Source organism: Roseovarius sp. EL26 (genome assembly GCF_900327775.1).
Lineage (GTDB): Bacteria > Pseudomonadota > Alphaproteobacteria > Rhodobacterales > Rhodobacteraceae > Roseovarius.
Genome location: NZ_OUMZ01000007.1, coordinates 1,996,019 through 2,053,058, shown reverse-complemented (window position 1 = coordinate 2,053,058; position 57,040 = coordinate 1,996,019). Strand labels below are relative to the sequence as shown.

Below are 57,040 nucleotides of genomic sequence, written 5' to 3'. Positions count from 1 at the left end.
TCTATAAGGCCACGATCATTCCGCGTGGCGGAGCATTGGGCATGGTTGTGTCTTTGCCAGAGATTGACCGTCTGAACTGGCACAAGTCAGAATGCGAAGAAAAGCTGGCAATGACGATGGCCGGCAAAGCTGCTGAAATCATCAAGTACGGTGCCGAGAATGTTTCGAACGGGCCGGCGGGTGATATTCAGCAGGCCAGCGGGCTGGCGCGCGCCATGGTGCTGCGTTGGGGTATGTCTGATAAAGTTGGCAACGTTGACTATGAACAAGCGCATGAAGGCTACAATGGCAATGGCGCCGGGGGCTTTTCAATCTCGGCCAGCACGAAAGAGCTGATCGAGGATGAGGTTAAGCTCATGATCGATAATGCCTATGACAGTGCGCATAAAATCCTGACTGATCGCAAGGAAGATTGGGAACGACTGGCGAAGGGCTTGTTGGAATATGAAACACTGACCGGCGAAGAGATCGCGCGTGTGATGCGCGGTGAGCCGCCTGAAGATAGTGGTGGTGATGCTGCTTCGGACGAGGTAGAGAAACCATCAGTTACGGCTATTCCAAAAACCCAACCAAAATCCGCAAGTGGAGCTGGTGAAGGCGGGCTGGAGCCCGAACCCACAGCGTGAGCGCTGCACCGGCAAAACCTGATTGGAATCCGGGCGCATATGCTCGGTTTCACGATCAACGCCTGCGTCCTGCACTGGACCTGCTGAATGCGGTTGGCCAGATGGGTGCCGGTGATGTGGTTGACCTTGGCTGTGGTAATGGCGTGATGGGCGATGCGTTACGCGCGCGCGCCGGGGCCGCTCGTGATGTGGTTGGTGTGGATGGCTCACCTGCGATGTTGGAAAAAGCACGCGGGATCAAAGGTTATTCTGTCCTGCAACAGGGCGATATCAATGATTGGCACCCGCGCCGCGCGCCAGGATTGTTATTTTCCAACGCCGCACTGCATTGGGTTGGTGGCCATGAACAGCTGATGCCGAAACTGGTGTCGATGCTGGGCAAGGGCGGTACGCTTGCGATACAAATGCCGCACCAGAACAAGGCCCCATCGCACCGTGTTTGGCTCAGCTTGGCTGAGGAATTGCATCCCGGACGGATTGAGAAGATGGGTACTCCGGGTGTGATGGCTCCGGTGAAATACGAAGAACTTCTTGGCCCATTGGGCCAGTTCCGTATGTGGGAAACCGATTATTATCAGCGCCTTGTTGCTGAAAAAGGCAGTCATCCGGTGCGCCGCTTTACCGAGAGCACTTATGCCCGTCCAATTCTGGATGCCTTGGATGCTGATGAAAAGGCTGATCTTATTACCCGCTACGAGGACGTCATGCATGCGGCCTATCCGGTGCGCGCAGATGGATCCGTTCTTTTTCCATTTCGCCGGATGTTCTTCACTTTGACGGTATGAAGACCTTAATCAAAGCAGTCGTGTAGCCAACTGAGAACCGCTTCCATTTCGGGGCGTTGCCCTTGTGTGGTCTTGCTGCGTGCGATGTAGTGCGACTGGCCCAAAGCAATGGGTGTGCCAGCAATCTGGATGGCGCGACCGGTCTGAATGGCCTGCATAGCGAAACGTTCGATCAAGATTGCACTGCCGCGCTGTGCTTCGACCATTTCGCAGGCGGCGACGGATGTATCGACAACCAGACGGGTTGGCGCGGCGGCTTTTGGCATGTCGAAGGCTTCTAAATAGCGCGCCCAATGATCATCGAAACCTAGAATGTGAATTCTGCTGAGTTTCGCTAAATCATTGAAATTGTTAATTTTTTGGGTTATGTTCAGGCCGCAGATGGGGACGATGTTCTCATCTGACAGTTTTTCAAGATGCGGGCCTGCGTGTTTTTGCGGGGCAAGGATAATGTCGATATCTGCGATCTGTTGCTTGGAGGCTTCGGGCCAGATCGAGGTGATAAACTGAACTCCAATTTGCGGGTGTTGATCCTGCAGTTGACCCAGTTGCGATGACAACCAGACAATGCAGGCCATCGAGGCGCGGATAATCACGTTGCTGGCCAGATCCGGCCCAAACAACCCGCGTGTAGACAGATCAATCGCTCCTAATCCCTCGCGCACTGATGGCAGATAGGCTTCGCCAATGTCGGTCAGGCTTAGGCTTTTGGCACGGCGCGTGAACAGTTGTTGACCAAGTTTGTGCTCCAGCCCCTTGATGTGTTGACTTACGGCGGTTTGAGTCAGGCCCAGCTCTTGACTGGCCGCGGTAAAGCTCAAGTGTCGTGCCGCAGATTCAAAGCTGCGCAGCCAGTTTAGATTAATGTTTCGGCGAGGCATGATTTCTCATAAGTTATTTATGTTCATGGGTGCGTATTCTTTCATTTTATTTATGATCTTTCTACTGCCAAACTTAAGCCTGCCGAAATGAGGATCGCTGCAAAGCGATCTTGCGCGACGTAGAGGAGGCAATATGAACCATGCAACACCACAGATAGAAACGGATATGACGCTTGAGCTTGTCGATTTGGAACGTTACCCGATCGCGGATCTTGATCAGGGGCTTGGGGCAGACTTTCTAGCGCAATGTCAGACACAGATGGAAGAACACGGTTGGTGTAATCTGGATGGCTTCATTCGCGAAGATGCACTGGAAGCTCTGGCTGCTGAATCGAATGATTTACTGCCTTCAGCACCTGTGTTGACGATCAAGCGTACGATCTATCAAGGCGCAGTTGATCCGGATGCACCTGCAGATGACCCACGTCGCAAGGAATATATGCATAAAGCGGTCCAACTGGCGGATGATCAGATCCCGAAAGAGACATTGCTAAAGCAACTCTACACGTCCGATCTTTTGACTGAATTTGTCCGCCGAGTGCAGCAAAAGCCGCAGCTTTATCGTTGTGCGGATGAGTTTCAAGCGCTCAATGTCGTGGCCTTACAACCCGGTAGTTGGCACGCATGGCATTACGATACAACCGAATGCACGGTGACATTACTTCTCCAGTCGGCCGAGGAGGGGGGAGAGTTTGCCTTCCTGCCCAATTCACGCACAGACGAGACCGAAGACGGCGAGTCGGTGACTCGATTGTTGTCAGGAGATATGTCTGCGGCACAAACATTCAGCCGTGGGGCCGGGACTTTTACATTGTTCCGGGGGGGATACTCCTTGCACGGTGTGACTGAGGTTCAGGGCAATCGCCCGCGGGTAACGGCGATTCTGACCTACGATGAACAACCAGGTCGCGTTCTCAGCGATGACGTCAATATTCGAATCTATGGCGACCGGGTCAAAAAGATCCTCGCCGACCGCGCCAGCGCATAAATAAGGATAAAGAACTATGAAAACCGCACTTTTGGTCATCGACGTACAGATGGCTTTTGTTCATGATGACACGGCTGGCGCAGAGCGTTCTTGCCGCCAGGCTGAAGGGAACATTGAGACGCTCCTCAAGGCGTTTCGCGACCGGGGCGATAAGGTGGTTCATATCCACCACCACGGCTCTGATGCGGATGATCCGTTTAATGCCAGTGCGCCCGGAGCAGTGGTGCAGCCCTTCGCCGCCCCTGTAAACGGCGAGGCGGTGGTGATTAAACATGTGGCTAGCGGCTTTGTCGGTACATCATTGGAGGCGGATTTGCGCGCCAGTGGAATCGAGCGGCTGGTGGTTTGTGGTGCCACAGCCAATCATTGCGCAGAATCGACCACGCGGTCAGCTGGTAACCTTGGATTTGACACTATATATACGGCCGATGGCGTTTGGGCTTACGGGGCCACTGGCCCTGATGGGGTTGATCATGATGCCGAGCAGATCCATTCGGTCACGTTGGCAAACCTGCATGGCGAGTTTGCGACGGTTTTGCAAACTGAGGAAGTGTTGAAGACCTTGAACTGAATCATGTTTCAGCGCGAAAAGAAACGCTTTCTCAATTCTTGGCGCAGTTTGACGCGATCTTGATAGGTCGTATCAAACTGCTCCTGTGGGACCCACCCCCAACCATCGGACCAGACCCTCATCTTGTTACCGCCATAGATTTTGGCGATTTTCCCGCTGCCGGTTGAGCCCCGCTGAAAGGCTTTGAGCATGTATTGTCATCATAGATATCTGGGTTGGCTTCAACGAAGGTGTTTATCAAGGTTTCGACAAACATGTCATCGGTGGCAATACCGACGTGATCAACGCCGACCAGTTTGACGTAATAGTCAATCATATCTGCAGCCTGCTGAGGTGAGATATCCTCGGACCAAATGCCGTCCCTCATACATTCGGTGAAACTGGATGATACATAGCCACTAGAATTTGCTGCGCGCAGGGCTTCTTCATCGGTGATGTTAGGATAACAACCCCGAGGTGTCGCTTCTGGATCATTGGCGTAAAACCCGGCAGGAATGGAATGCGTATAGACGTACGGAATGCCGGGATGATTTTCATCCATGTAATCCATTGCGTCCATCGCAGTCTGTTTGCCAGTGTGGCTCAGGTCTAAAAGGATGCCATAGCGCACTAGCTCATCAATGACGTCTTGCCACAAGGAGTGAGGCCGATTTCGTGCCCGTTGATGGCGGCAAGAGATCCTGACCTGGTCTGAATATGCCGTTATAGGTCAAGATCACGCTTTTAATGCCCATATCGGCAAGGATTGCCATGCGCTTGGGATCGCCATCAAGATGGTGGCCGTTTGGGAATTCCAGATGACAGCAGTTTTGCCTTGCAGGTGCGCAGCTTCATCCGAGGCAGGCCATGTCATGCCCTGTTCGCTGGCCGTTGCAGCGTGTGCTAATGCGGCACCTAAGATTAGTGATGCTAGAATTTGTTTCATCTGCCCCTGATGAAATGTGGGTCAATGCTAGTATGCTGCCATGAGTTGAGTCAAATTTACGTGAAATATCGGGCGATTAAATGAGTTGAACAGCAACGTTCATTAGTGCGCGCTCTTGGGATTGACCTTCAATGGCAGGGCGTCAACAGTGTTGGCGATTGAAGAGGGGGATACTCAAGTGCCAGCATTGCTACCGACCACATTTAAGGCTGAAGTCACATGGCTCGGACGAGTTGAAAACAATGAGGACACGATCCGTTCTGTTTCATTGGAGGAAATGCGACTTAGCTTTGCGGGTGCCGATGGAGAGGTGCATTCAGGTGAAACACGCCCGTCTTGCGTTCGGGTACGGTCGCAACATCCTGAAGGAACCACCATAAGGAACACTCGGCAGCTGTCTGTGGTGTCGGAAGAAGAGCTTGCCTTCATCGCAGAGGAAGTTGGATTGGAAGAGATCCATCCCGAATGGCTCGGGGCCTCAGTTGTTATACGTGGGATTCCGGAATTCACGTATGTTCCACCTTCGTCACGACTGCAAAGCACAAAGGGCACAGCGCTCGTCGTCGATATGGAAAACCGCCCTTGTAATTTCCCGGCACGAGAGATTGAGAAAGATCACCCGGGGCACGGAAAGTTGTTCAAGGCTGCTGCGAATGGGTTACGTGGTGTGACCATGTGGGTTGAGCGAGAGGGCTCATTAAATGTTGGAGATACACTTATTCTTCACATTCCTGATCAACCAACGTGGTCACATATTGACTCTGCACGTCAAACCGGAAATTGAGTTTCCGATACGAAACCGATCTTTGGCAAACCGACGCAACAAGGGCCGTAGGTGTCGGATTCGCATTTTGTATACGACTGAAGACCGGGTATAGCCGGAACAGCTTAAGACCGCATTGCGGCCACCAGAGGAAATAATATGAGCTATAAATCCGATATTGAGATTGCACGCGAAGCCACCAAGAAGCCGATTCAGCAAATTGGTGACAAGATGGGCATCCCTACTGAACACCTGCTGCCTTATGGCCACGACAAAGCGAAAGTGAGCCAAGAATACATTAATTCGGTTCAGGGAAATGAAAACGGCAAACTGATTCTGGTGACTGCGATTAACCCGACGCCAGCTGGTGAAGGTAAAACCACAACAACCGTTGGTCTGGGTGACGGCCTGAACCGCATTGGCAAAAAAGCCATGGTTTGTATCCGCGAAGCATCGCTCGGCCCCAACTTCGGGATGAAGGGTGGCGCAGCCGGCGGCGGTTATGCACAAGTTGTTCCAATGGAAGACATGAACCTGCACTTCACAGGTGACTTCCACGCGATTACATCTGCACACTCGCTGTTGTCAGCCATGCTCGACAACCACATCTATTGGGGTAACGAGCAAGAAATCGACGTTCGTCGCGTTCAATGGCGCCGCGTCGTTGACATGAATGACCGCGCGCTGCGTGAAATCACCTGCTCACTGGGTGGTGTATCCAACGGCTTCCCACGTGAAGGTGGTTTTGACATCACAGTGGCCTCAGAAGTGATGGCGATCCTGTGTCTGGCAAAAGACCTCAAAGATCTCGAAACACGTCTGGGCGACATGATTGTTGCGTATCGTCGTGATCGTAGCCCAGTGTTCTGCCGTGATATCAAAGCCGAAGGTGCAATGACTGTTTTGCTGAAAGACGCAATGCAGCCAAACCTGGTGCAGACACTAGAAAACAACCCAGCGTTTGTTCACGGTGGTCCATTCGCCAACATCGCACACGGCTGTAACTCAGTTATCGCCACAACAACCGCGCTGAAAATCAGCGACTATGTTGTGACCGAAGCTGGTTTCGGTGCCGATCTTGGTGCTGAAAAGTTCATGAACATCAAATGTCGTAAGGCTGGACTGGCGCCATCAGCAGTTGTTCTGGTTGCGACAGTGCGCGCGATGAAAATGAACGGCGGGGTTGCTAAGGCTGATCTTGGTGCCGAAAATGTTGACGCTGTCACAGCAGGTTGTCCGAACCTGGGCCGCCACATCGAGAACATCAAATCCTTTGGCGTTCCGGTGGTTGTTGCGATCAACCACTTCGTCACAGACACAGATGCGGAAGTTCAAGCAGTCAAAGACTATGTTGCGAGCCACGGTACCGAAGCTGTTGTTTCCCAACACTGGGAGTTCGGCTCCAAAGGGTCGGAAAACCTGGCGAATAAAGTTGTTGAGATCGTTGAAGGTGGTACAGCAAACTTTGCACCAATCTACCCTGATGATATGTCACTGTTCGACAAGATCGATACCATTGCTAAGCGTATCTACCGTGCAGACGAAGTTCTGGCCGACAAGAAGATTCGCGATCAGCTGAAACTGTGGGAAGACCAAGGTTACGGTAACCTGCCGGTCTGCATGGCGAAAACTCAGTATAGCTTCTCGACTGATCCTAACCTGCGTGGCGCACCAACTGGCCACTCGGTTCCGGTTCGCGAAGTTCGCCTGAGCGCGGGTGCTGGCTTCATCGTTGTTGTCTGCGGTGAGATCATGACCATGCCTGGTCTGCCACGCACACCAGCGGCTGAAACAATCCATCTGAACGATGGCGGACAAATCGAAGGTCTGTTCTGATCTTAGTAACGAAAAACATAGGCCCGGCGAATTGCCGGGCCTATTTCGTTTGTGTAAACGAAACCAGAAATCATAATAAATAGAGGACGCAACCATGACTGCGCAAATCATTGATGGGAAAGCCTTCGCGGCGACCGTTCGGGAAAAAGTTGCTGGGCACGTGGCTCGCCTGAAGGAAGAGCACAACATCACTCCAGGTTTGGCGGTTGTTTTGGTTGGCGAAGATCCTGCCAGCCAAGTTTATGTCCGTTCTAAGGGCAAACAAACCGTAGAGGTTGGTATGAACAGTGTTGAGCATAAGCTTGACGTAGATACATCAGAGGCGGATCTACTGGCGCTGGTTGATCAGCTAAACAATGACCCGGCCATTCATGGCATTCTGGTTCAACTGCCATTGCCTAAACATCTGGACGAAGATCTGGTGATCAACTCCATCTCGCCAGCTAAAGATGTGGATGGGTTCCACATTTCAAACGTTGGTCTGCTGAGCACCGGCCAGAAATCCATGGTGCCTTGCACCCCTCTGGGTTGCCTGATGATGCTGCGCGATCACCATGGCTCGATCTCTGGTATGGATGCAGTTGTTGTCGGCCGCTCAAACATTGTTGGTAAGCCAATGGCGCAATTGCTGTTGGGCGACAGCTGCACCGTGACCATCGCACACAGCCGCACCAAAGACCTGCCTGACGTTGTGCGCCGCGCCGATATCGTTGTCGCCGCCGTAGGCCGCCCAGAAATGGTGCCGGGTGACTGGATCAAAGAAGGGGCCACCGTGATTGACGTGGGCATCAACCGCATTGAACGCGACGGTAAAAACGTTCTTGTTGGCGACGTTGATTTCGCCAGCGCTTCTGAGCGTGCCGGTGCGATCACACCTGTCCCCGGTGGGGTTGGCCCGATGACCATCGCTTGCTTGTTGGCAAATACCGTGACGGCCTGCTGTCGCGCCAATGGGCTGGCAGAGCCCAAAGGGCTGACCGCGTAATTTTCGATAATAATACAATAAAAAACCCCGGTCATATACCGGGGTTTTTTTATTGCGAATTTCATTATTTCAGTGTTGGGCGGCAATGTATCATAAATCGATGTAACAATTGGAGATAGGGGGATTGAGTGAAAGAATTTCCCTCTATTATGAACGATCTACCACGGTGATAGTTATTCTATATGGGCGAAGATCGTGATTCCGCGCCTTTTTTCGAATTGGATCGTTTTTGGGTGAAGAAGAGTGAGTGAAACATCAGAACAGAATTTTAGGCTCTGCCTTAATGAAACGTTGAATAGAATGCGCTCGTCCCTGACATTGTTTGTATGGGGCATGGGGATCATTATAGCTACAATTGCTGGGCCATTCGGTACTTTTCACTACATGGATATGCTGGATCGTTTTGTATTTTGGGCAGCAATCATATCTGTCGGAGTGATTATGGCCTATTCGTTTCGCTTCATTACACTGATGGTAATAAGAAGCGATGAGCCCTACATCGTTGACGCTTGTATTGTTATTCTTATGACTTTTGGGGGCGCACCCGTCCTATGGTGGATTGGGCAGGTGACAGTAGGTGGTGAAAATGCTTTGATGTTTGGGTTTTCATCAATGCTTTTGTATGTCGGACTGATCTCTATCTCGACCTATTTGGCGCGTAGGTTTATACCGGGATTAGAAGCACCAACTGCTGGGCAGATCCTTAAGCCCTATTCAGCTGAAGCGCCAGTGATGACACATGTTGAAACCGTTCAACCACGGTTATTGCGGCGGCTGCAAAACGAAAACGCGACCAAAATTTTGCGTTTGAGTGCCAAAGACCATTTGGTAGAAGTCGTGACGGATGCCGGGACAGAAACGTTGAGAATGCGTTTAATCGATGCCATTGAGAAGATGGAACCGATCAAAGGCTATTGTTCCCATCGTTCGCATTGGATCGCGGAAGATGCGATTGAGAGTGTTGAGCGGGAAAATGGCCAGAAAATCTTTTTGGTGCTTAGCAACGGCGACCGCATTCCTGTCAGCCGCAAATACCGACCAGAGCTTGAGGCCGCTGGTATTGTATAACTGGCGGCCCACTTTTGTAGTTTAGTTTACGATCTTTTCGTCCTTAACGAACATATTTGCCCATGCGCGATCAATAAGTTCAGGCGTCATCTGATAGGGGATGCCTTCAAAATCACAGATCGAAATCATCTGATCAATCAAGAAGATGGGCTGATAGTTTGCGTAGATGTTGTTGATTGTCGGATATTTGTTTTTGAGCAGATGAACCAAAGCCGTTTCGTCCAATGGCATCTGGCGCTTTTTGGCGACCATTGCAAAAATTTTCAGGAAATCCTCCTGAACGGGGCCATCAATTTTGATCTTAAAGAAAATCCTGCGCAAAGCAGCTTGGTCAAAAATTTTGTTGGGGTGGAAGTTGGTTGAGAAAATCACCAGTGTGTCAAAGGGTACTTCAAACTTTTCGCCCGATTGCAGTGCTAGAATATCCTTGGATTCTTCAAGCGGAACAATCCAGCGGTTGACCAAAGATTGTGGGGGTTCTGCCTGACGACCAAGGTCATCCACGATGAAGATGCCACCGGTTGATTTTAGCTGCAAAGGCGCCTGATACGTGCGTGCGGTGGGGTTATATACCAGATCCAGCATGTCCAGAGACAGCTCGCCACCGGTGATGACGGTGGGGCGCTCACAACGGACATAACGGGTGTCAAATGTACGACGGCGACGCAGTGAGTTTGGATCGTCAGATTCAACTTCAGCTTTGGAATGCACAATAGGATCATAGACGGTAATAACTTGCCCTGCATATTCAATTGCTCGCGGCACATAGATCTTGTCACCCATCGCATCACGGATTCCGTTCGAGATAGATGATTTACCATTGCCGGGGGGGCCATACATTAGAATCGAACGGCCAGCCGAAACGGCAGGGCCAAGATGATCCAGTAGGCTGTCTGGCAAAACCAGATGGCCCATGGCACCTGTCAGTTCATCCCGGGTGATCTGAATGTTGCGGATCGACTGGCGCTTGACCTGTTCGCTGTAAATGGCGAGCGGGACAGGCATCGGGCCAAAATATTCGGATTGCGACAGGGCATCAAGTGCACGGGATTTCCCCATATCGGTCAACTGATAGCCCATCTCACCACCAGAGTTTGCGTTCAGCGTACCTGTGGCCTGAAGCAGCTTTTGTTCACGCGCCATATCGACCAGCTCTTGTGTGACCGCACGCGGTAGGCAGACAGCCTCGGACAGTTCTGACACCATATCTATGTTTTTGCGAAACATAGTCTTGATCAGGATGTCGCGCATCATCACGACTGGAAGCCTCATTTCCTCAAGACGTGAAGGAGGAGGAGGGGGCTGAACGCCCTGAGAAACCTGCATATTCATTGGTCTGGTCTGCCGCTTGGTTACATCAGCCCCTGCGTTGTGCGGGGCATGTGGCCATTATCTTGGGCAAGTGGGCTAAATTGTGGTGATGGTCGGGCAGGTGAGGGGTTTTGAGTTTTGTTCTACGTCCCGTTTACAAGGCCCAGAATGAGATAAATCACTAAGGTGCTTGATAGAGCAAAACCCATTGGGAATTTTTTCCCACGTGACCAGCTGGTCCAGTCTGGGGCCAAAGCTCGTAGGCGGGTGTTTTTTCCCACGCGGTGTGCGCAAAAACAGGCCAACAGGTTTGCGGAGAAAATAATGCATAATATTGGCGTATCGGCAGGGACAACAAACGGGGCTGCGGCGGCCAGAAACTTTGAATCTCCGGCGCCCATAAGGCCCGCTGCATTCGCGACGATGCCTAATGCCAGAACAATCGCGAAGCTGACAAAACGCCATCCGTAGGCTGACCAGGTTGGTAGTGCAAATAGTCCAACGACTACAAAGACCGCAAACAAGGCCAGAACAGCCTTGTTGGGGATACGCATCGCGCTCAGGTCACTCCATGTGACCCATAGGCAAATGGGGGTCACAAATGGTAGAAACCACAAGGCCTGTGCAGACGTGATGTACATGGGTTTTCGCCTTAATTTGCGACGTTGCTTTCCAGTGCCTCAAGGCTACGCGTTGCCTCTTCGAAGTGTTGCGGGTGCGTATCGATCGCATCGCGCAACAAGCCCTTTCCGATCGTGGTGTCTCCTTGTTTAATAGCGGAAAGCCCAAGAGTATAAAGAAGCTGCGCACGTTCTTCTTGCGTCGTTTGCAAAACTGGAAGAGAGTAGTTTTTCTGCGCGCCACGTGCCAAAACCAGATTGTTCTTGGCAGTGAATAATGAGTTATCTTGGCGGATCGCATCCGTAAATAGACGTTCCGCACCGCTATAATCTCCGCGGCTAAGCTTTGAGTATCCCCAGTTATTCATTACACCAGCAGGACGTGTGGTCAGGCCAACTGCGGTTTCATAGAAACTGTCGGACTTTTTCCATTCCTTATTACTATCTGCGACCATGGCCTCAAGGCGGTAACGTTTGAATGTTTCATGTGTAGGGGAGATTTGATCAAGCGCTTGGTCCGCGCGATCCCAATCATTGTTACGAATCAGCGCGTCAGCGTATTCGACACGGTCGTCATTGGTGGCTTTCTTGTGTGATGTTACCCGCTTCCAGGCTGAGACTGCTTCAGTATTGCGTTTGGCACGGACCAAAGAAATTGCAAGTCCGCGCTGCAGATCAATGCGTTCGGGGTGTTGACCCAATGTGCGTTGGAAATAGGCAACCCCTTCGTTCGGATCTGCAATCGATAGCATCACCTCGTTGAGATTACTTTCGTCAATGACATTCACATCTTGAAACGCACGGTCAACGTCTTGATCTTTAGGAGATTCGCAACCTGCAAGTGCCAGTGCGCTAACAGCGCAAAGCGTCAAATAAATCGGATGGCGCATTTTTGCGTCCTCTTACTGCCTCAGCCTCAATACGGTATCTGGCTTATTTTGAAGTCTCCGCTTCCTCGCCGTACCACTTTATAGTCTTGCTCTGTGGTTTCATCATAAGCAGAATTTTCAGATTTTGCGAGCGCTAAGCGTAAATTATCGCGGATTGCGTCACTTTCGCCATTATCTAGCGCATAAGCCCGCCGGAACATTTGCTCTGCTTCTGCCACTTCGTCTTTTTCGATCAAGATCACACCAATGTTATTCCAGATCTCAGGCGATCTTTCGTCTTTTTCTAAAGCTTTGCGGAGCTGACGCTCAGCCGTGTCCAGACGCCCCAATCCTAAGTTGGCTGAGCCAATGCCTGCCAAAACTTCCGCCGACAGGCCATGCTCAAGTGCCGCGCGTGAATAGGCCTGAATTGCCAATTCATATTCTTGGGCATCCATCAGGCGGTGACCAACGACCAGGCCATCAACACTTTCGCCTTTGGCGGCTGGGCCAGGGGCAAATGGATTGTCGCTGTCGAGCTTTGATCCCTCGTCGCAAGCGGCAAGGGAAAAAAAGATTAGTAGTGCTGCCCCTGCTCGGGTCATGGTGCCTCAGGTGTTTTAGCCGCCGGCCGCCATCGAAAACAGCTCAAGAATACCTAAAATCGATGGGCCGACGAGAATGATTAATAGTGCGGGCACCGTAAACATCATCGTTGCCAATGTCATCTTGGTTGGAAGCTTGTTAGCTTTTTCTTCGGCCCGCATGACACGTTTGTCACGCATCTCTCCGGCATAAACGCGCAGGGCGTCAGCAACTGAGGTGCCGAAGGTTTGTGATTGAACTAGAACAGTCACAAAGCTTGAAATATCCTGATTTCCGCAGCGCTCGGCCATTTCATTCAAAACTGATGGTTTATCACGCCCAGCTTTTATCTGATGCGCTACAATTTCATACTCTTCGGCCAAAGCGGGATAGGACACATGGATTTCCTTTGCCACGCGAATGATTGATTGATCCAGAGACTGCCCGGCTTCTACGCAAGTCAGCATCATGTCCAGGCTGTCCGGAAAGCCATTTGAGATTTCTTCTTGACGGGTTTGTTGGCGTTTGGTCACCCAGTATTTGGGCAACATATAACCAGCGGCGCCCGGCCCAAGGATGTAAAGTAATGTTTGTTGCGTAGTGGTTTCACCATTTGAAACAAAGAACAAAAAGTAGATAACTCCCAACACTAAAAATCCGATTCCCAGTGTCAATTGAGCGAAATGAAAATATCTCACGGCGTCGCGATTGCGATACCCAGCTTGCATCAAGAGCAAGCGAATTTGTGATAGTTGTTTCTCATCCTGTGGCTCTAGGAAATTGGCATATTTGTCCAACTTCTTGTTTTGCTGGCCACTTCGCAACTTGGTTGCTTTTTCTTTTGCAGGTTGGCCCGAACGGTTGGCCTGCTTCAGCTTCTCAAGTGGATCCATACGTTGGCGCAACATCAAGGGAACTGTGATCAGAATAAGCAATAGGCCAACTGTTCCGACTGCGATGATCGGGCCAAATGGGCCAAGGGTATCAGTTAAAAAGTCCAACATCTGTAAGATGCTCCCTTGAGTGAGTGTTTGCTCAGACTTTGATATCGACGAGCGCGCGCATGACGATGAGATTCATCACGAGAAAAGCGGCAACGACCAGACAGGCCGGAATAAAAAACGGATGCAACATTGCTTCGTCATAATAATCCGGTTTGAGCATCTGAATGGCGATCATGGCAACAATTGGGAAGCCAGAGAGGAACTTACCTGACCATTTGGCTTCGGCTGTAATGGCTTTAACACGGCGAAATAGGCGAAAACGCGCGCGGATCACTTTCGCTAGGCCATCAAGTATCTCGGCGAGATTGCCGCCTGATTGCTGTTGAATCGTGACCGCAACGGCCAAAAAGCGTAAATCTTGCATATCAAGCCGTTCCGCCATTTCCTTAAGAGCTTCACTGACGTCGCGGCCATAGGCAGCTTCGTCTGCGATGATACCAAATTCTGTGCCCAGAGGATCAGAAACCTCGTTTGAAACGATCGAAATGGCTGATGAAAATGGGTGCCCAACGCGCAGAGACCGCACCATTAGTTCGATCGCATCAGGAAGCTGTTCTTCCATCATATCCATGCGTTTCCCGGCTTTCCGGCTGATCCAAGTGAATACACCGCCGACGCCCATAGCGATGGAAACAATCACACGGATGGGAACAGATGTTGCCGTGCCGACAGATAGTCCGATAAAGGCGACAAAACACAACAAAATCATGATCATGATCAGTTGGCGTGGTGTGAATGCAATCGCAGCTTTTTGTGCCTTGTCTGACAGGATGGAGTACAATGGAAGGCGCCGGGCCTTGAGATGCTGTTGCATCTCTTTGCGCAATTTTTCCATAACCTCTTCGCGGTTACCGTTTTTGTCGAGCATTTCGAGACGACGATTGACGCGATTGTTGAGGCTGATAGATTTTCCGAAAATTGTCAGATAGATCCCTTCGACAAGGACCAAGACTCCGACAAATATCAGGCCATAAATAATTGGTTCTGCGCTGATTGCCATTGGACCTACTCCGCTGCGACAGGTTCATAAATACTGGGGGGCAAGTCATAGCCCCACAGACGGAAACGTTCGGAAAAATTGGATCGCACACCGGTACCGGTGAAATGACCCATGATCTTGTTATCTGGCGTCAGGCCAACCCGCTGGAAGCGGAAAATTTCCTGCATCGAGATGACGTCGCCTTCCATTCCAGTGATTTCTGTGATCGAAACCATCCGACGTGAACCATCCTGCAGGCGGCTGGCTTGAACCAGAAGGTTCACAGCGCTGGCGATTTGGCTTCTTACGGCTTTGAGCGGCATCTCAATTCCGGCCATCGCAACCATATTTTCAAGGCGGCTGATGGCATCACGAGCGTTGTTGGCGTGAATTGTGGTCATCGATCCGTCGTGACCCGTATTCATGGCCTGCAACATGTCGATGACTTCTTCGCCACGGGTTTCACCCACGATGATACGATCCGGACGCATCCGTAGGGCGTTTTTGAGGCAGTCGCGCGGGGAAACCTCCCCCTTTCCTTCGACGTTAGGCGGCCGACTTTCCATACGTCCGACGTGGATTTGCTGTAGCTGAAGTTCCGCGGTATCTTCGATGGTCAGGATGCGTTCGTCATTATCGATGAAGCCGGACAGGGCATTCAGTGTGGTGGTCTTGCCGGACCCTGTTCCGCCAGAAACGATGACATTCAGGCGCGTAGCAACAGCAGCCTGAAGATAGGCGGCCATTTCTTCGGAAAATGCGCCGAAACTGACCAGGTCATCAATGCCAAGCTTATCTTTTTTGAATTTCCGGATGGAAACCAGTGATCCATCCACAGCGATTGGAGGCACCATTGCGTTGAAACGAGAGCCATCCGCAAGGCGGGCATCAACATATGGGTTCGATTCATCAACACGCCGTCCCACCGCAGATACGATCTTGTCGATGATCCTCAGGAGATGCTTTTCATCCTTGAAGGTGACATCGCTCAGCATCAACTTGCCGTCACGTTCGACAAAGATCTGTTGTGGGCCGTTGACCAAAATATCGTTGACGGTGTCATCTTTGAGCAAGGTTTCAAGAGGCCCAAGCCCTTTAACCTCGTCAAACAGCTCTTGCGTCAGTGAGGTGCGATCTTCGCGGTTAAGAACGATACTACGTTCTTCGAGAACCTCACCTGCAATGGCGCTGATTTCCGCTTTTAGATCTGCCTCGGTTGCCTGATCTAGGGCCGATAGGTTGAGATTATCAAGTAGTGAGCGGTGAAGATCCAGTTTGATGTCTGTTAGACGTTCTTTGCGTTTGCGCTCGCGGTCTACCGGCTGGGCCGTGGCATTTGCTGTGGGCGAGGGTTTGCGTAATGTGACTGCTGTGGCAGTAGCATGTTCGACAGGGAGGGATGGAGCCGCCTCGGTGGCGGGTTGGTTCGCAGCTGGTTTGCTTGGGCTGCCAGAGGTCTTTTTGTATCGGGAAAACATGATCTATCGTCTTTCTCAGGCGGCTTCTTCGGCGTCATCTTTGCCCAGCTCATGCAAAGATGTGGCAAGCTTTGCGATTTCACGACGCAGGGGGTTTTTCGCGGCGGTTGAGGCAAGGGGCATGCCATGATCTCCGGCCTGCATAACGGTTCTTCCTCCATCCGGTAGTTGAACCTCAACACTGATCTCAAGGCTTTCAGCCATGCGTTTGACCCGTGACTTCCCATTAAGATCGGTAAAGCGCGGGGCGCGATTTAAACAAAACCGCAGCTTTTCGATGGGTAATTCCTCGGCTTTCAGAGCGCGCTTGAGACGCAAGGCATTTTGTGCTGACCGCATATCCAGCTCTAGTGTTGTGAAGTAAATCTGCGCGGCATGGAGAACTGTTTCGGTCCAGAGAACCAGAGAGCCAGGCATGTCGATGATGACATAATCAAAGTGACGTCTTGCCATTTCAATTACACGGCTCACATCTTCGGGGGTGATCATGTCGAGTGGCAAAATATCCGGGGGCGCGGTAAGAACCCACAGCTTTTCTTCATGGGCGACGAGCGTTTGCTTGAAGATGACTTCATCCATGGCTTCGGTGTCGGACCACATTTCATAAACGATATCGCGTCGCGGTAAATCAAGGTATGTTGCGGCCGTGCCTGTTTGAAGGCTGAGGTCCAGCAGGCAGACAGTTGGTGCGTCATTTTTGCTGATTGTGGCCAATTCCCAAGCGAGATTGACGGCAAAGGTTGTCGCACCTGTTCCTCCTGCGATGCCTTGGACGGCTAGTACGACACTGTCATTTACTGGACCGGAAGCTGCAAATGCGGCTTCTTTCTGCATGACTTGCACTTCAGTTTCACGTCTGCGCAGGCGTTCAATTGCGGATTGTAGTTCATTTTCAGGAAGAGGATAAGGAACAAACTCGTCTGCGCCCTGTCGCAACAGTTGATGCAGGGATGTCGGGCTAACATCTTCAGCGATCAGGATTACCTTGACCTTGCGAGCTTTCGCGGCAGTGATGATTTCCCCAAGAATGGCCATTTCATTCTCGTCGCTTTCGTCGATTGCAACTGTAACGAATTCCATGTCTTCTGATTCGGGCTGGCTGAAGAAAGCTAGAGCCTCTGCAAAACTGAGTGCACCCCAGTTATCACCCATCGCTGTTTCCATGTCTTCAATCAGAAGGTCGAAATTTTGGATATCCCGACTGATTGTGCAGGCGGAAAGAGAATTGTTTTCCTGTTCGCTGGTCGCGCTACCCATTTATGTACCTATAATTCTGTTCGTTGCCTAACATTCGGTTGCAGTTGCAAACCGAAAGAAGACCGATGCAAAACCATGCAAATATTCATGCAAATGAAGACGCAAGTGTCTCAGTGATAGAAACTGGAGGGAAATCTGGGCAACATTAGGGCTAAAAAAACGTAATTGTGCGATTTAAGATAACAAAAAAATCCCGCCGAAAGGGCGGGATTTTGATTGTTCGACATTATGGTGGAAATACTATTCGTCTGACGTTGAGCTTGTTGATTCCAAGTAACTCTCGCGCGTAGCAGACTCTACATACTCACGGTGAATCACCTCGGCATATTTTCCATCGAGTGGGATTGGCGGATCTTGCACGAAGCCGGTAACTTCGGTGACTGTGCGACGGTTGCGACGTTCGCGCCCTTCGGTCACGATCAAAGGCTGCGTTTCACCAAAGGATGCAACCGCCTCCAATCTGTTGCGGCTTATTCCTTGTGATGACAGGAAAGCCACAATCGCGTTGGCCCGGCGTTTACCAAGTTGCTTGTTATACGCACTTGAGCCCACTTTGTCGGTATGGCCGTAAACCCTAAAACGGATCTCGGGGAATTGGCGGATCCAGTTTGCCTGTTCTTTCAGCGCAATCCTCGCATTTGAATCAAGCTGCGCTGAATCAAAGGCAAATGTAACTGTGCTTGGCACTTCATTAGCAAACCGATGAGCTAAGTCGACGACGTATGACCGTTGGCCTGTTTGAACAAGATGATTGTTCATTGTTGGATTGCCAAAATTCGCACTGTCTGCAGCGGATCCGGCTTCGTTAGAGCAGGCTGCCACCGAGACTAGTGCTGCGGAGATGATGAGATTCTTCATGTGTTCAACCCTTCCCTTAATCCATGACATAGCCATAGGAGCCGCTGAAATCTTGCTTGGCGACTTCACCGGTGGCTGATCCGGGTTCGATATCTTTGGAAACACGGCCTCTGAGGAACAGGTCCGCCTCTGACGGTAATTTGACCCGATCCGTAGGTAGGGCTAATGCCTCACCCCGTGTTGGGCTGACGAGGTGCGCTGAAATGATGATGACCAGCTCCGTTTGCGAACGCTGATAATCGACGCTGCGGAAGAGACCACCCAGTACCGGAATATCACCAAGCCAAGGAACCTGATTGTTGTTGTCTCTGAAGTCATCTTGCAGCAAACCCGCAATTGCAAAGCTCTGACCATCACGTAACGCAACTGTTGTGAGGCTCTCTCTGCGACGGAAGCCAGTGACGTTCAGGCCATTAGCAACGAGGCTGACTGTGGGGTCGATAGACGAAACTGCCGCTCCCATTTCCAGATTGATAATACCATCTTCAAGTACGCGCGGGGTGAACTTGAGTTCAACACCGAACGGCTTGAATTCAATGGCAATCGTGTCCTCATCAGCTGGAACCGGGACCGGAATTTCGCCGCCTGCCAGAAAGGAGGCTTCCTGCCCAGACAGTGCTGTCAAATTGGGTTCGGCCAAAGTCCTGATAAGGCCTTTTGTTTCAAGAGCCTGCATCAGAATTCCGACTTCAACAGAACCAATATCAAAGCCAAACAGAGCCGCCCCTGCGTTTGTTCCACCTGCACCAGATCCTAAAGGAACTGCGCCTGTATTGCCTGCGAATGTAGAGCCGAGGTTTGAACCCGAGAGGCCTACTCCAAGACCGCCGCCGAGGGCGTCAACTGCAAGTGAGGTTGAAAGCTGTTTGGAAACACTGCGCTGCATTTCTGCGAAACGTACCTTCAGCATGACCTGCTGCTTACCAGAAACTGACATCAGGTTGGATACACGCTCAGGTGCATAGCGTTGGGCCAGATCCAGCGCACGATCCATGCTGGTGATGTTGGACACGGTTCCTGACAGGACTATCCCATCATTTGCAGTGCGCACTTCGATTTTTTCACCAGGCAAAATTTGTTGAAGGCGTTCTTTGAACTCTGCAACATCTGCGGCGACATGGACTTCTACATTGGTGATTAGACGGCCGGTTTCATCCAGAAGCGTCAATGTGGTACGCCCCGGAGATTTCCCCAAGATGTATATTGTGCGATCTGATAAGGTTGAGAAATCTGCGATTGCCGGGTTAGCAATGCTGAGTTCTGCAAATGGGACATCGCTTTCAACGACGATCGCACGGTTCATAGGAACGCTTAAGTTTCGCGCGGTGCCTTTTCGGACAACCTGCAAGGTTTCCGCGTTTGCTGTGGTCATAACCGGACCACATACCATAACTGCGCCCATTAGGACGGCTTGTATTATACCTGCAATTTTCATGTGACCTGCCTTTCCGATCACGCCTCTGTTGTCGGGTCTTAGGTGCCCGTATTTATGGGTGGAGACTGCGCCAATTCGGATTCCTTTTCAAGAATCAATAACTTTTTCGACGAAGTTTGAGTGTTTTTCTGAAGATAGTTGCCAGAAAGAGACGAGGCGCCCCTTTTCAGAGCGCCTCAAAAACAATGATATATTCTAGGGTATTTCTAGTTGGTGCACGGGATCGGAGTTGAGATCACTTCGCCGCCGCGTCGTGTTTTAATCGTGCAGACTTGCTTTTTCGCAACGGGTGCTTCTTTCTTCTCGACGGCCACTTCTGCCAGTCCAAGGAGGCTGCGTTGGTCGACCTCGATCACTTCTGCCAGGGTCTCGTCTCCTGCGCCTACCAACGACAAAGAAAGTCGACCGGTGGATTGTGCTTGTGCTAATGCTGCAACCTGTTGTGGGCGTGCTGACACTGTCACAGTGCGCGCCAGAATGGCACCTGTTGTATCGCTATTAGAGACTTGATCAACCGCAATAAGCTTGACGCCGCTTTGAATAAGTTTAGTGACTGCTCCGGTGGAGTTGCCCTCCGTGCGCGCCCCATTCCGGCCAATATTACCGGTCCAGTATACATCAACTTGATCTCCAGGTCGCAAGAAGCCGGATACGCCGCTGGCTATATCCACTTTAATCGCAAAGGCACGCATGCCTTTTTGCAGTTGTGATGTAATTCCCGCTTCTTCTCCTGGCTTTGTGACTTTGATCTCTAGTATCGCTTCATTGGGCTCAATGGCGCGTAAGATTTTCCTAGGTGCGCTGTTCGCATTTGGGAATAGCGCATCTTCTGTATCATAATAACCGTTTGGTAGGGACGCTTTGGGAAAGGCTATCAGCGCAGTATCTTCAATGTCTAACTGATCGCCGTATCTCAGGGGATTTTTGGCAACATAAATATTAACAGTCTCAATGTTGGGCTTGCGTTGTGCACGTTCATGCGCAAGTTGCGCCTGATAGCCCTGAATGTAATTTTTAGCCATATAAACGGCGAATCCGGCCAAACCCAAACCAAGTACCAAGACAAGTCCAAACACCAAACGCATGGCGAATCCTTTCAAACAGCTGCTTTTCGTGGGCCGAGCCGCCCTGTAACTAATGAAGGTATCTAGGGGTCGATTGTGGCAAAATCAGGGGCAATCAATGGAACAAGCTAGCTTATTAAGTGGCTATTTGATCGGTCGACAGTTCTATTAAAGGCTGTGTTTGTTGATAGAGCTGTTATTATTTAACTACCGTATTTGAAATGCCAGCTTGCGTTTTATTTGCCAATGCGAGCGTACCATCACGTGTTGATGTCCAAGCGGAAAAGGCAAGGCCGGTGATCGCTGCAGTCAAGACAACCCAATCTACAGTTACTGCGCCATCTTCATCGGCTTTGTAGTGCCGCAAATGTTTGAGCATGGTGTGTCCTTATTTGGTTGGCGTTAAAATTTAGAGATTCTGATCTGCATAATTTTTAGTTGCCTGAGTGAATGTGGCCGCAATGTTAATATTGCGGCCACATTCATATTCTTGCGTGTCAAATCATAATTGACACTATTATTTAGCCGCCTGTGACGTTTGTAGCCTTGACGCCGTTTTCAATTTTACCTGCCAATGAGCCGACACCGTTTGAAACGGTTGCAACACCAGCAATGCCCAGGCCAACAACTGCGGCTGTCAGAACAACCCAGTCAACTGTTACGGCGCCGTCTTCGTTTTTACGGAAGTTTTTGAAAAATTTAATCATAGTGGTCCCTCCAAAGGATCAGATTTTTAAGTCTCTAACCACTTCAACAGGTGGGGACCAAATTAGTCAGCAGGTCCGCTGCCGTTGCGGTATGACCAAATATAGCCAGTGGAATCGGGCAGGATTGGGGCGGCATTTGAGCCATTTTTGTGTGTCTCATATTTTTATGGAAAATTATACTCAAGATATTGAAATTTAAATATTTAAAGTTAATCCCTTTAAGGGGGGTGGGTGTTTCTATAGTGCGGCGTGCCCAATTTCAGCGGTCAAAAGTTTCTGAATTCAATACAATGCTGGTCAAAATTTCAGGTTTTTGAGATAATCAAGCAACAAAAACAAACAGAGCATTAATAATATGGGCAAGATTGTATCGTTAATCCTAAGTGGGGCGCTTCTTATGCCAGCCATGGTTCTTGCCGATGATCCGCCTGCCTTTCAGGATTTTACCTTTAAACGTCAAAAACCTCCGAAACCGGGCACAAAGAGATTCATTACGGTACAAATTGAACCGCAGCTGGAACAACCAGCTAAAATCCCGGAACCGGAAGCCGAAAAAAAGACCCCCAAAGTTCCAGAAGTGTCAGGAGCCAAATATGGCTGGTACTGGCAGCAGGTCTCACCCGCCTCTTCAGAGGACCCGACGGAAAGGCTGCGCCTTGCCATCAGCACGCTTAGCAAAGGACCTGCGGGGAAAACAGTTAAGGGACCCCGGCTCGGGGACATTCAAAAAATAGCTCACAACGAAGGAGCGAACATTTTACGTGCGACCCTAGGGACTAAAGTGTCACCAGCTTTGGTGTTGGCGGTGATATCGGTTGAATCTGGTGGCCGCGCGGATGCGCTGAGTGGGGCGGGGGCGCAAGGGTTGATGCAATTGATCCCCGCAACCGCCGAACGGTTCGGTGTGAATGACAGCCTGTCGGCGCAAGACAATATCAAAGGTGGTGTCGCGTATCTTGATTGGCTGTTGCGGGAATTTGAGGGTGACGCGGTACTGGCGCTGGCAGGTTACAATGCTGGTGAAAACGCTGTGAAACGGCACGAGGGTGTGCCGCCCTACGCGGAAACTCGCGATTATGTGCCCAAGGTGCTGGCCGCCTATCAGGTAGCGCGGGCGCTGTGCAAAACCCAACCCGAATTGGTAACCGATGCCTGTGCCTTGCAACTGGCATCAAACTAACGGGCGCCTCTTTCAGACGCCCGCCATTGAATTGAATTAGACGATTGTGGCTTCTGTCGCGGCGCGCAGATCGTCTTCGCTGATGCCCGGCGCTGTTTCAACAATCTTCAAGCCGCCTTCGACAACATCCAGAACACCAAGATTGGTGATGATGCGGTCGACCACAGCAGTGCCTGTTAGTGGAAGGGTGCAGGATTTGAGCACCTTGCTGTCACCGTGCTTGTTAGTGTGGTCCATCACAACAACCACACGGCCAACACCTGCAACCAGATCCATCGCGCCGCCCATGCCTTTGACCAGCTTTCCGGGAATCATCCAGTTGGCCAGATCACCGTTCTCGGCCACTTCCATAGCACCTAATATGGCCATGGCAATTTTACCGCCACGGATCATGCCAAAACTAGTGGAGCTGTCAAAATATACCGTCTCGGGTAGCTCTGTAATGGTTTGTTTGCCCGCATTGATCAGGTCAGCGTCTTCTGTGCCCGCGATCGGGAAGGGGCCCATGCCCAGCATGCCGTTTTCCGATTGCAGCGTGACACTCACACCTTCGGGGATGAAATTGGGGACAAGCGTGGGAATGCCAATTCCGAGATTGACATAGGTGCCGTCTTCTAGCTCTTGTGCGGCGCGGGCCGCCATTGCGTTACGATCCCAAGGCATATCAGGCCTCCCTCACTGTGCGTTGTTCAATGCGTTTTTCGTGCGTGCCTTGGACAATGCGGTGCACGTAGATGCCGGGCAGGTGGATGTTGTCGGGATCCAATGTGCCGACGGGCACGATTTCCTCGACTTCCATCACGCAGGTCTTGCCACACATGGCAGCAGGAGGGTTGAAGTTGCGCGCGGTCTTGCGGAAGATCGCATTGCCGGTTTCATCAGCTTTCCATGCTTTGATGATCGACAGATCGGCGAAAATGCCGCGTTCCATGATATATGTCTCGCCGTCGAAATCTTTATGCTCTTTGCCCTCGGCGACCTGCGTACCAACACCGGTTTTGGTGTAAAAGCCAGGAATACCTGCGCCGCCGGCACGCATCCGTTCAGCCAGAGTGCCCTGAGGGTTAAATTCAATCTCTAGTTCACCGGCCAGATACTGACGCATGAACTCGGCATTTTCACCGACATAAGAGCTGAGCATCTTTTTCACTTGCCGTGTCTGCAGTAGAATGCCGATGCCGAAATCATCAACACCTGCGTTGTTCGAGGCAAACGTCAGATCCTTTGCGCCGTCTTCTTTGATCGCTTGCAGCAGCAATTCGGGAATTCCGCACAGGCCAAAACCGCCAGCGGCGATCAGCATGTCATCATGCAGCAACCCGTCTAGGGCTTCGGCTGCATTTGCGTAGATTTTGCTCATGAGAGTCTCCTGAGTAATTCGATACGCCCGGTATTGCGGGCCACAGGATACAAGTCAATGAAAGGTCGCACGACTGGTATTTCTACGCATGTGCAAGGTCCAATATGTTTTGAGGACAGCGCGGAGAAGAGGTTTCAGTATTCGCGCTGCCCGAGTGATTATTTCACTTTGAGGATACCACAGGCGACACGTGCACCAGCGCCGCCGATGGGCTGGCTGATGTGGTCATCTGCAGCGTCGTGAATGATGAATGACGAACCATCTGCATCCAACAGACCGTTTTCTCCTTCTCCGATGGACACCCATACTGAGACCGCTTCCATTTCACCGATGCCATCAGCGCCGACGTAAAGGTTCGGCAGATCTCCGGCTTCTGGGCCTTTTGGATTCATCAAGCCATGCGCACCTTCGATTTTACCAACATGGCCTTTTGCTGATTTGAAGCCGGTGCCCGGCTCACAAGTGCCATGGCTGTGCAAATGCAGGCCATGCTTGCCCGGGGCCAGTTGCGAGACCTTTACATGGATCAGCACACCGTGCGGGCCTTGTTTCAGGTGGGCTTCGCCGATGATGGTACCACCTTTATTGATAAGTTCGGCATGGGCCTCGGCGTTCACATGTCCTGCGGATGACGTTGAGGCGAAAAGGGCTGTAAGCAGTATGCTAGTAAGTGTTGTCTTGATCATTTTGTGGTCCTGTTTGAACGGGTAAGGCTGCTACCTTCGAAAACACAAAAGCCAGCCCAAATATTCAGGCTGGCTTCGAAATTTAGATCACAAAATAGAGAGTGCTCTATTTAGAGGCTTTCGCTGCTTTTTTTGGGGTCGCCTTTTTCTTGGGCGCGGCTTTCTTGACAGCAGCTTTCTTGCGCCCGCCCTTCTTGGCCGCTTTCTCCATAACCAACTGTACTGCCTGCTCTAGGGTTACATCAGCAGGTTCAACCCCCTTGGGCAGGGTGGCATTGACCTTATCCCATTTGATATAAGGGCCGTAACGCCCGTCCATAATGTTCACGGGGCCGCCGCTGTCGGGGTGTTCACCCAACTCGCGCAGGGCTTTGGCTGGTGCGCTCCGCCCACGGCCGGGGTTGGCACGTTTTTCCGCCAACAGTTCCACCGCGCGGTTCATACCGATCTCAAACACATCCGCCGGATCTTTGAGGTTGGCATAGGTTGGCTTGGCGTCATCAGGCAGCTGGTGCATCAGATACGGGCCAAAACGCCCAAAGTTTGAAACGATCTCGCCACCGTCGGGGTGCATACCAATTGGGCGCGGCAGCGACAGCAGACGCAAAGCCTTTTCTAGGTCCATGTCCTCTTTGGACCAACCACGTGGAAGCGAGGCCCGTGGGGGTTTTTTGTTTTCTGGCGTTGGCTCGCCGCGCTGTACATAGGGGCCAAACCGCCCGGCCTTGAGCCAGATTTCATCACCCGCATCTTCGCCGAGTACGCGTTCGTCACCTTCAGCGCCTTCACCGGCGATGGGGCGGGTGTATGTGCATTCCGGGTAATTGCCACAGCCGACAAACCCACCGGTGCGCGAGCTTTTCAGGTGCAATTGTCCGTTGCCGCATTTTGGGCAGGCCCGTGGATCAGTGCCGTCTTCGCGCGGCGGATAGAGAGTAGGAGCCAGCGCTGCATCCAGCACATTCAACACTTCTGTAATGCGCAGTTCTGATGTTTCTGAAATAGCAACCGAGAAATCGCGCCAGAATTTGCTGAGCACTTCTTTATAGTCAAGACCGCCAGCGCTGACAGTATCAAGCTCATCTTCAAGGTTGGCGGTGAACTCATATCCCACATAAGTACGGAAGAAGTTCAGCAGAAAGATCGTGACAATCCGGCCTTTATCCTCAGGGAACAGGCGGTTCTTGTCCTTGCGTACATATTCACGATCTTGAATGGTTGTAATCACACTAGCGTAGGTCGACGGGCGGCCAATGCCCAGCTCTTCCATACGTTTGACCAGAGTCGCCTCGGTATAGCGTGGGGGCGGTTGCGTGAAATGTTGTTCTGGTGTGATGCTGCGTTTGTCCGCGACCTCGCCCTGCATGACCTGTGGCAGGCGGCGATCGTCATCATCCATAACAGAATCATCGCGACCTTCTTCATAGATGCGCATGAAACCGTCAAACAGCACGACCTGACCAGTGGCGCGCAGCTCAACTTGCCCATCAGCACTGGCGACATCTACGGTGGTGCGTTCCATCCGGGCGGCGGCCATTTGACATGCCAATGTGCGTTTCCAGATCAGATCATACAGCTTGCGCTGATCCGCATCGGTGATCTTCAGCTTGGAGGCATCACGGGTCATATCCGTTGGGCGGATACATTCGTGCGCTTCCTGCGCGTTTTTGGCTTTGTTTTTGTACATACGCGGCGAGGGCGGCACGTATTCCGCGCCAAAGCGGTCTTTGATCGCGTCACGCGCGGCCATCACGGCCTCTGGCGCCATGTCGATACCATCGGTCCGCATATAAGTAATGTAGCCCGCCTCATAAAGCCGTTGCGCCGTGCTCATGGTTTGGCGCGCACCCATGCCGAACTTGCGGCTGGCTTCCTGTTGCAGGGTCGAAGTCATGAACGGGGCTGATGGGTTGCGATTGGCTGGCTTGGCCTCGACCGACTTTACGGTCAGGTCCCGTGAATGCACCGCCTGCTCAGCCAGTTCAGCCTGAGTGGAGTTTTCAATATCGTATTTGTCGAGCTTCTTGCCTGCCAGAACAGTCAGGCGTGCCTCGTACTCTTGGCCACGCGGCGTGCCAAGTACAGCTTTCACAGACCAATATTCGCGCGGCTTGAAGGCCTCGATTTCCATCTCTCGCTCAACAATCAGACGCAGACAAACCGATTGCACTCGGCCCGCACTTTTGGCGCCGGGCAGTTTGCGCCACAAAACCGGCGACAAGTTGAAACCCACCAAATAATCTAGCGCGCGTCGTGCCAGATAGGCATCGACCAGATCGGTATCGACGTCACGCGGGTTTTTCATCGCTTCCGTGACAGCCGATTTGGTGATCGCGTTGAACACCACACGGCTGACGGGAGTGTCTTTTTTTATCACTTTGCGTTTGCGCAGTGTTTCCTCAAGGTGCCAACTGATTGCCTCGCCCTCGCGATCAGGGTCAGTTGCGAGAATCAGGGCGTTGTCGTCTTTCAGAGCGTCTGCGATGGCTTTGACATGTTTGCGGCTGTCGTATCCGACCTCCCATTTCATATCAAAACCGTTGTCGGTATCGACGGATCCATCTTTGGGGGGCAGGTCGCGTACGTGACCGTAAGAGGCCAGTACAGTGTAATCAGGTCCCAAATACTTGTTGATTGTCTTGGCTTTAGCAGGGGATTCGACAACAACAACGGGCATTCAATTTCCTTTCGACTCGAGACAAGGCTTATGGCGGCGCAACATGTGTGCTGATACGAGATAATGTCAATGCAATGTATAAACAGTCTTTGTCAACGCCCGGAAATGTAAGTTTCAAACGGCCAGAGACAAGAGGCCCCCGGGATGACGGATGATTTTTCCGTCCAGCTCCAGATCAATCAACACGGGGCTAACGGCGGCTGCGGGGGTTTCCAGATCACGGATCAGTTGATCCTCAGCAAGCGGGGAGGGGCCCAATCGGTCAAGGATCTGTGTGTGCAGGACTGCTGTGTCTTGCAGGCTGCGTTTGGGCGTGGGTTGCGCCTCCAGTTGCAGGTCATCTTGGGCGGGTTGAGGTGTTTCTGGTGGCAGAGCCTCAATCACATCCTCGGCGTTGCGCACAAGATGCGCGCCATCGCGCAGCAATATGTTGCAACCCGAAGCGCGGGCATCAAATGGGTGACCAGGCACGGCCAGCACGTCACGTCCTTGGTCCAATGCATTGCGTGCAGTCAAAAGTGAGCCGGACTTTGCCGCCGCCTCAATCACCACAACCGCACGGGCAATGCCGCTGATCAGCCGGTTGCGGCGGGGAAAGTGGCGCGCCTGTGGTTGCATGCCCACGGGTTGTTCAGATAGGCGCACGCCTTTTTGGGCGATTTTTTCTGCCAGATGGGTGTTCTCTGCTGGATACATAATATCCACACCGCCAGCCTGAATGGCGATGGTCCCAGTATCGATGCTGGCCGCGTGCGCGGCGGTATCGACCCCACGCGCCAGACCAGAGACAATGACGTAACCCTGCGCCGCAAGATCTGCAGCTAACCCACGTGCCATACGCAGCCCCAAAGAGGATGCATTGCGCGCGCCAACAAGTGCGATCATTGGGCGGTGTAGAACACTCAAATCTCCGATGGCCCAAACAAAAGGCGGCGCATCTGAAATTTGTTTCAGCTGTGCAGGGTAATCTGTGTCGGTGATACAAATCATCCGTGCGCTAAAGGATTTGGCGGCGTTCCATTCTTCAAGGGCAGTTTTTTCATCACAGGGCTTATAACCTTTGACCCCGGCCTTATGGGCCACATCGGGCAGGGCATCGATTGCGTCTTGCGCGCTGCCGTGTTCCTCCATCAGCCGGTAAAAGGTTGAGGGTCCAACCCGGCGGGAACGCAGCAGACGAAGCCATGATATCCTGCCATCTTTCGTGGTGGGTGAGGGTGGGCTTGGGATAGAAGGATGAACGTTTTCGGGCATCATGGCTCCGTCTGCTTGCACAATTGAGTTAAGACGGACTTGGTTAATGGGTTATGAATAAGCTCTGATTTTGTGTTTGGTATTGCGTGGTGTTAATTTAAATAATTGAGATTATTTGATAATTTTACCAAATAGATGTGCGGCATATATTGTGCAGGCTACATTTACGTCCAAAATCGTGATTTACAACTGCGCTAAAAGGGGCTGATTAATCGATTCGCGCAGTGCAAAGGGGCATTTAATCATGCCGATGTCAGGCAGCAGACCCACCTACAGTTAACCCACCTATCATCACGGTTGGCTGACCCACGCCTACTGGAACCCACTGGCCTTGCTTGCCACAGTTGCCCATGCCTGGATCAAGAGCCATGTCGTTGCCTAAAGCGCGGATGCGGTTCAACGATGTTGCTCCGTCCCCGATTAGAGTGGCACCCTTAACTGGGGCGCCGACCTTGCCGTTTTTCACGCGGTAAGCCTCAGTGCAGGAAAATACGAATTTGCCGTTGGTGATATCAACCTGTCCGCCCCCAAAGCCGACGGCGTAGATCCCATCTTTGAGATCGGCAACGATGTCCTCGGGCGCAGTATCTCCGCCCAGCATGTAGGTGTTGGTCATTCGTGGCATCGGCGCATGGGCATAGCTTTCACGGCGACCGTTACCTGTGGGGTCCACGCCCATCAGGCGGGCATTTTGTCGATCTTGCATAAAGCCAACAAGAATACCGTCTTCGATCAGGGTGTTTTTACCAGATGGTGTGCCCTCATCATCAAAGGTGATCGATCCGCGGCGATCTGGAATGGTGCCATCATCCAAAACAGTCACACCCGGTGCGGCAATGCGTTTGCCCATCAACCCGGCAAAGGCGGAGCTGCCTTTGCGATTGAAATCGCCCTCTAGCCCGTGACCAATGGCTTCGTGCAGTAAAATGCCGGGCCAACCAGAGCCGAGTACCACATCCATCACGCCTGCGGGGGCGGGTTCGGCACGCAGGTTGACGAGGGCCACGCGCAGGGCCTCATCCGCTTTCTTTTGCCAGTCTGCAGGATCGAGCAGACCATCCAACCCAACGCGACCACCGCCCCCTGCACTACCGGATTCGCGTAAACCGTTTTCCTCGACGATGACCGAGACATTAACCCGCGTCATAGGGCGGATGTCGTGTAGCTCGGTTCCGTCAGGGCGTAGAATCATCACTTCCTGATGTGAGGCGGCAATCGTGGCAGACACTTGCACAACTCGTGGATCAAGATCGCGTGCATAGGCATCGATTTGGCGTAAGGTTTCTAATTTGACCGGAAATTCTACTCCGGAGATCGGATCAACATCGGTGTACAGCCTGCGATTGGTTGGCGCGGGTGCTGGTGCCAATACGCTGTGAGCTTGTCCTACCGCCAGACGAACAGTCGAGACGGCCCGCGCCAGTGCCGCATCATTGACGTCGGAGGAATGGGCATAGCCAGTGACTTCGCCCTGAACCGCCCGCAAGCCAAATCCCTCAGATGCGTCATATGAGGCATTTTTGACACGCCCGTCTTCGAACACCAACGCTTCTGCTTTGCGACGCTCAAGAAAGATTTCACCGTCATCGGCACCGTGTGTGGCGACCTGAAGGTGCTTTAATGCTTGGTCCCGGTCCAGTGATGTCTCAAACGGGCGAAATGGGTTTTCAGTCATTTTTCAAGAGGTCCTGTTCATTTTTATCGTTGATTTGGGGCAAAAAATTGATCCAAATCAAAAAAAGTGTCCGTTTGCCGCAGTGGTCTTTCTTGTCTGTGGACGCAGAATATGGTTTTTAGCGTCGGTAGACCAATAGGAATCCGCACTTGCGCGAATCCTGAGTGTAAAAAGAGCCACGAACCGCTTCAACCGATCAGGGTATAAAATGCGACGACTTTCCAGCCTTCTGGCCATTCCGGCCGCACTGACAGCCATCCCCGCCTTTGCTCAGGACAATCTTGAGGTTCTCGGCACGCCAAAAGATGGCGGTATAGCATTTCAGCCAGCCGTAACCGAGCTGGCCAGCGATATTAATTGGCTAGACGGGATGGTTCTGGCCGTGATTACTATCATCGTTCTGTTTGTTTGTGCTTTGATGGCCATCTGTATCGTTCGCTACAATCGCAAAGCTAATCCAACACCTTCGACCTTTACGCACAATTCTCCGATTGAGGTCGCTTGGACGATCATCCCGATTATTGTGTTGATTCTGATTGGATCGTTCTCGCTACCGATTTTGTTCAAGCAGCAGGAAATCCCAGAAGGTGAAATTCACATCAAAGTGACCGGTAACCAATGGAACTGGACTTATGAATATCCAGAGCACGAGCTAGAGTTCACCAGCTATCTCGTTGATGGCGCTTATGAGATCGATGACGAAGCTGCCGGTTGGGGTTCTGATCAGCCAATGAGCCGTCCTCAGGTGCTGGATGATGTTGCTGTCCAAAAGCTTGAGTATTTCGGATACTCACGAGATGAGTTCCTACTGGCAACGGATACTGCCGTTATCGTTCCGGTCAACAAGGTTGTCGTGATGACGGTTACCGGGTCTGATGTGATCCACAGCTGGACCATCCCGGCCTTTGGTGTAAAGCAAGACGCCGTTCCAGGTCGTTTGGCACAGCTTTGGTTCAAAGCCGAAAAAGAAGGCGTTTATTTTGGTCAGTGTTCTGAGCTGTGTGGCAAAGACCACGCCTATATGCCGATCACGGTTAAAGTAGTCAGCGAAGAAACCTATGAAGCTTGGCTGAAAGCTGTGGCCGACAACGACAACGAATATGTTGATACCGCTGCGCTGAACTGAGGACTGATGCAAAGCCCCGAAGATGTTTCGGGGCCTTGAGATAACCGGACGGAAACATGAGCGACGCAAGCCTGAATGCCAGCCAGACACAAACCGGTGATGCCGGTTTTGGTGACTATTTCGCCCTGCTGAAACCGCGGGTAATGTCGCTTGTCGTCTTTACAGCCCTTGTTGGCCTGTTAGCAGCACCTGTCCCAGTGAACCCGGTTGTCGGTTTTGCGGCGATTTTATTCATTGCTGTTGGTGGCGGGGCATCTGGTGCCCTGAATATGTGGTGGGACGCCGATATTGATCGGATCATGAAGCGGACACAGGGTCGCCCGATCCCAGCCGGCCGAATCAACGAGGGCGAGGCCTTTGCATTTGGTATCACCCTGTCGGTTATGGCCGTTGTAATGCTGGGATTGGCAAGCAATCTGGTCGCTGCTGCGTTGCTGGCCTTTACGATCTTTTTCTATGTCGTGATCTATACCATGTGGCTCAAGCGCTGGACGCCGCAGAACATCGTCATTGGTGGCGCTGCAGGGGCTTTCCCTCCTATGATTGGCTGGGCGGTTGCCACGGGTGGTGTCAGCGTCGAATCAGTTCTGATGTTTGCTCTGACCTTCATGTGGACGCCGCCACACTTCTGGGCGTTGGCGCTGTTCATGAAGTCGGACTACAAAGAAGCTGGCGTGCCGATGTTGACGGTTACGCACGGCCGCCGGTCGACCCGCAAGCATATCCTCGTTTATACGCTGTTGCTGGCGCCTTTGGCGATTGGTACGGCTTTCACCGGGATCGGTGGACCGATCTATCTTGCCGTGGCTATTGTCTTGAACGCACTGTTCCTGAAAGGGGCCTGGGATATCTGGCGCCGCGATGAGACTCAGGCAGAGGCGGATGATTATAAGACTGAGAAAAAGGTTTTCGCTCTGTCGCTGTTTTATCTATTTGGCCACTTTACAGCGATCTTGTTGCAATCGGTTCTGGCCGGTTACGGGTTAGGGGGCTGGTGATGGCATTTCCACAAGAGCATGAACTGCATAAACGTCGCTTTGGCCGCAATCTGGGCTTGGGGTTGGTTCTTGCTGCGTTTGTTGCGCTGGTTTTCAGCCTGACGATTGCCAAGGTCAGCAATGAAGAATTTGCAATTCCAACAGACGAGATTACGAACTGATGGCAATGGACCCAAAAAACAAGACCGTTGTGCGCCTTGTTGGCGTCGTGGTCGTGATGGGGGGGCTGGCCTGGGCTTCGGTTCCGTTTTACGACTGGTTCTGCCGTGTTACCGGATTTGGTGGGGTGACTACAGTGGCCAGCGTGGCCTCGGACGAGGTGCTGGATCAAACGATCAAAGTGCGCTTTGACGCCTCAAGGACACGTGGCATGCCGTGGGAGTTCAAACCCATGGTGAATGAAATGGAGTTGCGGATTGGAGAAACTGGTCTGGCATTTTACGAGGCTTACAATCCGACAGATCGCCCGATTGCCGGACAGGCCAGCTATAACGTGACGCCCTACGAGGCTGGTGGATTTTTCACCAAGATCGACTGCTTTTGCTTTACCGAGCAGGTTCTGCAACCCGGTGAACGGGTCGAGATGCCTGTGACATTTTACGTTGACCCTGAAATCGTGACTGACAGAGACGCAAAATACGTCCATACGATCACTTTGGGATATACGTTTTACGAAATCGACCTGCCAGAGGCCCAGGCGGCCCTTGCGCTGGACAACGAAACCAATAAGAATCTGAACTAACAGAGCCTTCGACGAGGGATATGCAACATGGCACATGAAAAGAACCACGATTATCACATTCTGGCCCCTTCGATCTGGCCCCTGCTGGGGGCTGTTGGCGGCTTCATCATGCTGTTTGGCGCCGTATTGCTGTTCCAATGGCTGAAACTACCTGACGGTGCGTCTTCGACTGGTGGGGCCAATCCTTGGATGTTTCTGATCGGTCTGACCTTGGTGCTGTATGTGATGTTTGGCTGGTGGGGCGAAACCATCAAAGAAAACCAGATCGGCGATCACACACCTGTCGTTCTGATTGGTCTGCGTTACGGCGTGATCATGTTTATCATGTCCGAAGTGATGTTCTTTGCTGCTTGGTTCTGGGCCTTCTTCAAAAACGCCATGTATCCAATGGGACCAGACAGCCCACTCAAAGACGGCGTTTGGCCTCCGGTTGGCATTGAGACATTTGACGCTTGGCACTTGCCGCTGATCAACACGTTGATTCTGCTATGCTCGGGCTGTGCCGCTACATGGGCGCACCATGCTTTGGTACATGAAAACAACCGCGACGACATGAAATGGGGTTTGATTATTTCGGTTGCTCTGGGCGCTATCTTTACCGTGTTTCAGGCTTACGAATATAGCCACGCTGCCTTTGGTTTCTCAGGCAACATTTATGGCGCGACCTTCTTCATGGCGACAGGTTTCCACGGCTTCCACGTGATCATTGGTACGATCTTCCTGTTCATCTGCCTGCTGCGCCTGCAGCGCGGTCACTTTACCCCGACCAACCATGTTGGGTTCGAGGCGGCAGCTTGGTACTGGCACTTCGTTGATGTGGTCTGGCTGTTCCTGTTTGCTGCTGTCTACATCTGGGGCGGCTGAGCGGGTTGAATAAACCGCAATAAGGCGTAAAACCCAAAAGCGCGCGGCTATCGCGCGCTTTTGCATTTGTCAGGAGCCCACCTCGTGCGTCGCTTTATCATCCCTCTGCTTTTTGGCCTGATTGGCGCGGCGGTACTGATTAGTCTCGGCGTGTGGCAGATACAGCGACTGACATGGAAAGAAAGTATTCTGACTGAAATCGAGGGCCGGGTCACAGCGCCGCCAGTTGCCTTGCCAGATACCCCTGACGTCGAAACGGATAAATATCGTGCTGTGGTCGTAACCGGCGATGTGCTTGCTCCTTATCTTCGTGTATTAGACAGCCGCAAACGGATAGGGCCGGGATATCGTCTCATTAATGTGATGCAAGTCGGTGAACGGCGCATTTTGCTGGACCGGGGCTTTGTGACCCAGGATGAGCAACCCACTGAGGGGCGCTATGCAGACGCAACAGTGACTGGAAACTTGGTATGGCCTGATGACAAAAACTCATCGACACCAGAACCGGATCTGGAACAGAACTTGTGGTTCGCCCGTGATGTTGATGCAATGGCTGCGGTACTGGATGCCGAGCCGACATTAATCGTCGCGCGCGAAACGTCGTTTTACGACACACCGGTGACGCCGCTGCCCGTCGACAGAATCAGCATTCCTAATGATCACTTGGAATATGCAATTACCTGGTTTTCGCTCGCGGCCATCTGGCTGGTGATGACCGGCTATTTTATCCGGCGCATGCGCCACAAACCTGAAGGCACTGAGACATGAGATATATCTCGACCCGGGGTCAGGCCCCTGAACTGAGCTTTGAAGAGGCGATGCTGAGCGGCTTGGCACGTGACGGTGGCCTTTACCTGCCACAAAGCATCCCACAACTGAGCCATGGTGAGATTGCCGCATTGGCCGGGCAGAGCTATGAAGAAGTCGCATTCAGAATCATGCGACCTTATGTGGGAGACGCTTTCACGGATGACGAATTTCGCGGTATCATTGCTCGTGCATACGAAGGTTTTGGCCACGCGGCGCGCGCGCCACTGAAGCAACTCGATAGTGGGCATTTCCTGCTGGAACTGTTCCACGGCCCGACGCTGGCGTTCAAAGATTTCGCGATGCAGCTGATCGGTCAACTGTTTGAGTTTTCGCTCAAACGCTCAGGCAATAGGGTCTGCATCGTTGGGGCCACCAGTGGTGATACTGGGTCTGCCGCTATTGAGGCCTTTCGTGGACTGGATGCTGTGGATGTCTTTATCCTTTATCCACATGGCCGCGTGTCCGAAGTGCAGCGCCGCCAGATGAGCACCCCGTCCGAGGATAATGTGCACGCGTTGGCGCTGACCGGTCACTTTGATGATTGTCAGGCACGGGTCAAAGACATGTTCAATGACTTTGCGTTCCGCGACACTGTCGGACTTGCTGGCGTAAACTCAATCAACTGGGCGCGGGTTCTGGCGCAGGTGGTCTATTACTTCACCTCTGCTGTCAGCCTTGGCGCACCGCACCGCAAAGTCAGCTTTACTGTGCCCACGGGCAACTTCGGTGACATCTTTGCTGGCTACATCGCCAAGCGTATGGGGCTTCCGATTGATCGGCTGGTTGTCGCGACCAACCAAAATGATATCCTGCATCGCTGCCTGAGCGGAGAGGGGTATACCCCGGACGGCGTGATCCCCTCGATTAGCCCGTCAATGGATATTCAGGTGAGCTCCAATTTTGAGCGGGCATTGTTTGAAGCCTATGACCGTGACGGTGCTGCTGTCGCGCAGCTGATGAATGAACTGAAAACAGGTGGCTTCAACGTCAGCCAGGGCGCGCTGCAGGCACTGCGTGAAAACTACGATAGTGGTAATTGTTCAGAAGGTGAAACCCGAGCCACTATTGGTCGTGTCATGCAGCAAAGTGCCGAGCTGTTATGCCCGCACGGTGCCATTGGGGTGAAGGTTGCAGATGAGCAACGCAGCGCTGATGTGCCAATGATTACCCTTGCAACAGCGCATCCCGCCAAGTTTCCGGCGGCAGTGGAGGAGGCCAGCGGCATACATCCCCCCTTGCCCGACCGTATGTCGGACCTGTATGAGCGTTCAGAACGTATCACCCGGGTTGAGAATGATCTTGGTGAAATTGAAACGCTGATTAAGGAGCGGACCGGGAATTGACGGTTAACCTGACAACATTGCCGAACGGATTCCGAGTCGTCTCGGAACATATGCCGGGGCTGCAATCCGCAGCCATAGGCGTTTGGGTTCTGGCTGGTGCGCGGCACGAGAATGCCGCGCAAAACGGCATTGCCCACTTTCTTGAGCATATGGCTTTCAAAGGCACGAAAACACGCTCAGCCTTACAAATTGCTGAGGCGATAGAGGACGTCGGTGGATACATCAACGCCTATACTTCGCGTGAGGTAACAGCCTATTATGTTCGCGTTCTCGAAAATGACGTGCCTCTGGCCTTGGATGTGGTCGCGGATATCCTGCGCAATCCTGTGTTTGACCCCGATGAGATCGAGATCGAGCGTGGCGTAATTTTGCAAGAAATTGGTCAGGCACTTGATACGCCGGATGATATTATTTTCGACTGGCTGCAGGAAAAAGCCTACCCTGATCACCCGCTAGGGCGGACGATTTTGGGACCAGAGGATCGTGTGCGCTCCTTTAGTCGTGAAGATCTGGAGCGGTTTATTGCGCAGCAGTATCAGCCGGGGCAGATGATTTTGTCTGCAGCAGGTGCAGTTGATCACGATACGTTGGTTGCTGCGGCAGAGCAGCTCTTTGGCGATATGCAGGCCTCGCCTGTTGTTATCCCATCGGCAGCACAATTTTCGGGTGGTGAAAGTCGCACGATCAAGTCGCTGGAACAGGCCCATTTTGCCATGGCATTTGAGGGCCCTGACTATATGGATCAGCGCATTCATGCGGCGCAGATTTATGCATCCGCACTTGGTGGGTCGATGTCGTCGCGTCTGTTTCAAGAGGTCCGCGAAAAGCGTGGGCTGTGTTATACGATCTACGCGCAGGCCGGGGCCTATGCCGATACGGGCATGATGACGATTTATGCGGGTACCTCTGGTGATCAGATGGCTGGCCTTGCACAGATCACTGTTGATGAAATGAAACGTGCCGCTGATGACATGAGTACGGTTGAGGTTGAGCGTGCACGCGTGCAGATGAAGGCCGGGTTGTTGATGGGTTTGGAAAGCCCCTCGAACCGTGCGGAACGTCTGGCACGTATGTTGCAGATCTGGGGGCGTATACCGGATCTGAGCGAAGTGGTGCAACAAATCGATGCGGTTGAGCTGTCGGATGTGCGGGATCTGGCAGAGAATATGGCTGTGAAGGCCCGTGCGGCCTTGGCGCTTTATGGTCCGGTTGAGACCGCACCGACACTGGAGGCATTGCAGGAAAGGCGTGCCGCCTGATGTTTCTGCCGCGCCGTAAAGTCAAGATCGAGACCGAACGTCTGACCTTGCGTGCACCGGTAATGCAAGACTATCACGCTTGGTCGATGTTGCGCGAACAAAGTGCTGACTATCTTATCCCGTGGGAACCACAATGGTCTACGGATCATCTGGCGCGACGCGGTTTCACAAATCGGGTGTACTGGGCGCAAAAGTCGATCAGCAATGAAACCGCAGTTCCGTTGTTTTTGATCCGGCGCGAGGATCAGATGCTTATGGGGGCGATCACGTTGGATAATATCCGCCGTGGGCCCGCGCAGGCTGGGACGCTGGGCTATTGGACTGGTCAGTCGTTTGCACGGCAAGGATATATGCGCGAAGCGATTGAGGCGGTCGTGCATCATGCCTTCGAGCGGCTGGACTTGAGCCGGATCGAAGCCGCCTGTCTGCCGGAAAATGCGGCTTCGCGTGGATTACTGGAAAAAACCGGTTTCAAATACGAAGGCGTTGCGCAAAGCTATTTGCAAATCAATGGACGCTGGCGCACGCATGTCTTGTATGCGTCTTTGCGAGGGGATCGGCGCGGCCGGACCGACGCGGGGTAGGGGGGATTCCCTTACCCGTCGCTGCGCGCCTACCCCGGAGTAATTGGGGAAAGATGAAGAGCCAAATGACCACAGTCAGGAGTATTTATGGCGCTTAATCCTGCCGATGACCAATTTGTTGAGACATTGCGAGGCGTTTTGCCTGCAGATGCGTTGCGCGTGGTTGAACCACGTTATCTGGAGGAGCCGCGCGGTCGATGGACGGGGCAGGCGGGGTGCGTGGTTGCGCCTGAGCGGGTTGAGGAAGTGGCAGTTGTCGTGCGTCGTGCTGCGGAGGCCCGGGTGCCGATTGTTCCTTATAGTGGTGGTACTGGACTGGTTGGCGGGCAAGTGCTTTCGGATGGGCCTGCGCCAGTGCTTTTGAGCCTTGAACGGATGAACAAGATCCGCGCGGTATTTCCCGAAGAAAACACGATGGTGGTTGAGGCCGGGGTCATCCTCTCGGATCTACAGGATTCTGCGCAGGAGGCTGACCGTCTATTTCCATTGTCTATTGCGGCCAAAGGGTCGGCGCGGTTGGGCGGGTTGTTATCGACCAATGCGGGGGGGGTGAATGTATTGCGCTATGGTAATGCGCGTGATTTATGCCTGGGGCTTGAGGCAGTTATGCCTGATGGTCAGATTTGGCATGGGCTGAAACGCCTTCGTAAAGACAACATGGGTTATGATCTTCGCAATTTGTTGATTGGATCCGAGGGTACATTGGGGGTGATCACCGCTGCGTCGCTCACATTAAGTCCGCGTCCGGCGGCGCAGGGCACCGCGTTGATAGTTGTTCCAGGCCCGGAGGCAGCTTTACGTCTGTTGGCAATGGCGCAGGCGCAATTGGGCGAAGGGATCAGCGGGTTTGAGTTGATTGCGCGGACCGGGTTGGAGTTTTTGAAAGAAACTATGCCCGGGTTGCGTCAGCCGTTTAGCGAACTTCCAGACTGGTTTGTGCTGATTGATCTGGGTCTGGCGCAGGGGCAGGATCCGGCGCAGGCATTAGAGCAGCTGTTTGCGCGGGCCCTACAAGATGAGTTGGTCCGCGATGGGATCATTGCCCAGTCCGAGGCGCAGAGACAGGAATTTTGGACCCTGCGCGAGCAAATCCCGGAAGGGAATAAGCGCATAGGGTCAATCAGTTCGCATGACATATCGGTGCCGATGGGGGTGATCCCTGCGTTCATCATAGAGGCGGAACAAAGGTTGGCCAAACTGGGCACCTTTCGGATCAATTGCTTTGGTCATCTTGGTGACGGCAATCTGCATTTCAACGTCTTCCCACCAAAAGGGCAAAAGCGCGAGACGTATCGAGACCTGAGGGAACAGGTGCAACGTACGGTGCATGATCTGGTACATGAAATGGGTGGATCTGTCAGCGCCGAGCACGGTGTGGGGAGGTTGAAAGTGCCGGATGTGGAACGTTATGAGGATCCAGTAAAATTGCAGATGATGCGGGCGATCAAAGCCGCATTTGACCCACGCGGGATCATGAACCCCGGGGCAGTCTTGCGTAACCTGTCTGATCAATAGCTGTCATTTTGTCTTTGGGTATTCCTGCGCAGGCAGAGTTTCAGGACAAACTGACCGCTGTACCGACGAATGGCGGAAGCGGCAGTAACAGCTCCGATTTTTTGCTGTTCTTGCGCGAACTTACCCGCTAACCGTGGAACAAGATTTTGGGGTGGGCCCCTTCAGAATGTAGGAGATGCCCGAAAGATATGTCCGAGCTTTGGCAGGGAATAACACAAGCCTTATGGCTGTTGATCACGTTGGATACAGATCTGATTGAGATCACGTTGCGCTCGCTTCAGGTGACGCTGACGGCTTTGACCGTTGCCTGTGTAATGGCCTTGCCATTGGCTGCCTTTCTGGTGGTGCGCCGGTTTCGATATCGCCGGGCGACAATTGCGGTGATGAATGCGTTGATGGGGCTTCCGCCGGTCGTCGTAGGGCTTGTGGTCTATGTCTTTCTTTCGCGGTCAGGGCCATTTGGGGTGTTTGGTTTGCTGTTCACGCCGACGGCGATGGTGATTGCGCAGGTGATTATTATCGTGCCGTTGATTGCCTCGATTGCACATCAGTCACTGCGTGAATTGTGGGCGGAGTATCATGACCTGCTGATTTCACTAAATACAACGCAACGCCAGAGGATTGGAACGTTGCTGTGGGATGCTCGGCGCGCGCTGCTGACGGCGGCCCTAGCGGGCTTTGGGCGTGGTATTGGTGAGGTTGGGGCGATTATGATCGTCGGCGGCAATATTGACCACGCCACCCGGGTATTGACCACCGCGATTGCACTAGAAACCGGAAAAGGTGACTTTGCCTTGGCACTGGCGCTAGGCTTTGTTCTGATTGCCCTAGCGGTTGCGGTTAACCTGATGATCCACTGGTTAAGTCAGACGGAGACGGAGGGGCGCTGGTGAGTAACATGTTCCCTTTGACTGTGAAGGGCGGGGTTGTGCGCCGCCGGGGTAAAACACTGGTTGGGCCAGTGGATCTTAGCCTGCAGGCGAGTGGCGTCACCATGGTGATCGGGCCAAATGGATCAGGCAAAACCAGCCTGCTCAAGATGCTGCACGGCATTGTCCGGTTAAGCGAGGGGCAGGTGCATTGGTCTTGCTCAAAGCAGGAGGCGCAGCGCAGGCAAGGTTTTGTGTTTCAAACGCCGGTAATGTTGCGACGCACGGTCCTGGAGAATTTGACCTATCCATTGTTGTTGCTGGAAGTGCCTAAAGCTGAGGCACGTGAAAAGGCGGTTCATTGGGCCGGGCGTATTGGGTTGGCTGACGCTACTGATCGGCAGGCCACTGTGTTGTCGGGCGGCGAGCGGCAGAAATTGGCATTGGCGCGGGCGTTGATCCGCACGCCGGATTTGCTGTTTCTGGATGAGCCCTGTGCTTCGCTGGACGGGCGGGCCATTCGTGAGATCGAAGAGATCTTGCAAGACGCGGCACAGGGCGACACTCGCATCATCATGTCGACCCATGACATGGGACAGGCGCGGCGATTGGCGACTGAGGTGATATTTATGTTGCACGGAAAAGTGCATGAATTCAGCCCAGCTGAAGGTTTTTTTACCGAAGCTGCCACAGTGCAGGCGCGAGCGTTTCTAAATGGCGATATCGTGGAATAGAGGATGGATAAGCGATGTTGAAATGGATAGTTGGTACGGCTTTCTCTCTTGTTCTGGGAACGGGCGTTTGGGCCGAAGAGATGAGACTGGCAGTCACCACCTCGTTTCACAACTCGGGTTTGGCCGAGGTTCTATTGCCGGAGATTGCCAAGGACACGGGCATCGAGGTCCAGCTTCTAGTGGTTGGCACCGGGCAAGCCCTGCGGCTGGGTGCGGCAGGGGACGTTGATGCGATATTGGTGCATGCCAAGGCTGCAGAGGAACAATTCGTGAAAGATGGCAATGCCCCGCATCGGACCGAGATCATGTATAATGACTTTGTGATCATTGGCCCGGCGGGTGACCCGGCACGGGTGGGTAGCGCGCAGACAGCTACCGAAGCCCTACAGCAAATTGCAACGCTTCAAGCCGGTTTCGTGAGCCGCGGCGATGATAGCGGCACCCACAAAAAAGAGCTTAGCCTCTGGCAGGCCGCAGATGTTGCCCCAGAGAACACATGGTACAAGGCCGTGGGCGCAGGCATGGGCGCGGCGCTCAACACGGCATCGGGGTTGAATGCGTACATTCTGTCAGATCGCGCCAGTTGGCTGAACTTTGGCAATAAGGGGGAGCTGGAGCTGTTGTTTGCAGGTGATCCCGTGTTGTTCAATCAATATGCCTACCTGCCCGTGAGCGCAGAGAAACATGGGCATGTGAACGCTGAACTGGCTCTGCAACTCGAGGATTGGCTGACGTCAGGTCGGGCGAAGGAGCTGATCGATGGGTATCGCCTCGAAGGGGAGCAGTTGTTTACGTTCAATGCAGAGTGAAGAGGTCTTTCTTCTACTCTTCCAATGACCCATGGATAGCAAACTGATCTAATCCGGCATCTTGCGGTTCAATAATGCGAAAGCTTTCTCTGACACCAGCTTCGGTTAGCTCACGGGCAACAGTCAGGAGCGTGTTTGGGCGGTGATCTTCGCAAAGGTCGGCCATTTGATCCAGTTCTGATTGTGCCACGGGCAGGGCCGTTGCCAGATCTGGTGCGCCGTAGAGATCAACGAAATGCTGTGCAAGCGTGCCGACCAAAACATCCTGTTCAACTGGCTCAATCTGGGTGATCGCCACAAAGGTGACGCGCCCAAAAGTTTCCAACCCCAGCCAGCCATTGGAAAAGGCTTGGCGTGGCTTGCCGGTCAAATCACCCTCGCCCCAGTTGGAAAACTCGAACCCGCCGGACACACACCATTCGCCAGTGCGTGCGGGGTTGGCATAAACACGGGTGTCGCTTTCGTCGAAATGGATGGCGCGTGCCAGTTTCATTTGCTGTGCTCCAAGATTTTGCTGAGGGGGATCAGGTGAGTGGTTTCATCTTCGCGCAGTAGCATGCCGAAGTTTTCATCCACGCCAATAAATGTGCCAGACAGGCCGTTTTGTGAGGTTTCCTGATCAATACCCTGTGCCAGTCCGCACCATTCAGCGTGCAGCGCGCGATTGCCATCGTCTTCCCATCGGGTGATCCAATTCAATGTATGGCGGGCCCAGCTTTCTAGCAGAGTGGTGGCATCGATATCGGCGCAGCCTTCGTTATATAGCGCGGTCTGATCCGGGGTGTCGCCGGGGCTTTCACCCATTTGCATCAATGGCAGCTCCAGCCCGATGACAAGCCAGTCAGGTTCTAACGCAGGGTCAGTATCGCCTGCCGCCGCGCGCAACCGCCCACAAGTGGCACCGTTAATGCGCAGCCCGCCGCTCCATTCCAGATGCACGGCGACCTCAGGTGGGGCCAATGCCCCCAAAGCGTTCTGAAACCCCACGCCGCAAGCAGGCAGCATTGCCATCGCCTGTTCTAAAGGAACCTCGGGGGCCATGACCAGTGCTGCGGCCAACCGGTTGGCCGCCACATGATAGATGACCAAACCCGGATCACAGCCCTGTGCAGCCATTGTGCAGGCTTTCTCAAAGGGCTCTATCCCGGCTTCGACAAGTTGCCCTGACATGAGGGGGGGGAAGCGTGCGGTGTTCATGCGATTCCTTGTGCCACCAACTGCTTGGCGATATCGCGAAACGCTTGGGCTTGCGCACTTTCTGGTTTGGAAACCACAATTGGCGCTCCACCATCTGCCGCCAACCGGATATCAAGATGCAGGGGCACTTCTGCCATCAAGGGTACGCCCAGCTTTTCGGCTTCGGCTTTGACACCGCCGTGACCAAAGACATGTTCCTCGTGCCCGCATTGGGAGCAAATATGTGTCGACATGTTTTCGATCATGCCCAACACAGGCACGTTCAGCTGGTTGAACATGTCGATGCCTTTGCGCGCATCCAAGAGCGCGACATCCTGCGGTGTGGAGACAACGATGGCACCATCGACCACCGTCTTTTGTGCCAGTGTCATTTGCACATCCCCGGTGCCGGGGGGCAGGTCAACCAACAGGCAATCTAAAGCACCCCATTGCACCTGCATCAACATCTGTTGCAAGGCCCCCATCAGCATGGGGCCACGCCAGACAACCGCCTGTCCCTCGTTTGTCATCAATCCGATTGACATCATAGTGACACCGTGATTGCGAAGGGGCAGAATAGTTTTCCCATCCGGGCTGGCGGGGCGACCGGACACACCAAGCATCCGCGGCTGGCTGGGGCCGTAAACATCGGCATCCAAAAGACCTACGCGCCGTCCTTCGGCGGCCAGCGCGCAAGCCAGATTGGAAGATACCGTTGATTTTCCAACGCCGCCTTTTCCAGAGGCAATGGCGATGATGTGTTTCACACCGGGGACACGCTCGGGCCCTTGTGGGGCAGCATGTTGTTGTGGTTTTAAGTCGGGCGGCGGGGTCTTGGCCGCATGCGCGGTAAGCACGGCAGAGACCTCAGACACTCCTAACGCTTTAACAGCGGTCTCAGCGGCGTCCCGTACTGGGGCGTAAGTCTCGGCTTTGGCGGGATCGACTTCCAGCACAAAGCGTACGGTATTCCCATCAACGTTTAGGGCGCGGCTGATGCCCGCGGCGACAATGTCATTGCCCGATACCGGATCTTTTACCTGCTTTAATGCGGTCAGAACCGCCTCTCGCGTAATGCTCACTCTATGCCTCGCCTTTGATCGTGCCGGTTACCACATGTTCCACATCCAGGCCGTCAATGGTCAGCACCATTTTGGCCTCAAATTCTTGCCCGGCGTGGGTACCGGATGTGCGCAGCCCATCCTCAATTGCCTGCTGCGAGGTGACCCCCACCTGCTTGAGGAATTTGCGCATCGACATGTTGAACTCATCGCTCATCTCATATCTCCCTTTTGCTGTGATATTGACGCAGGCGGTTGGATTTTCCTACCCTTGGTCATGCGTCTGTTTCGTTTGAGAATGGTTTTTGTCTATCATTGGGCCCTGATTGTGCTGATGACGACACAGCTGTCTGCGGCTGAAGGGTTTCGTCTGGCAGTGCCTGAAATCATGATTGAAACTGGCTTTCTCAAGCATTTGTTACCCCGGTTTTCGCTCAAGACAGGCGTCCGGATAGAGGTGGTCAAAGAGGGAGCGGCGGCAGAGGTCCGACTGCTGCAACAAGGGGGTGGACGTACAATCTTCATTGGCTCATCCGGTCCTTGGTTGTTGCAGATCGAGACACCGGATCATGCCGGGGCGGCTCGGTTTTCTGACTGGCTGATGTCTGAGGTTGGCCAACGTACGATCACCGCGTTCAAAATCGATGGTACGGTGCTTTTTCACCTGCCGGGTCCGGCACAAATTGAGGTGGCTGAAGTCCATTTTGACGGAGATGTCAGTGAAGGGGCTAAGCTGTCGGTTTTGCATTGCGGGCGTTGTCACACAGTGAATGAGGCTACAAAATTCAGTGCAATCGGTTCGACACCGTCTTTTGCTGTGTTGCGCACGATGGAAGACTGGGACCTGCGGTTTCAAAGCTTCTACCTTCTGAACCCGCACCCAGCGTTTACTCAGATTGCCGCTGTGACCGATCCATTCCCGATCGACCGCCCTCCACCGATTATCCCGGTCGAGCTGACGATTGCAGAATTCGAGGCGATACTCGCCTATGTGTCGGTGATTCCACCGGCTGACTTGGGCGCACCTTTGCAACATCAATGATCGCGGCGCTTGCTGAAATAGTCTTCGGTCATGCGCACGCGTGGACGTTCACCGGCCGCCAAGGGATTGTCTGTGGTTTTGAACTGAGCGCGAACACGGCAGTCATCGCACATTTGAATCATGCGCAGAGCTTCGGGATTAGTAAACATCGCGTGGTTACCGGCCAGTTTATCGGTGATTTTTTCAATCGTTGATTTGACGCCAAACAATACCCCACACTCGACACAAGCAAAGGGCTCCTCCTCGTTCAAGACCACCTGCGATAGCGCTTCATCCGTCAGGTTCAGGCGAGGTTCATAGGAAATGGCATCCTCTGGGCAGATGTTAGAGCATAGTCCACATTGCAAACAGGCATCTTCCTGAAAGCGCAACTGCGGCAGATCAGGGTTATCAACCAGCGCGCCAGAGGGACATAATGAAACACAGCTCAAGCATAGGGTGCAGGCATCGGTGTCAACCAGCACGGCACCATATGGGGCATCATTTGGTAAGGGCAAAGAATCTGCGCCCGGGTGTATGGCTTGTGCACTGAGACGGGCCACCTGACGGCGGTTTCCCATTGGCAGTACAGGATCCGGGCAACAGATTGTTGGCGCGGGGGCATTATACAGTAATTCGCACAGCAGGTCGGGGTCATTGACGTCGAAGACATTGATCTGGTTCTCTCCTGCCATGGCGCGGGCAAGGGGCACTTCCCGGTTCAGGGCATCACGTTCGGTTCCCGGGGATAATAACAATATCACATCGACAAAGCCTGAAGCCAACGCTGCCAGAATTTCTGCGTGGCCAAAGCCTGCTAGGGCTGCGACCTCTAGGGGAATCACATCTGCAGGCAGACCCCGGCCGTGCCGTGCGGCAAGTTTTATCATGTCCCGGCCAAAGCTTTGATCGCAGACCAACAGACGTGGAGCGTCTCCCCCGGCTTTACGGTAGGCTGATGATAAAGTATGGATGCGTCTGAATAAAGCGTCGGGTGGTGGGGCGTCATAGGTGATCGCGCCTGATGGGCAGAGTGCTGCACAGGACCCACATCCAGCGCATGTCATAGGGTCAATGCTAACATGATCACCATCCGGTGAAATTGCGCCGGTTGGACAGATAGCCAAGCAGTTGGAGCAGCCGGTCTGTTCAGCACGCGAATGGGCGCAAATGAGTGGCTCTAAGGCTACATATAGCGGCTTTTCAAAGGTTCCGATCAGTTGCGATGCTTCCAATATCGCATCAGCTACTGCGGGTATGCTACCGGGATCGGCACGCAGATATCCTTCGCGCTTTTCAGGGGCTGGAAACAAAGGGGTCTCGCCGCTTAGGTCAAGAATGACATCGCACTCGCTTTGTCCACCATCACGCGGAGCAGACCACTGTAGGGGGCCACGCCCACCGGGTTGTACCTGTTGCAGAGCATCGATCCGTACCTTGAATTGGCCTAACGTACCACTTGCACGATTTAGCTGTCCTAGGATCACATCGAAATTTCTGGTGTCAGGGGGCTCAACTCTATCGGTCAACAGGGTTGTTACACTTAGGAACGCTGCCAGTTTTTCGGCTGCTGGCAGGGCCACATTAGCCGGACCTATAATGAAGCACAGCCCCTCTGATATAACATCCACTGTTTTTTCGGCGGGAGTGTCCAATGTGGCCTCAGCTAAAAGAGCGGCCATTTTGGGCAGTTTTGAACGGGGGTCGTCCGACCATCCAGCCCGATCTCGCAAGTCCACCAAGGGGGGGGGAGCTTGCCCGATCTCTTCTGCAATTTCGGCAAAAACGCGGGCTTCTTGTTGGCAACAAATTATTGCCTCACCCGAGGCAATGGCCTGTGCCGCACTGTTGGTTTCCCCCATGCACAGACCAGAATACACCTTTGAGCAAGGTAGACCTGTCGCGGCTTCAAGTGCTGCACTGTCTATCATGTGGGTTTCTGAACAGTTGCATAGAATCAGTTGCTTAGGCATGTTTTTGTGGCTCTTGATTTGGCTGGATTACACCCGCATATGCGGAATTCCTTGTTAAGCTTAGGCACGTTTCTAACCGATCGTAAACATGATTTCTGATTTTGAGCAGGTGCAGACAAGCGGCAGGGTAATTCCTGATTGATTCTGTTTTTTCGCTCAGTTCAACCCCCAGTTACAGGCAATGTCGCGGCGCCTTTCGGTCATTTTGTCCGGATGTCTGGCGTTGCCCTCATAGGGTTACCCAAATTGTCCACGGTTTTGGATTGTGTGCGGTGACACGCATATTTTTCTTTGAGTGGTCTAAAAACTGAACCAATCTTTATTCCAAGCAAGCCCTTGAGTGTCGCCAGCTGGAAAGAACAAGGAATGATCCGAAATCCCGATATGTATGATGCAATGCCGCTGGGGATAGTGGTGCGACGCACCCCCGGGGTGACGCGTTGGGAAAAATGGATCTGGAGCGCTGTGGCTGTTTTGCCTGGTGCCGAACCTTCCGACTGGCGCGTTCTGCGGCAAGAAGGCGAGATTACCGAATATCATGCAGCGACCTTGATGCTTGAATTGCATGGCGCCGAAACGGAGGCGTATCTGCATGGCTTGTCGGCCAAGGTGCCCTCGGTCTATGCGGTTTTACGTGCGGAGGGGAATGGCCCGATTTCGCTGTCCGCAGTGTTGGTAACGGCGTCCCCATATGAGGCGCAGGACTATGCGGATAATGGCGAGGATATCGTCGAGAAAATCCCGATGCCTGCTGGCTTGATTGCTTGGGTCCGGGATTTTGCTGAGACGCATCATGAAGATGAAGTATTCGTAAAGCGCCGCAGGGATCGTTTGAATGTGGATCAGGTCGAGGATGGCATTGGTGATGCGCGTATTCCGCAGGTAGCCGATGTATACCGCGCGCCGGGTGCTGCCAGAAAGGAGCGCTTGCAATGACAAAGCCGCAAGATTTCTGGTCACGCCGCAGGGCAGCAGTCCAAAGCGAGGTCGAATCTGACGCTCGCGCTGAAGACATCCGCACGGAACAGTTCATTGCGCAACAGCAGGCCGAAAAAACAGATGAGGAATTACTTGAAGAACTGGGATTGCCAGATCCGGATGCCTTGGGTGCTGGTGATGATTTTCAGGCGTTCATGGCGAAAGCTGTTCCTGATCGCCTGCGCCGCCGGGCGTTGCGCCGCCTATGGTTGACGGATCCAACGTTGGCAAACCTTGATGGACTAATCGACTACGGCGAAGACTTCACCGACAGTGCGACGGTGATCGAGAATTTGCAGACTGCCTATCAGGTCGGCAAGGGCATGATGTCACACGTCGAAGAAATGGCACGAGAACGTTCAGAGGAAGATACGTCTACAGATAGCCTTGCCATGGATGAGGAATCTAGTGCCACTGTACCGGTTATTGAGGTGGAGAATGCCACTCAGGAAAAAGGACTGGTATCAGAATCCGGCGCTGCTTCACAGCCGTCAAAAGAATTCGCTGTTGCCGAGGCTGACAAGCCGCCGGAACCTGCAGTTTCGCACCGCCGCATGCAGTTCGCCTTTGAAGGGCAACCCGGGGGCACGGCATGAGCACACAAGAGGTTTTGATGTCAGATACCGTTGATACGCCATCAATTGCGACCGAGGACCGCCTGCGCGCTGATCTTTATGATTTTCTGGGCCTGCTTTTGGCTCGCCCGCCCGAGCAAAGCCTGTTGTCGCAGAGTGCGGCGCTGTCAGGCGATGATAGCGTACTAGGGATAGCTGTGGCTGGGCTTGCACGGGTTGCAAAACTTAGCAAACCGCAAGCGGTTGAGCGTGAATTCAATGCGCTTTTTGTCGGTCTGGGCCGGGGTGAGTTGCTGCCCTACGCCAGCTATTACATGACCGGATTTTTGAATGAGAAACCACTCGCGGCACTTCGGCGTGACATGGCCGCGCGAGGGATGACGCGCGCGCCAAACGTCTATGAACCCGAAGACAATATCGCCTCTTTGATGGAGATGATGGCAGGGCTAATCAGCGGGCGGTTTGGACAGACGGCGACGTTGAAAGAGCAGCAAACATTCTTTGCCAAGCACATTGGCCCTTGGGCCGGGCATTTTTTCACAGATCTTGAGGCGGCTAAAAATTCGGTTCTGTACGCTTCGGTCGGCGCTGTCGGTCGAGTGTTTATGGAGATCGAAGTTGAGGCCTTTAGGATGAGTTCAACGTAAATGCGGAGCGATCCGTGAAGGGCTCGGGGAGAAGGGCCTCGACCATAACCAAAGGGAGGAAAGCAAAATGACCAAGCAAGCGGAAACCACAGCAAGTCGGCGTGATTTCCTGAAACTGGCGGGTGCCGGAGCACCTGTTGCTGCGGCGGCTGCCGTTACGGCAGGCGGAACCGCCGCTGAGGCTGCAGAGCCTGACCTGTCATCTGACAAGATGCAGGATACCGCGCATACGCGCGCTTATTTCGACAGCGCCCGGTTCTGAATGGTCCGGACGATGTGAGACGTTGCTGACGACTGGTTGCGATTGGCCCGACAGATCAGCGAATAAACTTAGTACCCAGCCACCCCAATCGGGGGCGCTCAGGGAGGAGAGATAAAATGCTTAGGAAAAAGACCAATGGGGTTGCGAGAGGCCCCCGGCGGACAAGTATCCTGTCTGAGGTCGCGGAAACATCCGTTGACCGCCGTGCGTTTTTGCGCGGCTCAGGCCTGGCCATTGGTGGCCTTGCCGCAATTGGCGCAACTGGCGGGTCTGTGACCCGTGCAAATGCACAAACCGCTGCGACACAGGCAGTTGAAACTGTCAAATCTGTCTGCACGCACTGCTCGGTCGGCTGTACTGTTGTTGCCGAAGTCAGCAATGGTGTCTGGGTCGGGCAGGAGCCGGGGTGGGACAGTCCGTTCAATCTGGGTGCGCACTGTGCCAAGGGCGCTTCGGTGCGTGAACATGCCCATGGTGAACGTCGACTCAAATACCCGATGAAGAAAGAAGGCGGGGAATGGAAACGCATCAGTTGGGAACAGGCGATTAACGAGATCGGCGACGGCATGATGAACATCCGCGATGAAAGCGGGCCCGACAGCGTCTATTGGCTGGGATCAGCCAAGCACAATAACGAACAGGCCTATCTGTTCCGCAAATTCGCCGCTTATTGGGGTACAAATAATGTCGATCACCAAGCACGGATTTGCCACTCGACCACTGTTGCGGGCGTAGCCAACACATGGGGCTACGGCGCCATGACCAACTCTTACAATGATATTCACAAAAGCCGTGCGATCTTTGTCATTGGTGGCAATCCAGCTGAGGCACACCCCGTCTCGTTGCTGCATTTGCTGCGTGCGAAAGAACAAAATAATGCGCCGCTCATTGTGTGTGACCCACGCTTTACTCGCACGGCGGCCCATGCTGATGAATATGTGCGCTTCCGCCCCGGCACCGACGTGGCGCTGGTTTGGGGGATCTTGTGGCATATCTTTGAAAACGGCTGGGAGGACAAAGAATTTATCCGCACCCGTGTCTGGGGCATGGATCAGATCCGCGAAGAGGTTGCTCAGTGGAATCCAGAAGAGGTCGAGCGTGTTACTGGCACGCCGGGATCGCAGCTTGAGCGTGTTGCCCGAACGATGGCGAATAATCGTCCCGGCACCGTGATCTGGTGTATGGGAGGCACACAGCACACCAATGGCAACAACAACACACGTGCTTACTGTGTGCTGCAGCTTGCACTGGGCAACATGGGCACGTCGGGTGGCGGCACAAACATCTTCCGCGGCCACGACAACGTTCAAGGTGCCACAGACCTTGGTGTTCTGAGCCATACACTGCCGGGTTACTATGGCCTGTCGGCAGGGGCTTGGGGACATTGGGGCCGCGTTTGGGGTGAAGATCCTGAGTGGCTGGCGGGTCAGTTCGACAGCATCAAGGACAAAGACGGCAACGACGCGTCTTTGCAAAACCTCAAAGGTATCCCTGTCAGCCGTTGGATCGACGGTGTGCTGGAAGATGTTGAAAACATAGATCAGCCCAACAAGGTGCGTGCCATGGTTTTGTGGGGTCATGCGCCCAACTCGCAGACCCGTGGTAAGGAAATGAAAACGGCGATGGAAAAGCTGGATATGCTGGTCGTGGTTGACCCCTATCCAACCGCCTCTGCCGTGATGCATGACCGTACTGATGGCGTTTATCTGCTGCCAGCCTGTACACAGTTTGAAACGCGTGGCTCTGTCACCGCATCGAACCGTTCACTGCAATGGCGAGACCGGGTTGTCGAGCCGCTGTTTGAAAGCCTCCCGGATGAGGTAATCATGGCCAAGTTTGCCAACAAGTTTGGCTGGGCCGACCGGCTCTTCCGCAATATCGAAATGGACGACGCGGAAACCCCGAATGTCGAAAGTATCACGCGTGAGATCAACGCAGGTATGTGGACAGTGGGTTACACTGGGCAATCGCCCGAGCGTATCAAACTGCATATGGCGAATCAGCATACCTTTGATCGCACTACGCTTCAGGCCATTGGTGGCCCGGCGGATGGCGATTACTACGGGATGCCATGGCCATGTTGGGGTACGGCGGAAATGGGTCACCCCGGTACGCCAAACCTTTATGACATGTCCAAGCCGGTTTCCAAAGGTGGTCTGACGTTCCGCGCCCGTTTCGGGGTAGAGCGCGATGGTGATAATCTGCTCGCCGAGGGTGTCTTCTCCGAAGGGTCAGAAATCCAAGACGGTTATCCCGAGTTCACCATGCAAATGCTGATGGATCTGGGTTGGGATGGCGATCTGACGGATGAGGAACGTGCCGCGATTGACGCTGTGGCCGGAGCCAAAACCAACTGGAAAACTGACCTTTCAGGTGGGATCCAGCGCGTTGCGATTCAGCACGAGTGTGCGCCATTTGGTAATGCCAAGGCGCGCGCTGTTGTTTGGACATTCCCTGATCCGGTGCCGATCCACCGCGAACCGCTTTATACACCGCGGCGCGATCTGGTGGCGGATTACCCGACCTACGAGGACCGTCAGGCTTACCGCCTGCCAACGCTCTATGCGTCTATCCAGAAGAACGATTTCTCCCAAGACTATCCGATCATCCTAACCTCCGGCCGGTTGGTCGAATACGAGGGCGGTGGCGAGGAATCCCGTTCAAACCCCTGGTTGGCAGAGTTGCAGCAGGACATGTTCGTTGAGATCAATCCACGCGATGCCAACAACTACGGTGTGCGCGACGGTGAACAGGTTTGGGTCGAAGGAGCGGAAGGTGCCAAGGTCAAAGTCATGGCCATGGTTACCAACCGTGTGGGTGAAGGCGTGGCCTTCATGCCGTTCCACTTTGCCGGTCACATGGAGGGTGTGGATCTAAGGGATAAATATCCCGACGGTGCTGACCCCTATGTCTTGGGTGAAGCGGCGAACACCGCGATGACCTACGGCTACGATTCAGTCACGCAGATGCAAGAGAGCAAAGTGTCTCTTTGCAAAATCAGCGCAGCATAAGGAGAAAGAGATATGGCAAGAGCAAAGTTTCTCTGCGACGCCGAACGCTGCATTGAATGCAACGCCTGTGTCACGGCCTGTAAGAACGAACATGAGGTCCCCTGGGGTATTAACCGCCGCCGTGTTGTCACCATTGAGGATGGCAAACCCGGCGAACGATCGATCTCAGTGGCTTGCATGCACTGTTCCGATGCACCTTGTATGGCGGTCTGCCCTGTTGACTGCTTTTATCAGAACGAGGACGGGGTGGTTCTTCACTCCAAAGACCTCTGCATCGGCTGCGGTTATTGCTTTTACGCGTGTCCCTTTGGGGCACCGCAATACCCGCAGGCCGGCAGTTTTGGATCACGTGGCAAGATGGACAAATGTACGTTCTGCGCCGGTGGTCCAGAAGACAATAACTCCACCACCGAGTTTCAGAAATACGGCCGCAACCGGATTGCTGAAGGCAAGCTGCCGATCTGCGCCGAGATGTGTTCAACCAAGGCACTTCTGGCCGGTGACGGTGATGTCGTGTCAGCCATCTACCGCGAACGTGTTGTGGCGCGTGGCTTTGGCTCGGGTGCTTGGGGCTGGGGAACAGCCTATGACCAGAAGGGCGGCTAACCCTAGTGGTTATTGATCAAGCGGGTGGGCAGCGTTAGGCGGCCCATCCGATCCGATGGTAATTTCAGGAATGACAGTCATGGTACGCATTCTGCTCGCCTTTTTTCTATCTCTGTTTCTGGCCCTGCCTATCATGGCACAAGAGGCGGATACGTCTGAACGTGTGGCCACGGGTGGGGCGCAGACACTCGAAGACATCATGGCCCGCCAGCGTGGGGAAAAGATTGATGACAGTTTTCGAAGCGGCGCCACAGGAGATCCCGACAGCGCGGCATCGGTGGCCAGCCAGTTAGGTACACTGGGCGGAGCATCTGATCCAGAGGTCTGGCGCGCATTGCGTTATGGCACAGCGGAAGTGACGGTTTCTGCAGGTGGCGATGAAGCGCGCGTTCTGATGCAGGATGGCGGTATGAAGTGGCTGCGCTTTCGAGAGGGCCCTTTGGCTTCCAATGGGGCCTACCTTCTGGGTGGTACTTTGTTGGCGTTGGTGTTGTTCTATCTGATCAGGGGACGTATCCGTATTGAGGGTGAAAAAACCGGACGGACCGTGACCCGCTTTGCCGCGATCGAGCGTTTTGGTCATTGGTTGATGGCGGGATCATTCATTATACTTGGATTTACGGGGTTAATCTCGCTGTTCGGGCGCAAGGTTTTGATCCCTGCTTTTGGGCACGAGTCCTTTTCCTCCATCGCTGTTGGCTCCAAGTGGATCCACAACAATATCTCTTGGGCCTTCATGCTGGGGCTGGCCATGGTTTTTGTGATGTGGGTGATACATAACCTGCCTAATCGCGCAGATCTGAAATGGTTGGCACAGGGGGGCGGACTGCTGAGTAAAGGTGTGCATCCCCCAGCCAATAAGTTCAACGCTGGACAAAAGCTGATCTTCTGGTCGGTCATTCTCTTTGGTGTCTCGATATCGGCATCGGGGCTATCGTTGTTGTTTCCTTACGAGCTGCCGATGTTTGCCAAAACCTTTGGTATTCTGAATCAAACTGGCTTGCCCCAAATTTTGGGATTTGGCGAATTGCCCAACACGCTCGCCCCACAAGAGGAAATGCAATACGCTCAGATGTGGCATGCAATCATGGCTTTTGTGCTTATGGCGATCATCTTTGCGCATATCTATATTGGCTCTGTCGGGATGGAGGGCGCAATGGATGCGATGACCTCTGGCGAGGTTGAGGAACAATGGGCGCGAGAGCACCACAGCCTCTGGTTGGAAGAGTTGGAAGCAGGTCATGACGAAACGCCTGAGGGCAAAGCGACCCCTGCCGAATAGATGCACAAGATCGCGGGCGCCTTTCTGTTCTGGTTGATGGCCACGACGGCCTCAGCCCAAGAATTTACTACGCTCAAAGGTCACGGCGGTCCGGTGATGGATATTGCGATCCATCCAGAAACTGGGCGGGTGGCGACCGCAAGTTTCGACAACTCCATCGGCTTGTGGTTGGGGCGCGTACCTGAGTGGCTGGAAGGTCATGAGGCGGCAGTCACTACGGTACGGTTCATAGATGAAAACCTATTAATGTCAGGCGGTGATGATTTTCGGGCGTTGTTGTGGGCCCCGGGGGAGTTTGGGCCTCTTCAGATTGTGAAGCATAAAGGCAAGATCACGGATGTTGCATTTTGGAGCGAAGGCGGCCTGTTAGCAACGGCTAGCTGGGATGGCACGATAGAAGTTCGCCGGGCGATGGATTTGCAACGAAATAATGAAATAATCGATCCTGCATATGCAAATTCTGTTAGTCTGACCGGTCACGATGCGGGGATAAATGCGGTGGCCTTCACGCCGGATGGGGATGTGTATTCCGCCTCAACCGATGGAACGATCAGATTTTGGGATGTTAGCTTTGAAGGGGTGTCTTCGCGAATTATTACGGAGAACGGGTTTGGTATCAACAAAATGATTGTGAACGCTCGGGCTGGCTGGCTTGCATATGGGGCGGTTGATGGCGTCACCCGAGTGATTGATCCGATAAGTGGGGAAATCTTGCATGATTTCACTCTGGAACGTCGGCCGATCCTGTCGATGGCTTATCATGCGGGCACCGATCAACTCGCAGTGGGAGATGGGCAGGGTTACATTATGATCATTGATACTAGCGCGTGGGAGATCATTCGTGATTTCCGTTCAATGCGCCGTGGCCCGGTATGGGCGTTGGCGTTTTCCCCAGATGGGGCGAAGATCTATGCGGGCGGGATCGAAGATATTGTCTATGCGTGGCCTGTGGCATTGTTAGACACGTTTGACCCTGCGGGTGGTGCAACACGTAGTTTTCTGCAAGATCCGGCCAAGATGTCGAACGGCGAGCGTCAGTTCATGCGCAAATGTTCGATCTGTCACGCCCTCACGCCGCCGCCCTCACGCAAAGCTGGTCCAACGTTATATAATGTTATGGGGCGTCGCGCCGGAACGGTTTCTGGATATAACTATTCGGAAACGCTGCAGGGATCAGATATCGTTTGGTCAGATGATACGATCAATGCTTTATTCGATGAGGGGCCGGATCACTACATTCCGGGATCAAAAATGCCGATGCAGCGGATCACAGAAACCCAAGATCGGCAGGATCTGATTGACTTTTTACGTGGGGCGACCATGGCAGATATTGAACAGGATATCGGGGTGAACGCTGGATCACAGGAGGATCGGAAATGAAAATCATGATCATTGCTTTTGCGATTAGCGTCTTGATCGCTATTGTCGCCAGCGGTGTTTTGTCTGCTACCGGTCAATCCACATCGGAACAGATGACTGGCGATGCCGTTCGGCTGGATGAGGTCACAGAATGATGCAGCAAATTTCTGCGATAAAGCAGACGGGAAAAAACCGCGATGATTACGGTGAAAACCTTGAAACAGCGTCGATTTTGGTAATCGATGATGAACCGGGAATGCGCAACTTTCTGACCAAAATCCTGACGCCGCGTTGCAAGCGGGTGGAACAAGCGCGGTCCGCACGTGAGGCGGCGGAAATTTTGGATCAGGCGCATTTTGATCTGGTCATTCTTGATAATATCATGCCGGAAAAAACTGGGCTGGAATGGTTGTCAGAGCAACGTCGCGTTGGGTTGTTTGCCGATACCATCTTGATCACAGCTTACGCTGACCTAGACACTGCTATTCAGGCTCTGCGCAGTGGGGTGGCGGATTTTGTTTTGAAACCTTTCCGCGCCAATCAGATCCTGAATGCCGTGGCGCGGGCACTGGACCGTAAGCATTTGCGACGCGAAAACTACCTGCTTAAACATGAACTGTCTGAGGGCGGGAATGCCGCTCGCGGACGGCTTTTGGGCAATTCGGCTGCGATCCAGACTGTTCGCGATATGCTGACGCGGCTTGCGCCTATGCCCACCTCTGTGTTGTTCACGGGGGCCAGTGGAACCGGCAAGGAAATTGCCGCACGAACGCTGCACGGGCTGTCTGATCGGGCAGGTAAACCTTTTGTTGCGGTCAATTGCGCTGCCATTTCAGCCGATCACATTGCCGATGAACTGTTTGGCGTGGTGCAGGGGCAAGATTACCGCAAAGACGGGTTATTTTTGCATGCTGACGGTGGAACCTTGTTTCTGGATGAGGTGGCGCAACTGCCTGAACAAGTACAGGCAGCGCTGCTGCGGGTGCTGGAAGATCAGCGCATTCGCCCT

60 protein-coding genes (2 of these 60 cut by a window edge) are annotated in these 57,040 nt (G+C 53.2%); 33 read left to right on the top strand and 27 right to left on the bottom strand.

Annotated elements, in window-relative coordinates; all coding sequences use genetic code 11:
* Positions 1 to 626 carry the 3' end of an ATP-dependent zinc metalloprotease FtsH gene (gene ftsH / locus D9A02_RS18135; protein WP_120502272.1) on the top strand. Its footprint begins 1,297 nt before the window's first position, so the window shows 626 of its 1,923 coding nt (coding positions 1,298-1,923); its start codon lies beyond the left edge, outside the window; it ends in the stop codon at positions 624 to 626.
* Between the two features lie 74 nt (positions 627 to 700).
* Entirely contained in the window at positions 701 to 1,411 is a 711-nt protein-coding gene (locus D9A02_RS18130) for a methyltransferase domain-containing protein (protein WP_120502620.1), read from the top strand.
* A gap of 5 nt (positions 1,412 to 1,416) precedes the next feature.
* Here the strand turns inward: D9A02_RS18130 and D9A02_RS18125 are convergent, their stop codons facing one another.
* Positions 1,417 to 2,292, bottom strand: a complete 876-nt coding sequence (locus D9A02_RS18125; RefSeq protein ID WP_120502271.1) for a LysR family transcriptional regulator — start codon at positions 2,290 to 2,292, stop codon at positions 1,417 to 1,419.
* A gap of 133 nt (positions 2,293 to 2,425) precedes the next feature.
* Here D9A02_RS18125 and D9A02_RS18120 point away from each other — a divergent pair, with 133 nt between their 5' ends.
* Both D9A02_RS18120 and D9A02_RS18115 read left to right on the top strand, forming a co-directional pair.
* Complete coding sequence (locus D9A02_RS18120) at positions 2,426 to 3,280, top strand: hypothetical protein (protein ID WP_120502270.1); 855 nt, start codon at positions 2,426 to 2,428, stop codon at positions 3,278 to 3,280.
* Positions 3,281 to 3,296: 16 nt separating this feature from the next.
* On the top strand, positions 3,297 to 3,851 hold the full coding sequence (locus D9A02_RS18115; RefSeq protein ID WP_120502269.1) for an isochorismatase family protein: 555 nt from the start codon (positions 3,297 to 3,299) through the stop codon (positions 3,849 to 3,851).
* Positions 3,852 to 3,969: 118 nt separating this feature from the next.
* Here the strand turns inward: D9A02_RS18115 and D9A02_RS19345 are convergent, their stop codons facing one another.
* Entirely contained in the window at positions 3,970 to 4,488 is a 519-nt protein-coding gene (locus D9A02_RS19345; protein WP_216824969.1) for a membrane dipeptidase, read from the bottom strand.
* 78 nt (positions 4,489 to 4,566) lie between these two features.
* Positions 4,567 to 4,776, bottom strand: a complete 210-nt coding sequence (locus tag D9A02_RS19340) for a hypothetical protein (RefSeq protein WP_216824968.1) — start codon at positions 4,774 to 4,776, stop codon at positions 4,567 to 4,569.
* Between the two features lie 148 nt (positions 4,777 to 4,924).
* Here D9A02_RS19340 and D9A02_RS18105 point away from each other — a divergent pair, with 148 nt between their 5' ends.
* From D9A02_RS18105 to D9A02_RS18090, 4 genes are all read left to right on the top strand, one after another.
* Entirely contained in the window at positions 4,925 to 5,560 is a 636-nt protein-coding gene (locus D9A02_RS18105; RefSeq protein ID WP_367946758.1) for an MOSC domain-containing protein, read from the top strand.
* A 138-nt stretch (positions 5,561 to 5,698) separates the two neighbouring features.
* Positions 5,699 to 7,375, top strand: coding sequence for a formate--tetrahydrofolate ligase (locus D9A02_RS18100; protein WP_120502268.1), 1,677 nt, complete (start codon positions 5,699 to 5,701; stop codon positions 7,373 to 7,375).
* Positions 7,376 to 7,469: 94 nt separating this feature from the next.
* A complete protein-coding gene (folD, locus tag D9A02_RS18095) occupies positions 7,470 to 8,360 on the top strand; it encodes a bifunctional methylenetetrahydrofolate dehydrogenase/methenyltetrahydrofolate cyclohydrolase FolD (protein ID WP_120502267.1) in 891 nt (296 codons plus the stop codon).
* Between the two features lie 333 nt (positions 8,361 to 8,693).
* Positions 8,694 to 9,428 (top strand): LytTR family DNA-binding domain-containing protein, encoded by a 735-nt coding sequence (locus D9A02_RS18090; protein WP_162933126.1) that lies wholly within the window; start codon positions 8,694 to 8,696, stop codon positions 9,426 to 9,428.
* A gap of 21 nt (positions 9,429 to 9,449) precedes the next feature.
* Here D9A02_RS18090 and D9A02_RS18085 read toward each other — a convergent pair whose 3' ends face one another.
* From D9A02_RS18085 to D9A02_RS18025, 13 genes are all read right to left on the bottom strand, one after another.
* Positions 9,450 to 10,760 carry an ATPase gene (locus D9A02_RS18085; RefSeq protein ID WP_120502265.1) on the bottom strand — a complete coding sequence of 437 codons (1,311 nt, stop codon included), beginning with the start codon at positions 10,758 to 10,760 and terminating at the stop codon, positions 9,450 to 9,452.
* A gap of 122 nt (positions 10,761 to 10,882) precedes the next feature.
* Positions 10,883 to 11,380, bottom strand: a complete 498-nt coding sequence (locus D9A02_RS18080; RefSeq protein WP_120502264.1) for a prepilin peptidase — start codon at positions 11,378 to 11,380, stop codon at positions 10,883 to 10,885.
* Between the two features lie 11 nt (positions 11,381 to 11,391).
* A complete protein-coding gene (locus tag D9A02_RS18075; protein WP_120502263.1) occupies positions 11,392 to 12,249 on the bottom strand; it encodes a lipopolysaccharide assembly protein LapB in 858 nt (285 codons plus the stop codon).
* Positions 12,250 to 12,275: 26 nt separating this feature from the next.
* On the bottom strand, positions 12,276 to 12,833 hold the full coding sequence (locus tag D9A02_RS18070) for a tetratricopeptide repeat protein (protein ID WP_120502262.1): 558 nt from the start codon (positions 12,831 to 12,833) through the stop codon (positions 12,276 to 12,278).
* Positions 12,834 to 12,848: 15 nt separating this feature from the next.
* Complete coding sequence (locus D9A02_RS18065; protein ID WP_120502261.1) at positions 12,849 to 13,817, bottom strand: type II secretion system F family protein; 969 nt, start codon at positions 13,815 to 13,817, stop codon at positions 12,849 to 12,851.
* A 31-nt stretch (positions 13,818 to 13,848) separates the two neighbouring features.
* A complete protein-coding gene (locus tag D9A02_RS18060; RefSeq protein ID WP_120502260.1) occupies positions 13,849 to 14,817 on the bottom strand; it encodes a type II secretion system F family protein in 969 nt (322 codons plus the stop codon).
* 5 nt (positions 14,818 to 14,822) lie between these two features.
* On the bottom strand, positions 14,823 to 16,274 hold the full coding sequence (locus D9A02_RS18055) for a CpaF family protein (RefSeq protein WP_120502259.1): 1,452 nt from the start codon (positions 16,272 to 16,274) through the stop codon (positions 14,823 to 14,825).
* Positions 16,275 to 16,289: 15 nt separating this feature from the next.
* Positions 16,290 to 17,531, bottom strand: coding sequence for an AAA family ATPase (locus D9A02_RS18050; protein WP_120502258.1), 1,242 nt, complete (start codon positions 17,529 to 17,531; stop codon positions 16,290 to 16,292).
* 240 nt (positions 17,532 to 17,771) lie between these two features.
* Positions 17,772 to 18,389: an OmpA family protein gene (locus tag D9A02_RS18045; RefSeq protein WP_120502257.1), complete on the bottom strand. Its 618-nt coding sequence runs from the start codon at positions 18,387 to 18,389 to the stop codon at positions 17,772 to 17,774.
* Between the two features lie 16 nt (positions 18,390 to 18,405).
* On the bottom strand, positions 18,406 to 19,824 hold the full coding sequence (locus tag D9A02_RS18040; RefSeq protein WP_120502256.1) for a type II and III secretion system protein family protein: 1,419 nt from the start codon (positions 19,822 to 19,824) through the stop codon (positions 18,406 to 18,408).
* 206 nt (positions 19,825 to 20,030) lie between these two features.
* Positions 20,031 to 20,909 (bottom strand): Flp pilus assembly protein CpaB, encoded by an 879-nt coding sequence (gene cpaB / locus D9A02_RS18035; protein ID WP_120502255.1) that lies wholly within the window; start codon positions 20,907 to 20,909, stop codon positions 20,031 to 20,033.
* A 178-nt stretch (positions 20,910 to 21,087) separates the two neighbouring features.
* Positions 21,088 to 21,267 (bottom strand): hypothetical protein, encoded by a 180-nt coding sequence (locus D9A02_RS18030; RefSeq protein WP_120502254.1) that lies wholly within the window; start codon positions 21,265 to 21,267, stop codon positions 21,088 to 21,090.
* A 142-nt stretch (positions 21,268 to 21,409) separates the two neighbouring features.
* Positions 21,410 to 21,595, bottom strand: coding sequence for a Flp family type IVb pilin (locus D9A02_RS18025; protein ID WP_120502253.1), 186 nt, complete (start codon positions 21,593 to 21,595; stop codon positions 21,410 to 21,412).
* Between the two features lie 355 nt (positions 21,596 to 21,950).
* Between D9A02_RS18025 and D9A02_RS18020 the strand changes: the two genes are divergently transcribed.
* Positions 21,951 to 22,775, top strand: coding sequence for a lytic transglycosylase domain-containing protein (locus D9A02_RS18020; RefSeq protein ID WP_120502252.1), 825 nt, complete (start codon positions 21,951 to 21,953; stop codon positions 22,773 to 22,775).
* 36 nt (positions 22,776 to 22,811) lie between these two features.
* On the opposite strand, the gene D9A02_RS18015 is transcribed toward D9A02_RS18020, so the two are convergent.
* From D9A02_RS18015 to tldD, 6 genes are all read right to left on the bottom strand, one after another.
* The gene (locus D9A02_RS18015; RefSeq protein WP_120502251.1) at positions 22,812 to 23,438 is read right to left on the bottom strand and encodes a 3-oxoacid CoA-transferase subunit B; all 627 of its coding nucleotides are present in this window, start codon (positions 23,436 to 23,438) and stop codon (positions 22,812 to 22,814) included.
* 1 nt (position 23,439) lies between these two features.
* Entirely contained in the window at positions 23,440 to 24,135 is a 696-nt protein-coding gene (locus D9A02_RS18010; protein ID WP_120502250.1) for a CoA transferase subunit A, read from the bottom strand.
* 158 nt (positions 24,136 to 24,293) lie between these two features.
* Positions 24,294 to 24,821 (bottom strand): superoxide dismutase family protein, encoded by a 528-nt coding sequence (locus tag D9A02_RS18005; RefSeq protein ID WP_120502249.1) that lies wholly within the window; start codon positions 24,819 to 24,821, stop codon positions 24,294 to 24,296.
* A 106-nt stretch (positions 24,822 to 24,927) separates the two neighbouring features.
* On the bottom strand, positions 24,928 to 27,498 hold the full coding sequence (gene topA, locus D9A02_RS18000; RefSeq protein WP_120502248.1) for a type I DNA topoisomerase: 2,571 nt from the start codon (positions 27,496 to 27,498) through the stop codon (positions 24,928 to 24,930).
* 114 nt (positions 27,499 to 27,612) lie between these two features.
* On the bottom strand, positions 27,613 to 28,752 hold the full coding sequence (gene dprA, locus D9A02_RS17995; RefSeq protein ID WP_254054671.1) for a DNA-processing protein DprA: 1,140 nt from the start codon (positions 28,750 to 28,752) through the stop codon (positions 27,613 to 27,615).
* Positions 28,753 to 29,005: 253 nt separating this feature from the next.
* Complete coding sequence (gene tldD / locus D9A02_RS17990) at positions 29,006 to 30,427, bottom strand: metalloprotease TldD (protein WP_120502247.1); 1,422 nt, start codon at positions 30,425 to 30,427, stop codon at positions 29,006 to 29,008.
* Between the two features lie 208 nt (positions 30,428 to 30,635).
* On the opposite strand from tldD, the gene coxB reads away from it, so the two are divergent.
* From coxB to D9A02_RS17930, 13 genes are all read left to right on the top strand, one after another.
* Complete coding sequence (gene coxB, locus D9A02_RS17985) at positions 30,636 to 31,553, top strand: cytochrome c oxidase subunit II (RefSeq protein WP_120502246.1); 918 nt, start codon at positions 30,636 to 30,638, stop codon at positions 31,551 to 31,553.
* A 56-nt stretch (positions 31,554 to 31,609) separates the two neighbouring features.
* A complete protein-coding gene (gene cyoE, locus D9A02_RS17980; RefSeq protein ID WP_120502245.1) occupies positions 31,610 to 32,551 on the top strand; it encodes a heme o synthase in 942 nt (313 codons plus the stop codon).
* Positions 32,551 to 32,712 carry a hypothetical protein gene (locus D9A02_RS19280; protein ID WP_162933125.1) on the top strand — a complete coding sequence of 54 codons (162 nt, stop codon included), beginning with the start codon at positions 32,551 to 32,553 and terminating at the stop codon, positions 32,710 to 32,712. Before cyoE ends, D9A02_RS19280 begins: the two co-directional genes overlap by 1 nt.
* On the top strand, positions 32,712 to 33,293 hold the full coding sequence (locus D9A02_RS17975) for a cytochrome c oxidase assembly protein (protein ID WP_120502244.1): 582 nt from the start codon (positions 32,712 to 32,714) through the stop codon (positions 33,291 to 33,293). The genes D9A02_RS19280 and D9A02_RS17975 overlap by 1 nt, the downstream gene beginning before the upstream one ends.
* Before the next feature lie 27 nt (positions 33,294 to 33,320).
* Complete coding sequence (locus D9A02_RS17970) at positions 33,321 to 34,157, top strand: cytochrome c oxidase subunit 3 (RefSeq protein ID WP_120502243.1); 837 nt, start codon at positions 33,321 to 33,323, stop codon at positions 34,155 to 34,157.
* 84 nt (positions 34,158 to 34,241) lie between these two features.
* Positions 34,242 to 34,925: an SURF1 family protein gene (locus tag D9A02_RS17965; RefSeq protein ID WP_120502242.1), complete on the top strand. Its 684-nt coding sequence runs from the start codon at positions 34,242 to 34,244 to the stop codon at positions 34,923 to 34,925.
* Entirely contained in the window at positions 34,922 to 36,310 is a 1,389-nt protein-coding gene (gene thrC / locus D9A02_RS17960) for a threonine synthase (protein WP_120502241.1), read from the top strand. The genes D9A02_RS17965 and thrC overlap by 4 nt, the downstream gene beginning before the upstream one ends.
* Complete coding sequence (locus D9A02_RS17955) at positions 36,307 to 37,569, top strand: pitrilysin family protein (protein ID WP_120502240.1); 1,263 nt, start codon at positions 36,307 to 36,309, stop codon at positions 37,567 to 37,569. The genes thrC and D9A02_RS17955 overlap by 4 nt, the downstream gene beginning before the upstream one ends.
* Positions 37,569 to 38,153, top strand: a complete 585-nt coding sequence (locus D9A02_RS17950) for a GNAT family N-acetyltransferase (RefSeq protein WP_120502239.1) — start codon at positions 37,569 to 37,571, stop codon at positions 38,151 to 38,153. The genes D9A02_RS17955 and D9A02_RS17950 overlap by 1 nt, the downstream gene beginning before the upstream one ends.
* 87 nt (positions 38,154 to 38,240) lie before the next feature.
* Positions 38,241 to 39,668: an FAD-binding oxidoreductase gene (locus D9A02_RS17945; protein WP_120502238.1), complete on the top strand. Its 1,428-nt coding sequence runs from the start codon at positions 38,241 to 38,243 to the stop codon at positions 39,666 to 39,668.
* Positions 39,669 to 39,856: 188 nt separating this feature from the next.
* Positions 39,857 to 40,561: an ABC transporter permease gene (locus D9A02_RS17940; protein ID WP_120502237.1), complete on the top strand. Its 705-nt coding sequence runs from the start codon at positions 39,857 to 39,859 to the stop codon at positions 40,559 to 40,561.
* Positions 40,562 to 40,566: 5 nt separating this feature from the next.
* Complete coding sequence (locus D9A02_RS17935; RefSeq protein ID WP_120502236.1) at positions 40,567 to 41,271, top strand: ATP-binding cassette domain-containing protein; 705 nt, start codon at positions 40,567 to 40,569, stop codon at positions 41,269 to 41,271.
* Positions 41,272 to 41,285: 14 nt separating this feature from the next.
* A complete protein-coding gene (locus D9A02_RS17930) occupies positions 41,286 to 42,080 on the top strand; it encodes a substrate-binding domain-containing protein (protein ID WP_120502235.1) in 795 nt (264 codons plus the stop codon).
* A gap of 13 nt (positions 42,081 to 42,093) precedes the next feature.
* Here D9A02_RS17930 and D9A02_RS17925 read toward each other — a convergent pair whose 3' ends face one another.
* Genes D9A02_RS17925 through D9A02_RS17910 form a run of 4 tightly spaced genes read right to left on the bottom strand, consistent with a single transcriptional unit; the run spans position 42,094 to position 44,534 of the window.
* Positions 42,094 to 42,573: a DUF6505 family protein gene (locus D9A02_RS17925; protein ID WP_120502234.1), complete on the bottom strand. Its 480-nt coding sequence runs from the start codon at positions 42,571 to 42,573 to the stop codon at positions 42,094 to 42,096.
* A complete protein-coding gene (locus D9A02_RS17920; RefSeq protein ID WP_120502233.1) occupies positions 42,570 to 43,277 on the bottom strand; it encodes a biotin/lipoate--protein ligase family protein in 708 nt (235 codons plus the stop codon). Before D9A02_RS17920 ends, D9A02_RS17925 begins: the two co-directional genes overlap by 4 nt.
* A complete protein-coding gene (locus tag D9A02_RS17915; RefSeq protein WP_120502232.1) occupies positions 43,274 to 44,338 on the bottom strand; it encodes an Mrp/NBP35 family ATP-binding protein in 1,065 nt (354 codons plus the stop codon). The genes D9A02_RS17920 and D9A02_RS17915 overlap by 4 nt, the downstream gene beginning before the upstream one ends.
* A gap of 1 nt (position 44,339) precedes the next feature.
* A complete protein-coding gene (locus tag D9A02_RS17910; protein ID WP_120502231.1) occupies positions 44,340 to 44,534 on the bottom strand; it encodes a DUF6494 family protein in 195 nt (64 codons plus the stop codon).
* Positions 44,535 to 44,651: 117 nt separating this feature from the next.
* Here D9A02_RS17910 and D9A02_RS17905 point away from each other — a divergent pair, with 117 nt between their 5' ends.
* On the top strand, positions 44,652 to 45,359 hold the full coding sequence (locus tag D9A02_RS17905; RefSeq protein WP_254054670.1) for a hypothetical protein: 708 nt from the start codon (positions 44,652 to 44,654) through the stop codon (positions 45,357 to 45,359).
* On the opposite strand, the gene D9A02_RS17900 is transcribed toward D9A02_RS17905, so the two are convergent.
* Positions 45,353 to 47,311, bottom strand: a complete 1,959-nt coding sequence (locus tag D9A02_RS17900; protein WP_120502229.1) for a 4Fe-4S binding protein — start codon at positions 47,309 to 47,311, stop codon at positions 45,353 to 45,355. The two genes, D9A02_RS17905 and D9A02_RS17900, sit on opposite strands and share 7 nt — an antisense overlap.
* 366 nt (positions 47,312 to 47,677) lie before the next feature.
* Between D9A02_RS17900 and D9A02_RS17895 the strand changes: the two genes are divergently transcribed.
* The 10 genes from D9A02_RS17895 to D9A02_RS17855 form a co-directional block, all read left to right on the top strand.
* Positions 47,678 to 48,247: a DUF3305 domain-containing protein gene (locus tag D9A02_RS17895; protein ID WP_254054669.1), complete on the top strand. Its 570-nt coding sequence runs from the start codon at positions 47,678 to 47,680 to the stop codon at positions 48,245 to 48,247.
* Positions 48,244 to 48,885, top strand: coding sequence for a DUF3306 domain-containing protein (locus D9A02_RS17890; protein ID WP_120502228.1), 642 nt, complete (start codon positions 48,244 to 48,246; stop codon positions 48,883 to 48,885). The genes D9A02_RS17895 and D9A02_RS17890 overlap by 4 nt, the downstream gene beginning before the upstream one ends.
* Positions 48,882 to 49,511 (top strand): molecular chaperone, encoded by a 630-nt coding sequence (locus tag D9A02_RS17885; protein WP_120502227.1) that lies wholly within the window; start codon positions 48,882 to 48,884, stop codon positions 49,509 to 49,511. Before D9A02_RS17890 ends, D9A02_RS17885 begins: the two co-directional genes overlap by 4 nt.
* Before the next feature lie 67 nt (positions 49,512 to 49,578).
* Complete coding sequence (locus D9A02_RS17880; RefSeq protein WP_120502226.1) at positions 49,579 to 49,773, top strand: twin-arginine translocation pathway signal protein; 195 nt, start codon at positions 49,579 to 49,581, stop codon at positions 49,771 to 49,773.
* Between the two features lie 116 nt (positions 49,774 to 49,889).
* Entirely contained in the window at positions 49,890 to 52,784 is a 2,895-nt protein-coding gene (locus tag D9A02_RS17875) for a formate dehydrogenase subunit alpha (RefSeq protein ID WP_120502225.1), read from the top strand.
* A gap of 12 nt (positions 52,785 to 52,796) precedes the next feature.
* On the top strand, positions 52,797 to 53,390 hold the full coding sequence (gene fdh3B, locus D9A02_RS17870) for a formate dehydrogenase FDH3 subunit beta (RefSeq protein ID WP_120502224.1): 594 nt from the start codon (positions 52,797 to 52,799) through the stop codon (positions 53,388 to 53,390).
* Between the two features lie 79 nt (positions 53,391 to 53,469).
* Complete coding sequence (locus D9A02_RS17865; protein WP_120502616.1) at positions 53,470 to 54,672, top strand: formate dehydrogenase subunit gamma; 1,203 nt, start codon at positions 53,470 to 53,472, stop codon at positions 54,670 to 54,672.
* On the top strand, positions 54,673 to 56,052 hold the full coding sequence (locus tag D9A02_RS17860) for a c-type cytochrome (protein ID WP_120502223.1): 1,380 nt from the start codon (positions 54,673 to 54,675) through the stop codon (positions 56,050 to 56,052).
* Complete coding sequence (locus tag D9A02_RS19275; protein WP_162933124.1) at positions 56,049 to 56,186, top strand: hypothetical protein; 138 nt, start codon at positions 56,049 to 56,051, stop codon at positions 56,184 to 56,186. Before D9A02_RS17860 ends, D9A02_RS19275 begins: the two co-directional genes overlap by 4 nt.
* A protein-coding gene (locus D9A02_RS17855) for a sigma-54 dependent transcriptional regulator (RefSeq protein WP_120502222.1) crosses the window boundary here: on the top strand, positions 56,183 to 57,040 show its 5' portion. It continues 516 nt past the right edge of the window; the window shows 858 of its 1,374 coding nt (coding positions 1-858); the start codon lies at positions 56,183 to 56,185; the stop codon falls past the right edge of the window. Before D9A02_RS19275 ends, D9A02_RS17855 begins: the two co-directional genes overlap by 4 nt.

Coding starts and splice junctions, on each gene's coding strand:
- thrC (WP_120502241.1), top strand. CDS start 34,922: ATGAGATATATCTCGACCCGGGGTCAGGCCCCTGAACTGAGCTTTGAA.
- D9A02_RS17925 (WP_120502234.1), bottom strand. CDS start 42,573: ATGAAACTGGCACGCGCCATCCATTTCGACGAAAGCGACACCCGTGTT.
- D9A02_RS17860 (WP_120502223.1), top strand. CDS start 54,673: ATGCACAAGATCGCGGGCGCCTTTCTGTTCTGGTTGATGGCCACGACG.
- D9A02_RS17930 (WP_120502235.1), top strand. CDS start 41,286: ATGTTGAAATGGATAGTTGGTACGGCTTTCTCTCTTGTTCTGGGAACG.
- D9A02_RS17865 (WP_120502616.1), top strand. CDS start 53,470: ATGGTACGCATTCTGCTCGCCTTTTTTCTATCTCTGTTTCTGGCCCTG.
- topA (WP_120502248.1), bottom strand. CDS start 27,498: ATGCCCGTTGTTGTTGTCGAATCCCCTGCTAAAGCCAAGACAATCAAC.
- D9A02_RS18005 (WP_120502249.1), bottom strand. CDS start 24,821: ATGATCAAGACAACACTTACTAGCATACTGCTTACAGCCCTTTTCGCC.
- D9A02_RS18120 (WP_120502270.1), top strand. CDS start 2,426: ATGAACCATGCAACACCACAGATAGAAACGGATATGACGCTTGAGCTT.
- D9A02_RS17895 (WP_254054669.1), top strand. CDS start 47,678: ATGATCCGAAATCCCGATATGTATGATGCAATGCCGCTGGGGATAGTG.
- D9A02_RS18115 (WP_120502269.1), top strand. CDS start 3,297: ATGAAAACCGCACTTTTGGTCATCGACGTACAGATGGCTTTTGTTCAT.
- D9A02_RS18050 (WP_120502258.1), bottom strand. CDS start 17,531: ATGGGTAGCGCGACCAGCGAACAGGAAAACAATTCTCTTTCCGCCTGC.
- D9A02_RS17945 (WP_120502238.1), top strand. CDS start 38,241: ATGGCGCTTAATCCTGCCGATGACCAATTTGTTGAGACATTGCGAGGC.
- D9A02_RS18065 (WP_120502261.1), bottom strand. CDS start 13,817: ATGTTGGACTTTTTAACTGATACCCTTGGCCCATTTGGCCCGATCATC.
- dprA (WP_254054671.1), bottom strand. CDS start 28,752: ATGCCCGAAAACGTTCATCCTTCTATCCCAAGCCCACCCTCACCCACC.
- D9A02_RS17880 (WP_120502226.1), top strand. CDS start 49,579: ATGACCAAGCAAGCGGAAACCACAGCAAGTCGGCGTGATTTCCTGAAA.
- D9A02_RS18015 (WP_120502251.1), bottom strand. CDS start 23,438: ATGCCTTGGGATCGTAACGCAATGGCGGCCCGCGCCGCACAAGAGCTA.
- D9A02_RS17890 (WP_120502228.1), top strand. CDS start 48,244: ATGACAAAGCCGCAAGATTTCTGGTCACGCCGCAGGGCAGCAGTCCAA.
- D9A02_RS18080 (WP_120502264.1), bottom strand. CDS start 11,380: ATGTACATCACGTCTGCACAGGCCTTGTGGTTTCTACCATTTGTGACC.
- D9A02_RS18040 (WP_120502256.1), bottom strand. CDS start 19,824: ATGAAAATTGCAGGTATAATACAAGCCGTCCTAATGGGCGCAGTTATG.
- tldD (WP_120502247.1), bottom strand. CDS start 30,427: ATGACTGAAAACCCATTTCGCCCGTTTGAGACATCACTGGACCGGGAC.
- D9A02_RS18010 (WP_120502250.1), bottom strand. CDS start 24,135: ATGAGCAAAATCTACGCAAATGCAGCCGAAGCCCTAGACGGGTTGCTG.
- D9A02_RS18125 (WP_120502271.1), bottom strand. CDS start 2,292: ATGCCTCGCCGAAACATTAATCTAAACTGGCTGCGCAGCTTTGAATCT.
- D9A02_RS17885 (WP_120502227.1), top strand. CDS start 48,882: ATGAGCACACAAGAGGTTTTGATGTCAGATACCGTTGATACGCCATCA.
- D9A02_RS17970 (WP_120502243.1), top strand. CDS start 33,321: ATGGCACATGAAAAGAACCACGATTATCACATTCTGGCCCCTTCGATC.
- D9A02_RS18025 (WP_120502253.1), bottom strand. CDS start 21,595: ATGATTAAATTTTTCAAAAACTTCCGTAAAAACGAAGACGGCGCCGTA.
- D9A02_RS17975 (WP_120502244.1), top strand. CDS start 32,712: ATGGCAATGGACCCAAAAAACAAGACCGTTGTGCGCCTTGTTGGCGTC.
- D9A02_RS18090 (WP_162933126.1), top strand. CDS start 8,694: ATGGGGATCATTATAGCTACAATTGCTGGGCCATTCGGTACTTTTCAC.
- D9A02_RS18030 (WP_120502254.1), bottom strand. CDS start 21,267: ATGCTCAAACATTTGCGGCACTACAAAGCCGATGAAGATGGCGCAGTA.
- D9A02_RS17920 (WP_120502233.1), bottom strand. CDS start 43,277: ATGAACACCGCACGCTTCCCCCCCCTCATGTCAGGGCAACTTGTCGAA.
- coxB (WP_120502246.1), top strand. CDS start 30,636: ATGCGACGACTTTCCAGCCTTCTGGCCATTCCGGCCGCACTGACAGCC.
- D9A02_RS18045 (WP_120502257.1), bottom strand. CDS start 18,389: ATGAAGAATCTCATCATCTCCGCAGCACTAGTCTCGGTGGCAGCCTGC.
- D9A02_RS19275 (WP_162933124.1), top strand. CDS start 56,049: ATGAAAATCATGATCATTGCTTTTGCGATTAGCGTCTTGATCGCTATT.
- D9A02_RS17935 (WP_120502236.1), top strand. CDS start 40,567: ATGTTCCCTTTGACTGTGAAGGGCGGGGTTGTGCGCCGCCGGGGTAAA.
- D9A02_RS18075 (WP_120502263.1), bottom strand. CDS start 12,249: ATGCGCCATCCGATTTATTTGACGCTTTGCGCTGTTAGCGCACTGGCA.
- D9A02_RS18070 (WP_120502262.1), bottom strand. CDS start 12,833: ATGACCCGAGCAGGGGCAGCACTACTAATCTTTTTTTCCCTTGCCGCT.
- D9A02_RS18020 (WP_120502252.1), top strand. CDS start 21,951: ATGGGCAAGATTGTATCGTTAATCCTAAGTGGGGCGCTTCTTATGCCA.
- fdh3B (WP_120502224.1), top strand. CDS start 52,797: ATGGCAAGAGCAAAGTTTCTCTGCGACGCCGAACGCTGCATTGAATGC.
- D9A02_RS17950 (WP_120502239.1), top strand. CDS start 37,569: ATGTTTCTGCCGCGCCGTAAAGTCAAGATCGAGACCGAACGTCTGACC.
- D9A02_RS17940 (WP_120502237.1), top strand. CDS start 39,857: ATGTCCGAGCTTTGGCAGGGAATAACACAAGCCTTATGGCTGTTGATC.
- D9A02_RS17905 (WP_254054670.1), top strand. CDS start 44,652: ATGACGACACAGCTGTCTGCGGCTGAAGGGTTTCGTCTGGCAGTGCCT.
- cyoE (WP_120502245.1), top strand. CDS start 31,610: ATGAGCGACGCAAGCCTGAATGCCAGCCAGACACAAACCGGTGATGCC.
- D9A02_RS18100 (WP_120502268.1), top strand. CDS start 5,699: ATGAGCTATAAATCCGATATTGAGATTGCACGCGAAGCCACCAAGAAG.
- D9A02_RS18055 (WP_120502259.1), bottom strand. CDS start 16,274: ATGTTTTCCCGATACAAAAAGACCTCTGGCAGCCCAAGCAAACCAGCT.
- D9A02_RS19340 (WP_216824968.1), bottom strand. CDS start 4,776: ATGAAACAAATTCTAGCATCACTAATCTTAGGTGCCGCATTAGCACAC.
- D9A02_RS19280 (WP_162933125.1), top strand. CDS start 32,551: ATGGCATTTCCACAAGAGCATGAACTGCATAAACGTCGCTTTGGCCGC.
- D9A02_RS18085 (WP_120502265.1), bottom strand. CDS start 10,760: ATGAATATGCAGGTTTCTCAGGGCGTTCAGCCCCCTCCTCCTCCTTCA.
- D9A02_RS17900 (WP_120502229.1), bottom strand. CDS start 47,311: ATGCCTAAGCAACTGATTCTATGCAACTGTTCAGAAACCCACATGATA.
- cpaB (WP_120502255.1), bottom strand. CDS start 20,909: ATGCGTTTGGTGTTTGGACTTGTCTTGGTACTTGGTTTGGGTTTGGCC.
- folD (WP_120502267.1), top strand. CDS start 7,470: ATGACTGCGCAAATCATTGATGGGAAAGCCTTCGCGGCGACCGTTCGG.
- D9A02_RS18060 (WP_120502260.1), bottom strand. CDS start 14,817: ATGGCAATCAGCGCAGAACCAATTATTTATGGCCTGATATTTGTCGGA.
- D9A02_RS17875 (WP_120502225.1), top strand. CDS start 49,890: ATGCTTAGGAAAAAGACCAATGGGGTTGCGAGAGGCCCCCGGCGGACA.
- D9A02_RS17910 (WP_120502231.1), bottom strand. CDS start 44,534: ATGAGCGATGAGTTCAACATGTCGATGCGCAAATTCCTCAAGCAGGTG.